The organism is Sphingosinicella sp. YJ22 (genome assembly GCF_011320075.1).
Taxonomy (GTDB): domain Bacteria; phylum Pseudomonadota; class Alphaproteobacteria; order Sphingomonadales; family Sphingomonadaceae; genus Allosphingosinicella.
In genome coordinates this window covers 56,618-107,211 of sequence record NZ_JAANPA010000003.1, presented here as the reverse complement: position 1 = coordinate 107,211, position 50,594 = coordinate 56,618, and the positions used below count along the sequence as shown (strand labels likewise).

Sequence of the window (50,594 nt, the reverse complement as noted above, 5' to 3'; positions counted from 1 at the left end):
CTTCCGATCTCGCAGGCGCGGCGCTCCCGTCGCCGGCTGGCGAGGTCATGGCGGGCGGGGTCGCAGCCGTCGGTGCGGCGGTCGACACCGGCGCGGGCGCGCTTCGCGACGGGTCGATCCGAGTCGCCGGGGCAGGGCGCTGCTGGGTCGGCTGCGTCGGAGCCGCCGTCGTGGCGGTCGGCCGTTCGGCCGGCTGCGTCCGCATCGGCGCCGGCTGCGCAGGCTGGGCCGGTTGGGTGACGATGCGCTGCTTGGGCTCGATCTGGAAATCGCGCAGCTGCGGCGCGCCGATCGACACGTTGCCTTCCTGAGCGGTCGCGGTCGCGGTCGCGGTCGCGAAAGCCCCGGAAACAAGTACCGCGGTGCCCACGATCGTGCGCAGTGAAACCAGACTGTCCTTGATCATTAAAACCTTGCCCAACCCCGCCGCGCCGAATTCACCGATTCAAGGCGCGCGTCCCTATCGGTCAGAGACAGGAAATCGCCGCCGCGTCAATGGTTAAGGTGCCGAGTCGAGGGCAAGGTGCGGCGGTCAGCGACGATGCGTGTCTTCCGCGCCGCCATGGGCTTCCTGCGTCTGCGCGCCGTCGACGTGGCGGCGGCGCGTGCAGCTGGCGAGCTCGGTCTCGTCGCCTTGCTCCTCCGCCGCCGACAGGATCCGCGCCTCCTCGCCGTCGGCCGCCCAGATGACGGTGCGGCCTTGCTCGGGCGCGACCGAATGGTAGCGCATGCCGAGATAGGTCCACCCGGCCTTCAGCGCATGCTCGCGGTTCGCGAACCACAAGGTTGCGGTCGATCGCGGCGCCGGCGCCGTGCCCGCCACGATCACGCTGCCGGCCGGCTGATAGCCTTGGCCGTTGAACAGGATTCGCGCCAGGCCGGCGTTGGCGCCGTCCGGCGCCCGGCAATCGTAGACGAGGCCTTCGACCGGCTCGGGCCCGGCATGGTGAGTCGCGCAGCCGCCGAGCAGGGCCAGCGGCAGCAGTCCGGTCGCGATAGGCAGGTGCAGGCGCATTCATCCCCCCGGACGAACTGACTGGACGCGGTCATCATGCGATGCCGCGCCACCGGGGGCAAGGCAGCAGCTTGGGTTTAGGCGAGCGCGCGCTCGACGAGGTCTTCGGGCTGTAGCCCGAGCCGGCGCATGTGCGCACAGATCTCCGGCCAGCGCTCCTTGAGGAAAGTGTCGCGCTCGTTGGTGCGCAGCTTGTCGGCGGCGCCGATCGCGACGAACATGCCGACTCCGCGCCGGACCACGACCAGCCCTTCCTCCTGGAAGGTCTGATAAGCCTTGGCGACGGTGAGCGGGTTGGCGCCGCATTCGGCCGCGAGGCTCCGCACGGAAGGGAGCGGATCGCCGTCGCCAACCGTCCCGTCGAGGATCATTGCGGCAATGCGGTCCCGCAGCCGCAGATAGACGGGCCGTTCTTCGCTCATGGCGTGATGCTGTACTAACACACCGGGCAAGGTCAAGCGTCTTCTTTGCTGAACGCCAGATTAATCGCCCATAGATGGGTCACCAGCGCGAAATGACCTCGTCCGGCTCGGGCCGGGCCCGTTCCTCGAGCGGCATTCCGGGCGTCCCGATGTAAATGAACCCGGCGATCTTTTCCGAGTCGCCGCCGAAGGCATCGCGGATCTGCTCCGAATAAGCCGGCCAGCCGGTGATCCAGCCGGCGGCATAGCCGAGCGCGTGGGCGGCATGCTCCAGGTTCATCGCCGCCGCGCCGCACGACAGTTGCTGCTCCCACAGCGGGATCTTCGCGCTTTCCTTCGGGCTGAACAGCACCACCACCAGCTCGGGCGCCTGGGAGGCGAGGCGGGCGATCGCTTCCGCGGTGGCCTCGCTCGGCTCGCCCTGCTCGGCGCGGTAGGCCGCGAAGAGCAGGTCGGAAAAGGCGGCGCGCCGCTCCCGCGCGACATGGACGAAGCGCCACGGATGGAGCTTGCCATGATCCGGCGTGCGCGCGGCGATCCCCAGGATTCGCGCCAGCTCTTCGGGGTTCGGCCCCGGCTCGACCAGGTCGCGAGGTCTTCCGGATCGACGGGTCTCGAGAAGGGACAGGGGGGTGGAGCGGTCGTTGAGCATGGGTCGTCCGCCTATCAGGCACCCCGCCCTGCAACAATCCTGCTTGGCAAGGCTGATTCTCGCACTAGTGTGCGCCGCCTGAATGCCGCGGGAAGCGGCCTGTGATAGGATTGAGGAGGCCAGCCCCATGGCGACCAACCCACAATATGCAGCCGAGGAACAACGGACCATCCTCGGTCACCCGCGCGGCCTGTTCGTGCTGTTCTTCGCCGAGATGTGGGAGCGCTTCTCCTACTACGGCATGCGCGCCCTGCTGATTTTCTACCTCACCCAGCACTGGCTGTTCTCGGACGAGCGCTCGGGCGTCATCTACGGCGCCTATACCGCGCTCGTGTACATCACCCCGGTGCTCGGCGGCTATCTCGCCGACCGCTATATCGGGCAGCGAAAGGCGGTGCTGTTCGGCGCCGTATTGCTGACCTTCGGCCACTTCCTGATGGGCTTCGAAGGAAGCGGGGGGCAGGATGCCGCTTCGCTCAGCCTGTTCTGGCTGGCGCTAAGCTTCATCATCGTCGGCTCGGGCTTCCTCAAGGCCAACATCTCGGTCATCGTCGGCCAGCTCTATCCGCGCACCGACGTCCGCCGCGACGGCGCCTACACCATCTTCTACATGGGCATTAACCTGGGTGCCGCGATCGGTTCGCTGCTGTGCGGCTATCTCGGCCAGACCTATGGCTGGTCCTACGGCTTCGGCGCCGCCGGCGTCGGCATGCTCCTCGGCCTCGTCGTGTTCGTCTGGGGCAAGCCGCTCCTCATGGGCCGCGGCGAGGCGCCGGATCCGGTCGCGCTCACCAGGTCGGTCGCCGGCATCAAGCTGGAATGGCTGATCTATCTGGTCGGCGTCGCTGCCGTCGTCGGCATCTGGCAGCTCATCCAGTATCAGGAAGTCATCGGCTGGCTGCTGCTGGTCGCCGGCATCATCCTGGTCGGCTATGTGATCATGACCGCGGTGGTGAAGCTCGATCGTGAGGATCGCGACCGCATCTTCGCGGCGATGTTCCTGATCCTCGGGTCGATCCTGTTCTGGGCCTTGTTCGAGCAGGCTGGCTCGTCGCTCAACCTGTTCACCGACCGCTCGGTCGACCGCACCATGTTGGGCTGGGACGTGCCGGCCTCCATGTTCCAGTCTATCAACGCCATCTACATCGTGCTTTTGGCGCCGCTGTTTGCGGGTCTCTGGATCTGGCTCGGACGGCGTGGGATGGAGCCGTCGGCTCCGGCCAAGTTCGGCCTCGGCCTGCTCCAGCTCGGCCTCGGCTTCCTCGTCCTCGTGTGGGGCAGCCAGGCCGCGGGTATGGAGAATCTGACCCCGGTCATCTTCATCTTCCTTATCTACCTGCTGCACACGACTGGTGAGCTCTGCCTGTCGCCGGTGGGTCTCAGCGCGATGAATCGTCTGGCTCCGGCGCACATGGCGTCGCTGATCATGGGCACCTGGTTCTTCGCCTCGGCGACCGGCAATTTCGCCGCCGGCCTGATCGCGGCGGCGACCGGTTCGGAAGCGGCCTCCGGCGAAGGCGCGGGCAAGGAAGTCGTGCTTGACGTCTACAGCACCGTCGGATGGGTCGCGATCGGCGTCGGTGTTGCGGTCATCGCGGTGTCGCCGTTCATCAGGAAGCTGATGCACCTCGACACGCTGAGCGATGCCGAGGAGCTCGCCGGCTACAAGGAAGTCGGCGGCGATCATGGCCAGGACGCCGGTCTCTACCCGCACCGTGAGACCAAGCTCGGAAAGGATCCCGCCTGATGAAGTCATTGCTGCTGGCCGTGGCGGCCACTGCGTTGCTCGCAGGGTGCGCCACGGCCGGGGGGCAGCAGCAGTCGGCGCAGTCCGCGCAGGCGCAGCAGCCTTCGTCGCCGCGGGCCGCGGATCCCTATCCGTCGACCTACCGCGCCTATCCTGGCGTCGTCACCGCGATCACCAACGCCACCATCTTCGACGGTGAGGGCGGCCGAATCGACAACGGCACCATCGTCCTCGCCGAGGGCCGAATCCTCGCGGTCGGCGGCGCCGACACCGCGATTCCCGAGGGCGCGACTCGGATCGACGGCAATGGCCGCTGGGTGACTCCGGGCGTCATCGACATCCACAGCCACCTCGGCAACTATCCGAGCCCCGGCGTCGAGGCGCATTCGGACGGCAACGAAGTGACCGGCCCGGTCCGTCCGGAAGTCTGGGCCGAGCACAGCATCTGGCCGCAGGATCCCGGCTTCAGCCGGGCGCTTGCCAATGGCGGCATCACCACGCTGCACGTCCTGCCCGGCTCCGCCAACCTGTTCGGCGGTCGCGGCGTGACGTTGCGCAACGTATCGGCGCGCACTTACCAGCAGATGCGTTTCCCGGGCGCTCCGCGCAGCCTCAAAATGGCGTGCGGCGAGAACCCGAAGCGGGTCTATGGCAACCGCAACCAGATGCCCGGCTCGCGCATGGCCAACGTCGCTCTGATGCGCCAGACCTGGCAGCGCGCGGTCGAGTATCGCGACCGCGTTGGCCGCGATCCCAATACGCCGCGCGACCTGGCGCTCGAGACATTGGTCGAGGTGCTGAACGGCGACGTCCTCGTCCAGAACCACTGCTACCGCGCCGACGAGATGGCGATCATGCTCGACATGGCCCAGGAGTTCGGCTTCCGCATCGCCAGCTTCCACCACGCGGTCGAGGCCTACAAGATCGCCGATCTGCTGCGCGAGCGCGGCACCTGCGCTTCCGTGTGGGCGGACTGGTGGGGCTTCAAGATGGAAGCCTATGACGCGGTCAACGAGAATGCGCCGCTGATCCACAATGCCGGCGCCTGCGCGATCATCCATTCCGACGACGCCAACGGCATCCAGCGGCTGAACCAGGAAGCGGCCAAGACGCTCGCCGACGGCCGCCGGATGGGCATCCAGATCAGCGACGAGACCGCCTGGCGCTGGCTCGCGATCAACCCGGCCACCGCGCTCGGGATCGCCGACCAGACCGGTTCGCTCCGCGTTGGCAAGCGCGCCGACGTCGTGTTGTGGAATGGCCATCCGTTCAGCGTCTACACCCGCCCGCAGCAGGTGTGGATCGACGGAGCGCTGCTTTACGACATGAACAACCCGCAACTCCGGCCGGTCTCCGACTTCGAACTTGGCCAGCCCGGCGAAGGGGACACGAAATGAGGGCCCTGACCCTGCTCAAGGCGGCCGCTGCCGCCGGCGCGCTTCTCGTCGGCACGGCGCCCGCGCTCGCCCAGACCATCGCCATCACCAACGGCCGAGTCGTCATCGGCGACGGCAGCGAGCCGATCGACGGCGGCACCGTCGTCATCCGCAACGGCCGAGTCGTCGCGGCCGGCGCGGGCGTGTCGGTCCCGGCCGACGCCCAGGTTGTCGACGCCAACGGCCGCTGGGTCACCCCCGGCCTGGTCTCCGGCTTCTCGCGGATCGGCCTTGCCGAGGTCGACGCCGCCAGCGCCAGCAACGACACCGGCGCCAACAGCAGCCCGTTCAGCGCGGCGATCGACGTCGCCCCGGCGGTCAATCCCCAGGCCTCGGCGATCGCCGTCAACCGTGCCGCGGGAGTCACCCGCGCGGTGGTCGCGCCGCAGGCGTCGTCCAGCATGTTCGGTGGCCAGGGCGCGGTCATCGACCTTGGCTCCGACATGGACCCGATCATGCGCCGCCGCGCCTTCCAATATGTCGAGCTCGGCGAGACCGGCGGCCAGCGCGCCGGCGGCAGCCGCGCCTCGGCCCACGCGCTGCTCCGCAATGCGCTGCGCGAGGCCGGCCAGCTCCGGGTCACCATCCCCGGAGGCACCGGCAGGCGGCAGCCCGACGCTTCGGCTGAGCAGCCGATGCTCGAGGACCAGCCCGACTTCCGCATGTTCGAGCCGACCCGCGAGCGCGCCAGCGACGTCCTTCTGACCCGTTTCGACGCCGCCGCTCTCGTGCCGGTGGTGCGCGGCCAGCAGGCCTTGCTCGTCCATGTCGAGCGTGCCAGCGACATCCTCCAGACGCTGGCGCTGAAGCGCGAATTCCCCAACCTGCGCATCGTGCTGGTCGGCGCGACCGAGGGCTGGCGCGTGGCGGACGACATCCGCGCCGCCGGCGTGCCGGTCATCGCCAACGCGCTCAACGATTTGCCCGCCTCGTTCGAGCAGCTCGCCGCGACCCAGTCGAACGTCGGCCGCCTGCGCGCCGCCGGAGTCACCGTTGGCATCGGCCACATCAATGACGACGAGACCCGCCAGATCCGGCTCATGCCGCAATATGCCGGCAACCTCGTCGCCCTGAACCGCATCCCCGGCGCCACCGGCCTGAGCTGGGCCGAGGCGTTCGCCGCGATCAGCGCGCGCCCGGCCGAAGCGATGGGCCTGGGCGGCGAGATCGGCTCGCTTCGCCCCGGCCGCCGCGCCGACGTGGTGATCTGGGACGGCGACCCGCTCGAGCTGTCGACCGGAGTCGAGGCGGTGTGGATCGACGGCGTCCAGCAGAGCCTGGAGAACCGCCAGACGCGCTTGCGCGACCGCTACCGCACCCCGACCGAGGGCGCCCTCCCGCACGCCTATACGCCGCGGCAATAGGGCTTAGCACGACCGCCATTGCGAGGAGCGTCAGCGACGAAGCAATCCAGACACTGTAGCTGGAGTGCTTCGCTGCGCTCGCAATGACGAATAATCTCTTGGACGTTACTCCCCGCCCGCCAGCAGCTGGTCCTGTTCGCTCGTCGCTTCCTCCGCCCGGAAACCGCTGACGCGCGCAGCGGTCGAGCTTGCCGCGACGTCCATACTGACGTTGCCGACCGTGCGGACGATGTCGGGCAGCACTTCGACCGCGATCAGCAAGGCCAATGGCTCGATCGGCAGCCCCATGGCGATGCAGATCGGCGCGATCGCCGTGACGAAGCTGGCCTGGCCCGGGATGCCCGGGGAGCCCATCGTCGTGGTCGCCGCCGCGGCGACGCCGATCGCCATCATGCTCCACGTGATTTCGACGCCGAACCAGTAAGCTATGTAGATGGCGACGGCGAGGTTCATCGCCGGCCCGGTCGCGCGGAACACCGCGACCGCCATCGGCAAAGCGACGCCCGCTGCCGCGACCGGCACGTCGAGCCGCTCCGCCGATTTCAGCATCGCCGGCAGGCTGGCGACCGAGGATTGCGTGCTGAACGCCACCGCCTGCGCCGGCGTGATCACCTTGGCGAAACGGCCTAGCGGGATGCGCGCCCCGAACATCGCCAGCGGGTAGGCGGCGAGCAGGATCACGATGCCCACCGCCGACACCATCAGCACATAATGGAGAAGAGCCCCGAACGCGCCGCCGCCGGCTCGCGCGCCGACCACATAGGCGAGCGCGAACACGCCGACCGGCGCGATCCACAACACCCAGTTGATGACGATCAGCATGGCGTCGGCGAGCGCCTGGAACAGGCCGATCAGCCGCTCGCGCGGCTCCTCGGGCAGCCGCACCACCGCGAATGCGAAGGCGAGGGTGAACAGGATGAGCGGCAGGATCGCGTCCTCGGCGGCCGCCGCGACGACGTTGCTCGGCACGATCGATTGCAGGAAGTCGCCGAAACTCGGTGCTCCTCCGACGCTCTCGGTGCTGCTGCTGAGCGCGCCGCGCAGCGCCGCGGCCGATTCCGTCGGCAGCGGGAACAGGTTGAGGAACAGTGGCGTCAGCAGCGCGGCGGTGATCGCCGAGATCCACAGCAGGGACACGAACAGGACCAGCGCCCGCCACGCCAGCTTGCTCGCCCGCGCCGCCGCCGCGGAGGCCGCGATGCCGGTCACCAGCAGCGACACGACCAGCGGCACGATCGTCATCCTGAGCGCGTTGAGCCACATACCGCCGATCGGCTCGGCCAGCGTCACGGAACGGTCGACCCAGGCGCCGCCGCTCGCCACCGCGGCGATGCCGGCGGCGAGGCCGAGGACGAGGGCAAGCAGGATACGGGTGGGCTGGGACAAAGGTGGCTCCCCTAGGCAACCAGATTTGCGGCTCGGGCAAGCCGGGTGAGAGACCTAGCGAAACGCGGGAATGCCGCAACCCGCCCGGTCCGGATCGCCAAGCTGGTTCATCTCCGCCCGAATTGGAAGACGATTGTTGTGCGACCCCACCCCCTGGAAGGAAAGGCTATCCGGCCTCGTTGCGCACCCACTGCGCGTAGGCGGGCAGCGCGTCGGCGATCGGCCACACCACGGCTGCCGGAACGTCGTAGCTGTGCAGCTCGGCCAGCCGTGCGATCAGCTTGTCCGCCATGTCCGCGCGGGTCTTGAACAAGGCGGCCACCTCGTCGCCCTCCTCGATCCCGCCCCGCCAGCGATAGATGGCGCGGCACGGCCCGAGGATGTTGGCGCAGGCGGCGAGCCGTTCCTCGACCAGCAGCCGCGCGATGCGCTCGGCCTCGTCCGCGTCGGCGAAGGTCGAATAGACGGTGACGATCGCCGCTTCGCTCACGGCGCGACCGTCTCCCGGCGTTGCCCGAGCTTGTGGCCGGTGACGAGTAGCGCGCCGAGCAGCAGCGCCGCCATGCCCTGGTGGGCGACGCCGATCCACAGCTCGACGCCGGTGAGGATGGTGAGGATGCCGAGTTGGATCTGGAGCAGCACCGCCACGGCCAGCACGCCGCCGTTGAGCTTGTCGCCCTGCTGCCACGCCCGCAGCGCGAGCAGCCCGATCACCGCCGCGGCGACGAAGGCGAGCCAGCGATGGACGAACTGCACCGTCACCGGATTATCCACGAAGTTCCTCAGCATCGGCTGCATCCACTCCGCCGCGCGCGGATAGAATTCGTCCCCCATCAGCGGCCAGGAGTTGAACGCATAGCCCGCCTCCAGCCCCGCGACATAGGCGCCGAACAGCATCTGCAGGAACAGCAGGCACAGCGCCCAGATTCCGGTCAGCGTCAGCCGCGCCGGCGGTGCGCCCGGCGACCTGGCGAGCGCGCGCAGGTCCAGCGCGACCCAAATCAGGGCGCCGAAGATCGCAAGCGCGGTGAGCAGGTGGACGGCGAGGCGGATGTGGCTCACCTCGGGAACGTCAACGAGGCCCGACGCCACCATCCACCAGCCGATCGCGCCCTGCAGGCCGCCGAGCGCGAGCAGCCCGACGAGCTTCCAGCCATAGCCGCCTGGGATCGCCCGCTTCACCGCGAACCAGAGGAGCGGAAGCGCGAAGGCGAGGCCGATCACGCGCCCGAGCAGCCGATGGATATATTCCCAGAAGAAGATGAACTTGAAGTCGGCAAGGGTCATGCCGCGGTTGACCAGCTGATATTGCGGGCTCTCGCGATAGAGGTTGAACTCGCGCTGCCAGTCCGCCTCGTTCAGCGGCGGGATGGTGCCGCTCACCGGTTCCCAGCGGGTGATCGACAGGCCGGATTCGGTGAGCCGCGTGATCCCGCCGACCACGATCATGAGGAAGACGAGGGCGGCGACGACAAGCAGCCAATTGGCGATGGCGCGGGGGCGGGACACGGCGGGATTCGGCGGGGCGTGCATGGCCTCGGTCCTATGGCCGTTCCCGCCGCACCTGCCAATCACGGAACTTTAAGGCCAATGTTATATTGTCACGGCGGCCCCGATATCTTATAACAGCTCCGGGAAGGACGGACACGAACGTGATTGCAGGCGTAAGCAGGGATGGTCTCATCGACCGGCTGGCCATTGGCCTGTCGGGCCTTTGCTTCGTCCACTGCATCGCCAGCGCCGTCGCCATCGCGGTGCTCGCCTCGGCCGGCACCTTCCTGCTCGATCCGATCTTCCACGAAGTCGGCATGAGCATCGCCTTCGTGCTCGGCGTGCTCGGCCTTGGCCGCGGCATCCGCGCCCACGGCTTCATGCTGCCGGCATCGGTCGGCGGCCTCGGCCTCGGCGTGATGGCCGGCTCGCTCTATATCGGCCACGAAAATGGCGGCACGCTCTACTCGATCCTCGGCGTGCTCATCGTCGCGCTGGGCCACGATCTCAACCGCCGCGCGGTGCTTTGACGCGAGGCCGCGGCGCTTGCCCGTGTCGCCCCCGCATCTTACATTCCCGTCATGACCGCGCACGTTCACCACAGCCATCATGGCGAGGCTCTCAACCAGGCCGCGCGCGACGCGATGACGCGCTCGGGCGAGCAGTGGACGACGATGCGCGAGGCGGTGTTCAGTGCGCTGGCCAGCTTCGACCGTCCGGCCTCGGCCTATGACATCGCCGACAAGGTCTCGGCGGACCAGGGCCGCCGCGTCGCCGCCAACAGCGTCTACCGCATCCTCGACCTGTTCGTCGGCGCCAACCTCGCCCGCAAGGTCGAGAGCGCCAACGCCTATATCGCCAACGACCATCCGGACTGCCTGCACGACTGCATCTTCCTGATCTGCGACAGCTGCGGAGCGACCCGGCATATCGACGACGACCGCCTGTCCGGCGGAGTCCGCGCCGCGGCCAAGGCCGCCGGCTTCGCACCCGAGCGCCCGGTCATCGAAGTCCGCGGCAAATGCGGCGAGTGCGAAGGGCAGTAATCTTCGTCTAGGCCGTATTGCAGGCGGCTCCCTATGTGTTTGGCGCCCAACTGCTCAGCCTGGGCTCATGCTTTCCTCATGACTTCCCACCGCGCCGCGCCTATGTCGGGGCCGCAAAAGGACCTGAGATGAGCGATCGCCCCAACACCCCGCTGCTCGACACCGTCGACACGCCCGCCCACCTGCGCAAGCTGAAGCCCGAGCAGCTCCGGCAGCTGTCGGACGAGCTTCGCGAGGAGATGATCTCCGCGGTCGGCGTGACTGGCGGTCATCTCGGCTCGGGGCTCGGCGTCGTCGAGCTCACCGTCGCCATCCATTATGTGTTCGAGACCCCGCGCGACCGACTGATCTGGGACGTCGGTCACCAATGCTACCCGCACAAGATCATCACCGGCCGCCGCGATCGGATCCGTACGCTGCGCACCGGCGGCGGGCTCAGCGGCTTCACCAAGCGGTCCGAGAGCGAATATGATCCGTTCGGCGCCGCCCACAGCTCGACCTCGATCTCGGCCGCTCTGGGCTTCGCCACCGCCAACAAGCTGAAGAACCAGCCCGGACGAGCCATCGCGGTGATCGGCGACGGCGCGATGTCGGCGGGCATGGCCTATGAGGCGATGAACAACGCCGAGGCCGCCGGCAACCGCCTCATCGTCATCCTCAACGACAATGACATGTCGATCGCTCCGCCGGTCGGCGGCCTGTCGGCCTATCTCGCCCGGGTCGTGTCCTCGAGCGAATATCTCGGTCTCCGCAACATCGCCAGGAAGATCGTCCGCCGAATCTCCAGCCGGCTGACCAGCGCGGCGTCCAAGGCCGAGGAATATGCCCGCGGCATGGCCACCGGCGGCACCCTCTTCGAGGAATTGGGCTTCTATTATGTCGGCCCGATCGACGGCCACAATCTCGACCATTTGATCCCGGTGCTCGAGAATGTCCGTGATACCGAGGAAGGGCCGATCCTCGTCCATGTCGTCACCAAGAAGGGCAAGGGCTACGCGCCCGCCGAGGCGGCGGCCGACAAATATCATGGCGTCCAGAAGTTCGACGTCATCACCGGCACCCAGGCCAAGGCGCCTCCGGGGCCGCCCGCCTATCAGAATGTGTTCGGCGAGACTCTGGCCAGGCTTGCCGACACCGACGACCGCATCGTCGCGATCACTGCGGCGATGCCGTCCGGCACCGGCGTCGACAAGTTCGCCAAGGCGCACCCGGACCGCGCCTTCGACGTCGGAATCGCGGAGCAGCATGCGGTGACCTTCGCCGCCGGCCTCGCCGCACAGGGCATGCGGCCCTTCTGCGCGATCTACTCGACCTTCCTCCAGCGTGCCTACGACCAGGTCGTCCACGACGTCGCCATCCAGAACCTGCCGGTCCGCTTCGCCATCGACCGCGCCGGCTTGGTCGGCGCCGACGGCGCGACCCATGCCGGCAGCTTCGACGTCACCTATCTCGCGACATTGCCCAATTTCGTGGTGATGGCCGCAGCCGACGAGGCCGAGCTGGTCCACATGACCTACACCGCCGCCGAGCATGACAGCGGCCCTATTGCGGTCCGCTATCCGCGCGGCAACGGCGTCGGCGTGCCGCTGCCCGAGGTTCCGCAGTTACTGGAGATCGGTAAGGGCCGCGTCGTTCGCGAGGGCAAGAAGGTCGCCATCCTCTCGCTCGGCACCCGTCTCGCTGAAGCGCTCAAGGCCGCCGACACGCTCGACGCCCGAGGCCTGTCGACCACCGTCGCGGACCTTCGTTTCGCCAAGCCGCTCGACGAGGAGCTCATCCGCCGCCTGCTCGCCACCCACGAGGTTGCGGTGACCATCGAGGAAGGCGCGATCGGCGGCCTCGGCGCCCACGTCCTCACCTTGGCAAGCGACGAGGGCCTGATCGACAGCGGCCTCAAGCTGCGCACCATGCGGCTGCCCGACACCTTCCAGGACCAGGACAAGCCCGAGAAGCAATATGACGAGGCCGGCCTCAACGCCGAGCATATCGTCGAGACGGCGCTGAAGGCGCTCCGCCACAACAGCGCCGGCGTCGTCGAGGGCGCGAGGGCCTAGTCGCTCGCGGCAGGGCTCGGCTGGCGATGGCGAAGACGCGCGCCGATCAGTTGCTGGTGGAGCGAGGACTCGCGGAGAGCCGGGCGCGGGCGCAGGCGCTCATCCTCGCCGGCACGGTGTTCTCGGGCGAGCGTAAGATCGACAAGGCCGGCCAGCCGCTCGCGAATGACGCGGTGCTGGAAGTGCGCGGCCGCGACCATCCCTGGGTGTCGCGCGGCGGCATCAAGCTCGCCCATGGCCTTGATCATTTCGGCTGGGACGTGACCGGCGCGGTCGCCCTCGATGTCGGCAGCTCGACCGGCGGCTTCACCGACGTTCTGCTGACCAGGGGAGCGGCGAAGGTCTATGCGGTCGACGTCGGCACCAACCAGCTCGCCTGGAAGCTGCGCCAGGACCCGCGGGTGATCGTCCACGAGCAGACCAACGCCCGCAATCTCACGCCGGAAATCATTCCCGAGCCGGTCGATATCGTGGTGTGCGACGCGAGCTTCATCGGCTTGTCGAAAGTGCTCGACAGGGCGCTCGACTTCGTCCGCCCCGGCGGCCGCCTCCTCGCGCTCGTCAAACCGCAGTTCGAGGCGGAGCGCGGCGAAGTGGGCAAGGGCGGGGTGGTCCGCGATCCCGCCGTTCACGAGCGGGTCGTGCAGTCGGCGAAGGGCTGGGTCGAGAGCCGCGGCTGGCGCGTCGAGGGCGTGACGCAGAGCCCGATCACCGGGCCTGAAGGAAATATCGAGTTCCTTCTTGGAGCCACTCGATCACTCTGACACAGAAATGCGACAATTCTGCCGGTTGCGAATGACAACGGGGTCGGTAAGGACGGTCGCGACGTCCGGTGGGGGCTCGGCGTCGCTGGGCAAATGGAAGTTGGATGCGGACCCCATCGAGCCTGATCATTGTCGCGCTTCTCGCGCTCACCGCCGCCTGCGACAATGCGGACGGCGAGGGTAAGGCCAAGGGCGAGCGTCCCGCGCCGGTGGTGCGCGTCGAGGCGGCGACTCCGGCGACCTTCACCGACGGCATCCAGGCCGTCGGCACCGCCGTCGCCAACGAGCAGGTCGTCGTCGCCGCGCCGGTCACCGAGCGCATCACCCGCCTCAATTTCGACGACGGCGCCTTCGTCCAGCGCGGCCAGGTCCTCGCCGTTCTCCAGCAGGCCGAGCAGACTGCCCAGCTGCGCGAGGTCCAGGCCCGCCAGCGCGAGGCGCAGCAGCAGCTGGAGCGGGTCGAGGCGCTCAAGAATCGCGGCTTCGCCACCCGCGCCGACTATGATTCCCGCGTCGCCGCCGCAGCCGCGGCGCGCGCCCAGGCGCAGCAGATGCAGGCGCAGATCGGCGAGCGCGTGATCCGCGCGCCTTTCTCCGGCTGGGTGTCGCTGCGCAACATCTCGGCCGGCGCAATCGTCAACCAGGGCACCGAGATCGCCACGATCAGCGACATCTCGACGATCAAGCTCGACTTTACCGTGCCCGAGACGATGCTCGCGTCGCTGCGCACCGGACTGCCGATCGAGGCGCGCTCCGCCGCCTATGGCGATCGCATCTTCCGCGGCACGATCGCGACGATCGATCCGGTCATCGATCCGGTCAGCCGCGCGGTTCGAGTCCGCGCCCTCATCCGCAACCCCGACCGCGCCCTGCGGCCCGGCATGGCGATGGAGGTGCAGGTCTCCGCCGCCGAGCGCAACGGCCTGTCGGTCCCAGAGCTTGCCGTAGTCGGCGAGGGCGAAGCCCGCTTCGTGTTCGTGCTCGGCGACGGCAATCGGGTCCGCCGCACCGCGGTCCGCACCGGCGTTCGTCAGGGCGGCCGAGTCGAGATCCTCGAGGGCCTCCGGCCGGGCGCCCGAGTTGTGACCGAGGGCGTCGTCAAGGTCTCGGACAATATGGTGGTTCGCCTGCCCGGCCAGGGCGGCGGGCGCCCGGCGCGGTAGCGGCATGACGATCTCCGACCTGTCGATCCGCCGGCCCGTCTTCGCGACGGTGGTGGCGCTGCTGGTCGGCATCATCGGCCTGGTCGGCTTCCTCAGTCTGTCCGTGCGCGAATATCCCGACGTCGATCCGCCGGTCGTCTCGGTCCAGACCGCCTATATCGGCGCCGCCGCCAGCGTCATCGAGACCCGGGTCACCCAGCCGATCGAGGAGCAGCTCGCCGGAATCGAGGGCCTTCAGACCATCACCTCGCGCTCCCGCGACGGCCAGAGCGACGTCACTCTGGAGTTCCAGCCCGGCCGCGAAATCGAATCCGCCGCCAACGACGTCCGCGACCGCATCGGCAGCGTCGCCGACAACCTCCCCGACGAGGCGCTCGCGCCCGAGGTGCGCAAGGTCGACGCCGACGCCTCGCCGATCATGTTCCTGGTCATGTCCAAGCCCGGCTGGTCGCAGCTCGAGCTGAGCGACTATGTCGACCGCAACCTCCTCGACCGCTTCACCTCGATCGACGGCGTCGCGCGGGTGTTCATCGGCGGCGAGGCCCGCCCCGCGATGCGCGTGTGGATGCAGCCCGACCGGCTCGCCGCCTACCGGCTGACTCCAACCGACGTCGAGAGCGCTCTCCGCAGCCAGAATGTCGAGCTTCCTGCCGGGCGCCTCGAATCCCAGCAGCAGAACACGACTCTGCGGGTGAACCGGGCGTTCAGGACCGCCCAGGACTTCGCCCAGCTGGTCGTCGGCCGCGCCCCAAGCGGCTATCTCGTCCGCCTCGGCGATGTCGCCCGCGTCGAGCAGGGCCCGGAGAATCCGTACAGCTCGTTCCGCCTCAACGGCAATCCGGCGGTCGGCCTTGGCATCGTGCGCCAGTCGGGCGCCAACACCCTGGCCGTAGCCGACGCGGTCAAGGCCCAGGTCGAGGAGCTTCGCGCCACTCTTCCGGAAGGGATGGAGATCACCGTCGGCTCCGACGAATCCCTGTTCATCAGCCGCGCCATCGACGGGGTGTGGACCACGCTTGCCGAGGCCGCGGTGCTGGTCGTTCTGGTCATCTTCCTGTTCCTCGGCAGCTGGCGCGCGACCCTGATCCCGGCCGTCACCGTGCCGCTGTGCATCCTCGCCTCGTTCGCGGTGCTGTGGTTGCTCGGCTTCTCGATCAACCTTCTCACCCTGCTCGCCTTGGTCCTGTCGATCGGCATCGTCGTCGACGACGCCATCGTCGTGCTGGAGAATGTCTATCACCGCATCGAGCAGGGCGATCCGCCGCTCAAGGCGGCGTTCGAAGGCACGCGCGAGGTCGGCTTCGCCGTCCTCACCACGACGATCGTGATCTGCGCGGTGTTCGTGCCGATCATGTTCATCGCCGGCCAGACCGGCCTGCTGTTCCGCGAGCTCGCCGCGGCGATGATCGGCGCCGTCGCCTTCTCGGGCTTCTTCGCCTTGAGCCTGACGCCGATGCTCTGCTCCAAGCTGCTCAAGCACCAGGAGCGCAAGGGCTTCACCGCCTGGGTCGACCGCCGTTTCCGAGCGCTCGAGCAGCGTTACGCTCGAGCGCTCGACTGGACCCTGCGCCGCCCGCTCGTCCCGGTGCTCGCCACCATCGCCTTCGTCGTCGGCGCCGGCCTGCTCTTCCCGCAGCTGCAATCGGAGCTCGCGCCGGCCGAGGACACCGGCGTCATGTCGCTCAGCGCCAGCGCCCCCGAAGGCACCGGCTATGATGAGATGAACCGCTACATGAGCGAGGTCGAGGGCCAGCTCCTGCCGCTGGTCGGCGAGGGGCCCGTGCGCTCGGTCATCATCCGTACGCCCGGCGGCTTCGGCGCCAGCGACGACTTCAACAGCGGCACCGCGATCGTGTTCCTGCAACCTTGGGAGGAGCGCGAAGCGAGCACCCAGGAGGTCGCCGCCGACGTCAACCGCCGGCTCGGCCAGGTCGCGGCGGTGCGCGGCAACGCCCAGCCGCGCTCGTCCCTGAGCCGCGGCCGCGGCCAGCCGATCAGCTTCGTCATCGCCGGCTCGACCTATGAGAGCCTCGCCATCGCGCGCGACCGCATCATTGCCGCCGCCAACGACAATCCGGGCATCATCAACCTCGACAGCGACTATAAGGAAACCAAGCCGCAGCTGAGGATCGACGTCGACACGACCCGCGCCGGCGATCTCGGGGTCTCCGTGCAGCAGGTCAGCGAGGCGCTTCAGAGCTTGCTCGGTTCGCGCCGCGTGTCGACCTATACCGATCGCGGCGAGGAATATCGCGTCATCGTCCAGGCCGAGCGCTCCGCCCGCTCGACCCAGGCCGACCTCGCCAACATCTATGTGCGGAGCAGCCAAGGCCAGCTTGTGCCGCTCTCCAACCTCGTCCGGGTGACCGAGAGCGCCGGCGCCCGCGACCTCGGCCGCTTCAACAAGCTTCGCGCTATCACCCTCTCCGGAGCGCTCGCCCCGGGCTATTCGCTGGGCGAGGCGCTCGATTATCTCGAGGCTGCAGCCGCCCAGTCGGAGGAGATCGCCGCCGTCGGCTATCGCGGCGAGAGCCAGGCGTTCCGCGAGAGCGGCGGCTCGGTCTATCTCGTCTTCCTGCTCACCATCGTGATCGTCTACCTGCTCCTCGCCGCCCAGTTCGAAAGCTTCGTCCATCCGGCGGTGATCATCATGACGGTGCCGCTCGCCATCGCCGGCGGAATCATCGGACTCGTTGTGATGGGCCAGACGATGAACCTCTTCAGTCAGGTCGGCCTGGTCATGCTCGTCGGCCTCGCCGCCAAGAACGGCATCCTCATCGTCGAGTTCGCCAACCAGCTGCGCGACCGCGGCCGCGGCATCGGCGACGCCATCCGCGAGGCCTCGGAGCGCCGCCTCCGCCCGATCCTGATGACCTCGATCGCCATCGTCGCCGGCGCGGTGCCGTTGATGATCGCGACAGGCGCCGGCGCCGGCGCCCGTTCGGCGATCGGCACGGTGATCGTGTGGGGCGTGTCGCTGTCGACGCTGATCACCCTGTTCCTGATCCCGCTGCTCTATTCGAAGCTCGCCCGCTTCACCGGCTCGCCGCTGGCGGTGACTCGCAAGCTGGAGGCCCAGCTGGCCGAGCCCAAGCCGCACCCCGCCGAGTGACGGCACAAGATCAAGGGGAGCGCGTTGACATGGTTCGTCTCTAAGGGGGCCCCGAAGCGCATGTCTTTCCCGCGTATCGCCTTGTTGACGGTCCCGGCGACGGTTCTGCTCGGCACGCTGTCCGGCATGCTGTCCAATTCCGGCAACGAGAATCCCTGGTTCCGAGCGCTCGAGATGCCGAGCTTCATGCCGCCTGGCTGGGCCTTCCCGGTCGCCTGGACGGCGCTCTACATCTGCCTCGGCCTGTCGCTCGCTCTGCTGATCGATGCGCGCGGCGCCCGGCGCCGCGGCGCCGCGATCGCGCTGTTCCTCGTCCAGCTCGCGGTCAACTACAGCTGGTCGCCTGCATTCTTCGGTCTCCACCAGGTCGAGATCGGTCTGGCGCTGATCGGCGCAATGATCCTCATGACCCTGGTCCTGATCCCGCTCGCAGGCCGGATCCGCCGGGTCGCGGCGCTGCTGCTGATCCCCTATCTCGGTTGGCTGTGCTTCGCCTTCGCGCTCAATTACCAGGTGATGGTCCTGAACCCGGACGCGTCTGAGGTTGCGTCAGCCGCCTCCAGCACCGATATCCCGCTCGACCAGCTTTCGAGAGGAGCTACACGTGCAGTCCGAAAACCGCTTCTTTGACGATCTCGTGCGCGTGATGAACGGCGCGGCGGGCACCGTCGCCGGCATGACTCGCGAGGCCCAGGCCGGTTTTTCCGAGCGGATGAAGGAATGGGTCGGCGGCATGGACTTCGTCAGCCGCGACGAGTTCGAGGCGGTGAAGGCGATGGCGATTGCCGCGCGCGAGGAGAATGAACAGCTGCGCGCCCGCCTCGACGCGCTCGAAGCGGCCAAGCCGAAGAAGGCCAAGCCCGATCTCGGCAAGCCTGCATAAGTTAGAGGCGGCTTAACTAATCCACAGAATTATCCCGCCAAGCCTTTGCCCCTGCTTGCGGATTGATTCGTCACCGGTAGATTCACGGTGGAACAAAGCAGGGGCAGGACCGGCTTTACATGAATATTGATGAATATGACGTCGAGCGCGACGCAAGCGCGCCGATCGACATGCTGGAACATTATTTCACCGCTCTTGGCTGGGCCTGCGAGCGCACCGGCGACGACGAGATCGTGTCGAGCTTCCAGGGCAGCTGGAGCCAGTATGAGCTTCGCGGCATCTGGCGCGACGAGGACCAGGTTCTCCAGTTCCTGGCGCTGCCCGACATCCGCGTCTCCGGCGAGAAGCGCGCCGCTGTCTACGAGACGATCGGGCTGATCAACGAGCAGCTGTGGCTCGGCCACTTTGAGCTCTGGTCGAGCTCGGGCCTGGTTCTGTTCCGCCACGCCGCTCTCCTGGAAGGCGACAATGGCGGCGCTCTGAGCCTCCAGCAGGCCGAGACCCTGGTCGAGGCGGCGATCGAGGAATGCGAGCGCTTCTACCCGGTCTTCCAGTTCGTCCTGTGGGCCGACAAGACTCCCCAGGAGGCCATCGCCGCCGCCCTCATCGAGACCCAGGGCGAAGCCTAGGTTAGTCCTCCCTGTCCGCGTAGCGGATGGGGAGGGGGACCACCCGAAGGGTGGTGGAGGGGCTTGGTGGGGCCGCGCAGAGCCCTCCACCGGCTTCGCCGGTCCCCATCCTCATCGCCTTCGGCGACAGGGAGAATTGAAATGGAACTCCCCGGCCCGTTCTGGCTGATCGGCTGCGGCAACATGGCCGGGGCGATGCTTCGCGGCTGGCTCGACGCCGGCATGGATCCGGCGCAGGTCACCGTCATCCGGCCCAGCGGCGCTCCCGTCGCCGACGGTGTCCGCGTGCTGACTCATCTCCCGCTCGACGAGCGCCCCGTGGTCACGATGCTTGGCGTGAAGCCGCAGATGCTCGACGACGTCGCGACGGATCTCGCGCCGGTCCTGGACGGTAGCGAGCTCCTCATCTCTATCCTCGCCGGCGTCGAGCAGGCCTCGCTTCGCGCCCGATTTCCCGGTCCGCGCACGATCGTGCGCGCCATGCCCAACACTCCGGTGGCGCTGCGCAAGGGCGCGACCTCGCTCCATGGCGAAGGCGGGGCAGGGGAGGATCGCGCTCTCGCCGAACGGCTGATGGCGACGCTCGGCCATGTCGAATGGATCGCCGACGAAGCGCTGTTCGACGTGGTCGCCGCGCTCACCGCGAGCGGGCCCGCCTTCGTGTTCCGCTTCATCGACGCGCTCGCTGCGGCGGCCTCCGGCCTCGGCCTGTCCGATGATCAGGCGCGCCGCCTCGCTCTCGCGACCGTTGAGGGGGCTTCGGCGCTCGCCGCGGCCTCGGACGAGAGCCCGCACCAGCTCGCCGAGCGCGTCGCCAGTCCCGGCGGCATGACCCGCAAGGGCCTCGACGTCCTTGACGCCGACGAGAGTCTCAACCGTCTCGTCCATACGACGCTTGAGGCCGCCGTCCGCCGCAGCCGCGAAATGGGCGAGGCCGCGCGCCGGAATTAGCGACCGAACTGTCCGACTCCGGGTCTCGCTAAACCCCTTCAAAACTTGACCTTGGCTCCCGCCGGGGCCAATCCGAACCCTTCGTGTCGCACCCGTCCCGATCGGACGCTCCGGAGCCCGGGAAATGTTCATGCTGGCTGACGCCCCTTCCTCCGCTTTCGCTTTCGAGCCGAGCGACAGCCCGATTCCCGCCGCCGAGCGCAGCCGCCAGCTCGCCAACCCCGGCTTCGGCCGAGTCTTCACCGACCATATGGCGCTGATCCGCTTCAGCCGTGACAAGGGCTGGCACGACGCCAGGATCACCGCGCGCCGCCCGCTGCAGATGGAGGCCGCCTCCTCGGTGCTCCACTATGCCCAGGAGATCTTCGAGGGCATGAAGGCCTATTCGCGCCCGGACGGGGGCGTCTCCCTGTTCCGGCCCGACGCCAATGCCCGCCGCTTCAACCAGTCTGCGCGCCGGATGGCGATGCCGGACCTGCCCGAGGAGCTGTTTCTCGAATCGATCCGCGCGCTCGTGCGCAGCGAGAAGGACTGGATTCCGGACGGCGACGAAGGCGCGCTCTACCTGCGCCCCTTCATGTTCTCTAGCGAGGTGTTCCTCGGCGTGAAGCCGGCCGACGAATATCTCTACGCGGTCATCGCGTCGTCCGTCGGCCCCTATTTCAGGGGCGAGGCGCCGGCCATCTCGCTGTGGGTGACTCGCGATTACATCCGCGCGGCGCCCGGCGGTACCGGCGCCGCCAAGTGCGGCGGCAATTATGCCGCCAGCCTCGTCGCCCAGGCCGAGGCGATCCGCAACGGCTGCGACCAAGTCGTTTTCCTCGACGCGATCGAGCGGCGCTGGATCGAGGAATTGGGCGGAATGAACATCTTCTTCGTGTTCGACGACGGCTCGCTCCAGACCCCGCCCCTCGGTGGCACCATCCTTGCCGGAATCACCCGCGATTCGATCATCCGGCTCGCTCGCGACATGGGCGTGACGGTGCGCGAGGAGCCCTATTCGATCGAGCAGTGGCAGGCGGATGCGACAAGCGGCCGGCTCACCGAGGCCTTCGCTTGCGGCACTGCGGCCGTTGTGACCGCGATCGGCAGCGTGCGCGGCGCCGACGGCGGCTTCACCATCGGCGGCCAGTCGACCGGACCGCTCACTCAGCGCCTGCGCAATGCCCTGGTCGACATCCAGCGCGGCCGCGCCCCCGATCCCCACGGCTGGGTCGAGCAGGTCGCCTGATCCCATGACTTTCTCTTCTGCCGATGAGGCGCGTCGCCTGTTCGACCGCCTCGGCATCGCCGCGCCCGCCGAGGGCGATCTTGCCTCGCGCTCGCCGATCGACGGCCGGGAGATCGGCCGCGTCGCCACCAGCGATGTCGCCGCCGTCTCCGAAGCGATCGGCCGTGCCCACGACGCCTTCCTCGCCTGGCGAAGCGTCCCGCCGCCGCGGCGCGGCGAGCTCGTGCGCCTGTTCGGCGAGGAGCTTCGTGCGAACAAGGAACCGCTCGGCCGCCTCGTCAGCGTCGAGGCCGGCAAGATCCTCCCCGAGGGCCTCGGTGAGGTCCAGGAGATGATCGACATTTGCGACTTCGCGGTCGGCCTGTCGCGCCAGCTCTACGGTCTCACCATCGCCACCGAGCGGCCCAACCACCGCATGATGGAGACCTGGCATCCGCTCGGGGTCGTCGGGATTATCAGCGCGTTCAACTTCCCGGTCGCGGTATGGGCGTGGAACGCCTGCCTCGCCCTGGTCTGCGGCGACAGCAGTGTCTGGAAGCCCTCCGAGAAGACGCCGCTCACCGCCGTAGCGGTCGGCGCCCTTTTCGCCCGCGCCGCAGCGCGCTTCGGCGATGCGCCCGCCGGCCTTGTCGAGATCGTTCAGGGCGGCCGCGAAGTAGGCGAGGCGCTGGTCGAAGATCCCCGCGTCGCCCTGGTCTCCGCGACCGGCTCGACGCGAATGGGCCGCGAGGTCGGCCCGCGCGTCGCCGCCCGCTTCGGCCGCTCGCTGCTCGAACTCGGCGGCAACAACGCGATGATCGTCGGCCCCTCGGCCGATCTCGACCTCGCCGAGCGCGCCATCACCTTCGCCGCGGTCGGCACCGCCGGCCAGCGCTGCACGACGCTGCGCCGCCTGTTCGTCCACGACAGCGTCTACGACGCGCTCGTGCCGCGCCTGGTCGACATCTGGGGCCAGGTGAGGGTCGACAACCCGCTCGAGGACGGCACCCTGGTCGGCCCGCTGATCGACGGCGAGTCGCTCGCTGCGATGCAGCGCGCGCTCGAGGCGGAGCGTATGGTAGGCACCGTCCATGGCGGCGAGCGTCTTCACGGTCAGGATTTCCCGGATGCCTGGTACGTGCGCCCCGCCTTGGTCGAGATGCGCGAGCAGTCGGAGATCATGCTCCGCGAGACCTTCGCCCCGATCCTCTACGTCCTCCGCTACTCGGATCTCGACGAAGCGATCGCGCTTCACAACGCGGCCGCTCACGGCCTCTCGTCCTCCATCTTCACCACCGACCTGCGCGAGGCCGAGCGCTTCATGTCCGCGGCCGGCTCCGACTGCGGTATCGTCAACGTCAATATCGGCCCGTCGGGCGCCGAGATCGGCGGCGCTTTCGGCGGCGAGAAAGAGACCGGCGGCGGCCGCGAGAGCGGTTCGGACAGCTGGCGCGCCTACATGCGCCGCGCCACCAACACGATCAATTACGGCCGCGACCTGCCGCTCGCTCAAGGGATCGACTTCCAGATCGGCAAACCCGGCGCTTGAGGCGCGGCGCAAGGCCGCTATAAGGCCCGCCTTCCGGCTTCTTCGAGGTCGCGGTTGCGTCGCAACCGCTCGTGCTGCTGGGGCGTCGCCAAGTGGTAAGGCACCGGTTTTTGGTACCGGCATTCGCAGGTTCGAATCCTGCCGCCCCAGCCAGGCAGCGTTGCGATTATCGCAACAGCTCGCTGCGCCCGGGTCCACTCCCGTCGCCGCCGCCGTTCGCCTACATCGGTGCCAACGAGGCGCGGCCTTCAGCAGCGCCGATGGGAGACGACCGATGATCGAAGTCCGTCCGTTCGACAGCCTTGGCGGCGCCAATCATGGCTGGCTCGACGCCAAGCACCATTTCTCCTTCGCCGACTATCACGACCCGTCGCGCGTCCACTGGGGCTCGCTGCGGGTGTGGAACGACGACGTCATCGCGCCGCGCTCGGGCTTTCCGCCTCATCCGCACCGCGACATGGAGATCATCACCTATGTCCGCGAAGGCGCGATCACGCACGAGGACAGCCTCGGCAACAAGGGCCGCACCGAGGCAGGCGACGTCCAGGTGATGTCCGCCGGCACCGGCATCCGCCACGCCGAATATAATGTGGAGGATGAGGCGACGACCCTGTTCCAGATCTGGATCATCCCGGATCAGGCGGGCGGCGAGCCGCAATGGGGCAGCAAGCTGTTCCCCAAGGACGATCGCCACGGCGCCTTCGTCACCCTCGCGAGCGGGCTTCCCGGCGATGACGGCGCCTTGCCGATCCGCACGTCGGCGCGGGTTGCCGGCGCCACGGTCCGCGCCGGCGAGACGGTGACCTACAGGCTCGGCGAAGGCCGCCACGCTTACCTCGTGCCCGCCACCGGAGCGGTCGAGGTCAACGGGGTCGCCGCAAATGCCCGCGACGGCGTCGCCATCAAGGACGTCGCCGAGATCGCCATCACCGCTCGCGAGGACAGCGAGCTGGTCTTGGTCGACGCGGCCTGACCTTCACTCCCCTCCACGCCTTCGAGGAGGCGTGGAGGGTGGTCCCTATTGTCCCTGCAGCCTCTGCAGGCTGGTAATGGCCTGCTCGGCGCCGGACTGGGGCACGATCTCGCCGGTGCGGTCGGTGATCTGGTCCCACATCCGCGAGACCGCCTCCGGCGTGCGGTCGTCCTCGGGCAGGGCGACGCCGCGGGTCAGGGTAACGTAGGCGGCCTGGACGACGCCCGCGCCGGCGCCGACGATGGCGTTGGTGGGGGCATCCTCGCCGACCAGGAACAGCGCCGCGGGCGCGACCAGCTCGGGCTTGAACAGGCCGAGCAAGTCGGCCGGAAAGATGTCCTCGGTCATCCGCGTCGCCGCGGTCGGCGCGATGGTGTTGACCCGGACATTGTACCTGGCGCCTTCGAGGCTCAGCGTCTTGGCGAGACCGACGAGGCCCATTTTGGCCGCGCCGTAATTAGCCTGGCCGAAATTGCCGTAAAGGCCGGTCGACGAGGCGGTCATCAGGATGCGGCCATAGGCCTGGTCGCGCATCAGCGCCCACACCGCCCGGGTGCAGATGGCCGAGCCGCCCAAGTGGACGTCCACGACCGCCCGGAAGTCCGCCATGTCCATCTTGGCAAAGCTTTTGTCGCGCAGGATTCCGGCGTTGTTGATGAGGATATGGACCGAGCCGAAGGCCTCGCGGGCCTCGGCGACCATCGCTTCGACCTGCGCCTCGTCGGTGACGCTGGCGCCATTGGCGATCGCGCTGCCGCCCGCGGCGCGGATCTCCTCCACGACCGCTGCCGCGGCATCGCTCTCGCCGGAGCCGTCGCGGGCGCCGCCGAGGTCGTTGACCACCACCCTGGCGCCGCGCCGGGCGAGCTCGAGCGCATAAGCGCGGCCGAGGCCGCCACCGGCACCGGTGACGATCGCCACGCGCCCTTCGAAACTGATTGCCACTCGACCCCCCTTTGACCGTCATCCCCGCGAAAGCGGGGATCCAGCTTTCTTCTTCAGCTTCTCAGCAAAGGGAAGCTGGATTCCCGCTTCCGCGGGAATGACGGGAGGGTTGGTCAACCCTTAGTTGGGGCTGCGGCCGCGCTCGTAGGTCTGGGTGCAGCGGTCGGTCTGGCCGCGCGTGCAGGGCGGATAGGTCGCCGTCGCAGGACGGGTCTGGAAGACCTGGGCCTGGTTCGGCGAGACGACGATGGGGCCGGCGCCGGTCGGGATCGGCTGGTTGGCGCCAGCGGGGACGTTGGCAGTCTCGGAAACGACCGGGATGCCGCGCGCGTCGCGCTCCTGGGCGATCGCGGTGCCGCCGACCATCAGGGCCGCGGCGACGAACAAGAGCTTCATTCTCATGCCTCCTCGAACATGTGGCGCGCGGATGAACTCGGGGGAGGGCGCGCCGACGCTTACACAGGCCGGGACAATTCTACCGGCACCGCAACGAACGCAGCGGGAGCAAATTGTTCCCTGAAGAGCTGATTCAGATCAGGCGGCGCCTTCGGCATCCAGCGCGTAGCCGGCCGAGCGCACGGTGCGGATGATGTCGGTGCGCCCGCCGTCGTTGATCGCCTTGCGGAGGCGGCGGATGTGGACGTCGACGGTGCGCAGCTCGATGTCGCTGTCATGGCCCCAGACGTTGTCGAGCAACCGCTCGCGCGAGAACACCCGGCCGGGATGTTCGAGGAAATGCTTCAAGAGCCGGAACTCGGTCGGCCCGAGCGGCACCGTCTCGCCGCCGCGTTTCACCTTGTGGGCGACGATGTCCATCTCGATGTCGGCGTAGCTCAATTGCTCGCCGGCCAAAGCTGGCCGCACCCGGCGCAGCACGGCGCCGACCCGGGCGAGGAGCTCGCGCGGGCTGAACGGCTTGGTGACGTAATCGTCGGCGCCGGTCTCGAGGCCGCGGATGCGGTCGGCCTCCTCGCCGCGCGCGGTGAGCATGATGATCGGCACGTTGGCCGCCTCTGGCAAACGGCGAAGCCGGCGGCACAGCTCGATCCCGCTAATTCCTTCGACCATCCAGTCGAGCAGGACCAGGTCGGGCACGCGCTCGCGCACCATCATCAGCGCTTCCTCGCCGTCCGGAGTCGTCTCGACCTCGAACTCCTCGCGCTCCAGATGGTAGGTGAGGAGCTCGACGAGCGCCCGGTCGTCCTCCACGAGGAGGACGCGGCCCCTGCTAGTCATCCTGGTCGTCCGCGATCCCGAGCGGGTCGACTCCGCGCGGGCGCTCGCCCATCCGCTCGCCGGTCGCGGCGAAATAGACCATCTCGGCGATGTTGGTCGTGTGGTCGCCGATCCGCTCGAGGTTCTTGGCGACGAACAGCAGGTGCGTGGCCGCGGTGATGTTGCCCGAATCCTCCATCATGAAGGTGAGCAGCGCGCGGAAGATCGAATTGTAGAAATCGTCGACCGCGCGGTCGCGCTCGCACACCTCGATCGCCTTCTGCGCGTCGCGGGCGGCGAAGGCGTCGAGCACGTTCTTGACCATCTCCCCGACGATCCGGCCCATTTCGGGGAGGAGCGACAGGGGCTCGATCTTGGAGCCTTCGAGCCGGCCCGCGCGCTTGGCGATGTTGCGCGCATAGTCGCCGATCCGCTCAACCGCGCCGGCGATCTTGAGCGCGGCGATGACCTCGCGCAGATCGTCGGCCATAGGCGCGCGAAGCGCGATGACGTTGACCACGGCGCGCTCGACCTCGGCCTCGATCTCGTCGATCCGCTCGTCGCGGGCGATGATCGCCGCCGCGGCTTCGGTGTCGCGCCGGACCAGCGCCTGGATGGAGTCGCGGATCGCGGCCTCGGCGAGCCCGCCCATCTCCGCGATGCTGGCGCGCAGCTGGTCGAGATCTTCGTCGAACGCTTTGACGGTATGTCCGGTAGCCATGTCGAGCTCCTAAGGCCGCGGTTACCCGTAGCGGCCGGTGATATAGTCCTTGGTCCGCGTCTCGCGCGGATTGGTGAAGATGTCCGAGGTCGTGCCGTACTCGACGAGATTGCCGAGGTGGAAAAAGGCCGTCCGCTGCGAGACGCGCGCGGCCTGCTGCATGTTGTGAGTGACGATGACGATCGCATAGCGGCCGCGAAGCTCGTGGATCAGCTCCTCGATGCGCGCGGTGGCGATCGGGTCGAGCGCCGAGCACGGCTCGTCCATCAGGATCACCTCCGGATCGACCGCGATAGCGCGGGCGATGCACAGGCGCTGCTGCTGGCCGCCCGACAGCGCGGTGCCGCTCTCGGTCAGGCGGTCCTTCACTTCGTCCCATAGGCCGGCGCGCTTCAGCGAGCGCTCGACAATGACGTCCATGTCGGCCTTGCCGGCGGCGAGGCCGTGGATGCGCGGGCCGTAGGCGACATTCTCGTAGATCGACTTTGGGAAGGGGTTGGGCTTCTGGAATACCATGCCGACGCGGGCGCGCAGCTGCACGACGTCCATGTCGGGGGAGTAGATGTCCTCGCCGTCCAGCTCGATCCGCCCCTCGACGCGCGCCGACGGGATGGTGTCGTTCATGCGGTTGAGGGTGCGCAGGAAGGTCGACTTGCCGCAGCCCGACGGGCCGATGAAGGCGGTGACGTTCTCCTGCGTCACCTCGATCGACACGGAGTCGATCGCCTTCTTCGAGCCGTAGAAGACGCTGACGTCGCGCGCAGTGATCTTGGGCGTCTCCGCCGCGGCGGGAGCCGGCGCAGGTGCGGCGACGGTCGGCGCGGGGACGGTTGCGGTTGCGGTATCGGTCATAAGGGTCACCAGCGCCGTTCGAACTTGTTGCGGAGGTAGATGGCGATCGCGTTCATCGCGAGCAGGAAGACGAGCAGGACAATGATCGCCGCCGAGGTCTTCTCGACGAAGCCGCGCTCGACCTCGTCAGACCACAGGAAGATCTGCACCGGCAGGACCGAGGCCGGGTCGGTGAAGCCGCCCGGCGGGGTCGCGACGAAGGCGCGCATGCCGATCATCAGCAGCGGCGCGGTCTCGCCGAGCGCGCGGGCCATGCCGATGATCGTGCCGGTGAGGATGCCGGGCAAAGCGAGCGGCAGGACGTGGTGAAACACCACCTGGATCCGGCTCGCGCCGACGCCGAGCGCGGCGTCGCGGATCGACGGCGGCACCGCCTTGATCGCGTTGCGCGCCGAGATGACGATCACCGGCATGGTCATAAGCGCCAGCGTGAGGCCGCCGACGATCGGCGCCGAGCGCGGCAGGTGCATGAAGTTGAGGAAGATGGCGAGGCCGAGCAGGCCGAAGATGATCGACGGCACAGCGGCGAGGTTGTTGATCGAGACCTCGATCATGTCGGTCCAGCGGTTCCGCGGCGCATATTCCTCGAGATAGACGGCCGACAGCACCCCGATCGGGAAGGCGAGGGCGAGAGTCACCAGCATGGTCAGGAGCGAGCCCTTGAACGCGCCCCAGATGCCGACGACCGTCGGGTCGGTCGCGTCGGACCCGGTCAGGAAGGTCCAGTTGATGCCGGTGCGCAGGGCATCCTGTGCCGCGAGCTGGTCGTGGAGCGCGCGGATCTGCTCGTTGCCCTGTCCCTTGGCGGCCTGGTCGAGCGCGCTCGAGGCGGGCAGCCACAAGGTGGCGCGGCGGCTGAGCAAGGCGGGATCGTCGAGCAGCGCGTCGCGCAGGGCGAGGCGGGCGGCGCCCGAGAAAAGGGTGGCGCCCTGGGGGCCATATTGGGCCTGGGCGGCCCGCCCGATGACGCTGTCGAAATCGACCGAAGCGAGCGCCGCCTGCGGATTGGGGCCGCGCAGGCTCGCCTCGCTGACCATCAGTCCGCTGGCCGGGAAGTCGACGTCGAGTTTCAGCTCCGTGGCGGTGAAGCCGCGGATCCCGTTGCCCATCATGATGACGAGCAGGAGCGCCAGGAATCCGGCCGACAGCACCACCGCGCTGAGGCCGAGCAGCTTGAAGCGGCGCTCGGCGGCGTAGCGGCGGCGGATGCGCGTCTGCATCGCCTCGCCGGACCAGTCTGTTGGCGCGCGCACGGCGCCGGCGGCGTCACTCATAAGCTTCCCGATATTTCTTCACCACGCGCAGGGCGATGATGTTGAGCGCCAGAGTAACCAGGAACAGCACCAGGCCGAGCGCGAACGCGGCAAGGGTCTTGGGACTGTCGAACTCCTGATCGCCGGTGAGCAGCTGGACGATCTGGGTGGTCACCGTGGTGACGCTTTCGAACGGGTTCGCGGTGAGGTTGGCGGCGAGGCCGGCGGCCATCACCACGATCATCGTCTCGCCGATCGCGCGGCTGACCGCGAGCAGGACCCCGCCGACGACGCCCGGGAGCGCGGCGGGGACGAGCACCTTCTTGATCGTCTCGGATTTGGTCGCGCCCATCGCGAGCGAGCCGTCGCGCATCGCTTGCGGAACGGCGGCGATGCTGTCGTCTGCCATCGACGACACGAACGGGATGATCATGATGCCCATGACAAGCCCGGCGGCGAGCGCCGACTCGGTCGAGCTCGGAATCCCGACCATCGTCGCGAAGTCGCGGATGGCGGGGGCGACCGTGAGAGCGGCGAAATAGCCGTACACCACGGTCGGCACGCCGGCGAGGATCTCGAGGATCGGCTTCATCCAGCTGCGCACCGACGGCGCCGCATATTGAGTGAGGTAGATCGCGCTCATCAGCCCGAGCGGGATTGCGACGATCATGGCGATGATCGCGCCGATGAAGATGGTGCCCCAGAACAACGGCACGGCGCCGAACGCTCCGGACGAGCCGGCCTGGTCGGCGCGGATCGCGATCTGCGGGCTCCAGTTCAACCCGAACAGGAACTCGACCGGCGAGACCATGCCGAAGAAGCGGATCGATTCGAAGAGAAGCGAGACGATGATCCCGAGCGTGGTGATGATCGCGATCAGCGAGGCGAGGAGAAGAAGCGCCATGACCGAGCGCTCGACCCGGGTCCGCGCCCGGAACTTGGGCGACACCCGGCTGAACGCGAACGCACCGCCGGCGAAGGCTGCGAGCGCGGCAACGGCGAGGCCGATCCACCAGTAGAAGGAGATCGCCCGCTCGTAGACCGGGGCGAGCGCGCGCGCCTGCGGATTGAACGCGGTGGTCGAGGCGCCGGTGGCGAGGCGGTAGGCCTCGCCAAGGATCGCCTGGCGCTGCATTCCGAACGCCGGCAGGCGCTGCGCCTCCGGGCTCGCGATCACGTCGGAATAGACGAGACCGCCGGAGACGTTGCTCCACACCGCGATAAACAGAAGCGCCGGGACGACCGTCCACAAAGCGACGTACCAGCCGTGCTGGCCGGGCAGCGAGTGTGGGCGCGGCTTGCCGGGGGCCGCGAAGGCCGACGCACGCGCCCGCCCAGCGAGCCAGGCGACGATGCCGAGGCCGACAATCAGCAGTGCGATGGCCGAAACTGCCACGTTACCTCTTCACTCGAACAAACGACGACCGCTCATGCCGGATGTGCCCGGCATGAGCGGAAGTCCAACTTTCCCGCCGCTTACTGAAGCGCGGCGGCGGTGATCGGCTGCGGGTTCTGAACCGCCTGCAGCGCCGCCTGCCGCTCCGCGTCGGGAAGCGGAATCATGCCGCGCTGTACAAGATAGCCGCCGGGATTCCAGGCCTGAGAATAAGCATTGAGGAATTCACGCAGACCGGGGATCGCCTGAAGGTGCTCGCCCTTCACGTAGATGTAGAGGCGGCGGGCGCCCGGATAGGTGAAGTTCTGGATGGTCTCCGACGTCGGCGCGATGCCGGCGAGCGGGATGCCGCGGACGCGCTCGCGGTTCGCCTCAAGGAACGAATAGCCGAGAACTCCGACGGTGCCCGGATTCTCGGAGACGCGCTGGACGAGCAGGTTATCGTTCTCGCCGGCCTCGATATAGGCGCCGTCCTCGCGGATCTGGGTGCATACGGTCTTGTGGCGGTCGGAGTCGGACTCCTTGAGCGCTTCCATGGCCGGATCGGTGTTGCAGCCCTTGTCGAGGATCAGCTCGGCAAAGCTGTCGCGCGTGCCCGAGGTGGGCGGCGGGCCGTAGACGCGGATCGGGATGTTGGGCAGCGACGGGTTGACGTCGCTCCAGTTGCGCGCGGTCTGCGGGCGCCCGAACGGATTGGCGGCGAGCGCCGCATAGACGTCGCGCGCGGTCAGCTGGAATTGCGGGCCGTTGTTCGATTCGATGAGCGCGAGCCCGTCGATTCCGACCGGAACCTCGATGACTTGGCTAACGCCGTTGCGGTTGCACAGCTCGATCTCGCTCGCCTTGATGCGGCGCGAGGCGTTGACGATGTCGGGATGCTGCGGGCCGACTCCGGCGCAGAACAGGTTGATGCCGCCGCCGGTGCCGGTCGATTCGACGATGGGCGCGGCGAAGCCGGCCCCGGACTGGCCGAAGCGCTCGGCGACGGCCTGGGTGAACGGATAGACGGTCGACGAGCCGACCACTCGGATCTGGTTGCGGCTGCCGCCGGCCTCACCGCCGCCGGTCGCGCCCTCACCGCAGCCGGCGAGCGCGATGCCCGCCGCCGCGAGCGTGATGAACAGTCTCTTCATTGGGTCCCTCCGTGGGAGTGTAAAGCCGAGTCTGATCGCGGGCCTAACGCCGGTCCGCGTGCTTCATCTGACAGTTCGGTGACAGTCTCGTGACAGTCGACCGAACCGTTCAGAAGTCGAGTTGTGCCCGAACCGCGAACACGTCGACGGCATAGTCGCGGTCGCCGCCGGCGGCGGGAAGGCGGGCATCGCGATAATCGAGCCGCGCATAGTTTGCGAGGAAGCGGACATGGTCGGTCGGAATCCAGGTGAGCCCGGCCTGCCAGCCGGCCTGGCGGCCGCCGGTGACGCCGTTCGAACTGAGATCGAGATGGTCGTAGCGGACCGCGACCTGGACCGCGCCGAAGCCGCCTTCCTCGATCGCTCCGCCGCGGCGCACCCGGGTGCGGTCGAAGCGGGCGCCGCGATAGCCGCGGGTCTCGCCGGTGATGAACCAGCCCAATTCGACATAGCCGCCGAACAGCGAGGGCTCCGCGCCGGTGCGGGTGTCGGTGTCGAGCCAGTGCGCTTCGGCAACGGCATGGAAGGGGCCGTGAATGACCGCCGCCTCGAGACCGTAATTGGTTTCCGCATCGACCGGCAGCGCCGGCGTGGCGATGAAGCGCACGTCGGTGGCGTGGATCAGGGGGCGCTGGCGGTAGCGGGTGGTGGTGCCGCGGTCGACGAGGTCGCCATTGTCGCGCCAGTGGGCCGAGGCGCCGAAATGGAGCTGGGTCGCGCCGACCCTGGGGGCGTAGACGAAGCGGCCGTCGAGGCTGATCGTGTCGTCGCCGTCGTCGAGGTCGCGCAGATTGTCGACGAAGACTCCGGCCTGGGCGGTGATCGGCCCCCGCGCATAGGTCGCCGAGGCGCCGAGTCGGCGCTCGAAGTTGAACGCGTCGGTAAAGGCGGAGCGCTCGACGAAGGTGGAGAAGCGCGAGCTGGTCAGCTCCTCCAGCGACTGGAAATTGTTGTGCTGGCCGACGGTGAAGGTCAGCGGCGGCGCCGCCTTGTAGGTGACGATCGCGTCGGTGATCTCGGCGATTCCGTCGGCGAGCTCCAACTCGAACGTGTAGCCGAATCCGCCGGGCGCCGTGCCCTCGACGCCGATGCGGGCGCGGCGCAGTTCGTCCATCCAGCCGAAGTCGCCGGCGACCCCGTCGGGGGCGTCAACATGGCCGACATCATATTGGACTCGGCCGCGCGGCTTGATCGACCAGCCTTCGGTGGAGCCGATTCGGGGTGCGCCCTCGAAGCGCTGGTTCTCGTCGTCCTGGGCGTACGCCGGCGTGGCTGCGACAAGAGCGACGGCAGCGAGCAAGCAAGCCTTGGTAACCTTGGTCATGATCCCTCCGGAAATTTCGGAAGGCAATATGAAGCGCCGGTGACTCGAGGGCGTCAGTTGCGTGACACTTCTGTGACGTTCTGCGCGCGCGGGAGGTAGACGCGCACGGACGTGCCTTCGCCGACCTTCGAGCGGATGTCGAGGCGCCCGCGATGGCGACCGACGACATGCTTGACGATGGCGAGGCCGAGGCCGGTGCCGCCGACCGAGCGGCTGCGCCCCGCGTCCACCCGGTAGAAGCGCTCGGTGAGGCGGGGCAAATGCTCGGGCGCGATGCCCTCGCCCTGGTCGATCACCGCGAGGCGGATGAGCTCGGCGCCGGCATCGTCGAGGCGGACCCGGATCGGCGTTCCGGGGCGGCCGTAGCGGGCGGCGTTGGAGACGAGGTTGTTGACCAGCTGGGCGAGCTGCGCGCGGTCGCCGGCGACGACGGTCTCGCCGGCCTGGTTCTCGACGACGAGTTCCGATTTTTTCTCGTCGAGCAATTGCGCGCAGCTCAGCCGCACGTCCTCGATGAGTGGGAGGAGATCGACCGGGTCGCGCGGCACGGTGTAGCGCTCGGCCTCGATCCTGGAGAGCGACATGAGGTCGTCGACCAGGCTGCGCATCCGCCGCGCCTCGTCGTGCATGACCTTGAGGAAGCGCTGACGGGTCTTGGGATCACCGGCGGCGTCCTCGTCCTGGAGAGTCTCGAGGAAGCCGAGCAGGATGGCGAGGGGGGTGCGCAGCTCGTGGCTCGCATTGGCGACGAAGTCGACTCGCATCTGCTCGGCCGCATGGGCCGGGCTGCGGTCGGCGAGGCGGACGATTCGGCTGCCGTCGGCGAGGCGGGTTGCCGTCATCTCCCAGCGGTCGCCAGGGTCGCCGAGCCCGACCAGCTCGGTGCGGGTCTCGTGCTCGGCCGAGTCGCCGGGGCGCTCGGCGAGATGCTCGGCGGCGCCCGGATGGCGGATGGCGAGGCGGACGTCGACGCCGGCGACATGGTCGCCGAGCAGCGCCCGCGCCGCGGGATTGGCGATGACCACGCGGCGGTCGCGGACGTACAGCAGCGGATCTTCGAACCCGTCCAGCACCTCCGTCAGCCCGGGCAGCGGCGCCGCTTGCTCCTCTTCGGAAGAAGCGGGCATGGCGGTGCGCCGCGGGGCGTCTGTCAGCAGCCAGATGGCCAGCATGACGGCGGCACCCGCGCCCACTCCGAGCAGCAGGGCGAGCGGCGGCGGCGCGGTCGCCGCGCCGATCACCGCGAGGATTCCGGCTGCGGCGGCGAGAAGCGCCCGGAACGTCCTGTTTTGCGTCACTTGGCCCCTTTCGGCGCGCCTGCCGCGGCTCGATTCGGTGCGGCTTTACAACTATTAAACGACAGGCGTGCAACAGGAAGGCGGATGAGCTCGGACGACGCATCCACCCCCAAGAAATCGGTCGCGGACGCCCTTCCGACGCGGCGGACGGTGCTCGCTCTGGGCGCGGTCGCGGCGTCGACGGTAGTAACCGTTCGCCCGGCCTTCGCCCAGACCATGGGGTCGGTGATCAATTGCGAGATCCCGGTGCCGTCGCAGCAGCTTGGCGGCCAGTATATCGCCGTAGACGGATCGGTGGTGCCGCCCGGAACGCCGGGTGCCGTGCCGCCCGCGGGCCGACCGCTGACCGGCGAGGAAGTGCGCGTGATGCTTCACAGCGGCGCGACTCCGCCCGGCATGGATCCTGAGGCGGCGCAGGCCTACGCCAATTACATCCGCCGGCTTCAGTCCGGGATGAGCGGCTTCACCTGCTACGCTTCGCTGATGCAGCGTTAACCGGCTTTGCCCTATGACCGGGCGTCATGGCCGGTCCCCTCTACATCGCCGACGCCGAAGGGCTGCGCACCGTCGTTCTGGAGGGGCTCGCGGTGCTGTTCCACCCGCGATCGGGGCAGACCCATATCGTCGCTCCGCCGGCGCCGGAGATCCTCGATGCGCTCGGCGAGGGCGCGACTGACCTCGACGGCCTCGTGGCGCGGCTTAGCGAGCGGTTCGAATTCGACTCGAATGAAGGGCGACCGGCCATCGCCGCGCGGCTCGGCGAGCTCGAGACGGCGGGGCTTGTGCGGCGGTCGTGAGGCACGGCGTCAACCTGGCGGTGGGACCGCTGTCCTTTCGGGTCGGGTCGGCTTGGCCGGGGCCGGTCGCGGCGCTGCGGCACCTTTATGCCGGCTACCCGGGATGCGAGACGGCCGACTTCACGGTGCGGCTGGAGCCGGTGACGCCATGGCGCCGCTGGGTGCGGCCGTCGGTTGCGATCCAGGGCGACTATGTGCTGCCCGACGCGGCGCCGCTGCCGCTTGCTCACGGCCTCGTGGCGGCCGAGATGGGCATGAACCTGCAAATGGCGCTTGGCGAGCGGCGCTACCTTCTGCTCCACGCCGCGAGCGTCGAGAAGGACGGCCGCGCGCTGATCCTCACCGGCGAGTCCGGTGCCGGCAAGTCGACGCTTGCGGCCTGGCTCGGCGAGCATGGCTGGCGTTTCATGGGCGACGAGTTCGCGCTGCTGGAGCCGGAGACGGGCCTGCTCTTCCCGTTCCCGCGCGCGGTGAGCCTCAAGAACGAGTCGATCGCGGCGATGGCGGCGTTCGTGGCCGGAGATCGCTTCGGGCCGCGCCTGGAGGGGACCCCGAAAGGCACGATCCGGCACATCCGGCCGAACGACCAGGCGGTGGCGCGGATGACCGAGCCGGCGCGGCCGGCGCTCATCCTGTTCCCGCGTTTCGGCCACGCCGCCGAGATCCGTCCGGTCGGCCCGGCCGAGGCGTTCATGCGGCTGACCCAGGCTTCGACCAATTATGTCGCGCTCGGCCAGCGCGGGTTCGACGCCCTGACCGGCCTCGTCCAGAACTGCCGCGCGCTGGCGCTGGATTACCCGGACGGCGCCAAGGCGGCCGAGCTGATCGAGCTGATCTGGGCGGAGGCGGCGCGATGAGCGCTCGGCTGCTCGTCCAGACGCTACGCAATCCGACGTCGCTTCCGGCAGACTGCGACTGGACTGGGCTCATCGCGGCGGCTCGTGCCGAGCAACTGGTCGGCAGCCTTGCGTTCCGGCTCGAAGGGCGGAAGGTGCCGGAGCGGGTCGAGCGGCTGCTCGCCATGCACCGGGCGGACGCCGGACGAGTGCGCGTCCAGGCCCTGTGGGAAGCGGAGATGGCGCGGCGCGCGCTCGCGCCGATCGGTATTCCGGTGGTGCTCTTGAAAGGGACCGCGTTCCACGCCGCAGGCCTGGAAGCGGCCCAGGGCCGCAATGTCGGCGACCTCGACATCCTAGTGCCCCGCGACTCGCTCGGCGAGGTCGAGCGGGCGCTTATCGCGCATGGCTGGGAACGGATGAAGGAGGCGGACGGCTATGACGACCTCTATTACCGCCAGTGGATGCACGAGCTGCCGCCGCTCATCCACCGCGAGCGCGACCGCATGGCCGACGTCCATCACACCATCCTTCCTCTGACCGCGCGGCCGAAGCCGGACGCGGCGGCGTTGATCGCCGCCAGCATCGCTCTGCCCGATGGCCTTCGCATGCTCTCGCCGGAGGACATGATCGTCCACGCCGCCGCCCACCTCATCGCCGACGGCGACATGGCCGGAGGCCTCAGGAACCTGTGGGACATCGACCGCCTGCTGCGCGAATTCTCGCGTGTCGACGGTTTCTGGCCGCGCCTGCGTGAGAGAGCCGGCCGTCATGGCCTCGGCCCCGCCGTCGAGCGCGCGGTGCGTCTCGCGCATGATCTTTACGCGACCCCGATCCCGCCAAGCTGGCGTCGGTGGAGCGCCATGGACGCGCCGTTCAAGCGCCGCCTGCTGGCCCGCAACGGCTGGGGACAGCCGACGCGTCCGGTCACGCGCTTCGGCTTCTATGTCCGCGGCCACCTGATGCGCATGCCGCCGATGATGCTTGTGCGGCACCTCGTCACCAAGGCGCGGGCGAAGCCGGATCAGAGCGTTTCGAGCACTCCGATCAGCTCCGAATAATCGTCGATCACCGCGTCCGCGCCAAGCTCCTCGACCGGGCGGTCGAGGAAGCCGAAGCTGACTGCGACGAAGGGCAGGGCGGCGGCTCGAGCGGTGTCGGCGTCGACGATCGAATCGCCGACGAAGGCGGCGCGGCCGCCGCCCGCGCGGGCGATCGCCTCGCGCAGCGGCGCCGGGTCGGGCTTGCGGACCGGGAGGGTGTCGCCGCCGATCAATGCATCGAAGCGGCTTTCCCAACCGAGCGCCTCGATCAGCAGCCGGCTCAGCCGCTCGGGCTTGTTGGTGCACACTGCCGTCCGCACGCCGCGCGACCGCAGCGCGTCGAGCGCGGCATCGACGCCGGCGAAGGCGGTGGTGCCGACGCAAATGTTGGCGGCGTAGAAATCCATGAAGTGCGGGAAGCCCTGCTCGACCAGGGCTTCGTCGGATGGGCCGCTCGTCGCGAGGCCGCGGCGGAGCAAAGCGCGGGCGCCGTGGCCGACGAGGTGGCGCACGGTCTCCGGCTCAATCGTCGGTCGCGCGAGGCGCTCCAGCGCATGGTTGAGCGCGGCGGCGAGGTCGGGGGCGGTGTCGGCAAGCGTGCCGTCGAGGTCGAACGCGACAATGTCGAAAGGAAAATCGGCCATGACCGAGGCGCTTAGGTGCGAGCGTCTGGAAATCGCAAGGGCGGCATGCCAATGCGCGGGTCATGACCGATCGACCCGTCGCAGCCATCATCCTCGCCGCCGGCAAGGGCACCCGGATGAAGTCCGACCTTCACAAGGTTCTTCACTCCCTGGCCGGCCGGCCGATGCTCGAGCATCTGATTGCGAGCGTCGAGGCGCTGGGCGGCCACGAGACGGTGGTCGTCGTCGGAAGTGGCCGCGAGCAGGTCGAGCCGCTTGTCCAGAAGCATGGCGGAACGGTCGCGGTGCAGGAGCCGCAGCTCGGCACCGCCCATGCGGTGCAGCAGGCCGAAAGCGCGCTCGCCGAATTCGATGGCGACGTGCTCATCCTTTACGGCGACGTTCCGCTCGTCAGCACTGCGACGATGCGGCAGATGCTGGACCGCCTCGCCGGCGACGATTCGCCCGCTGCTGTGGTCCTGGGTTTCCGCCCGGCGGACACGCTTCGCTACGGCCGGATCATCGCAGACGGCGACGGCACCATCACCAAGATGGTCGAGCACAAGGACGCGAGCGAGGGGGAGCGGCTCGTCGACCTGTGTAACTCCGGCATGATGGCGGTTCGCGCCGCCGACCTGTGGCCGCTGCTCGCCCGCGTCGGCAACGACAATGCCGCGGGGGAATATTACCTTCCCGACATCGTCATGCTCGCCGCCGCCGCCGGGCGCCGCTCGGTGGTCGTCGAGACCAGCGAGGCGGAAGTGGCCGGGGTCAACAGCCGCGCGGAGCTGGCGGGGCTGGAGGCGGCCTGGCAGCAGCGCCGCCGCGCCGAGATGATGGACGCCGGCGTGTCGCTGGTCGCTCCGGAGACGGTGTGGTTCGCGCACGATACCAGGATCGCCCGCGACGTGACGATCGAGCCCAATGTCTTCTTCGGTCCCGGCGTGACCGTCGGCGAGCGTGTGCGGATCCGCGCGTTCAGCCATATCGAGGGCGCGACGATCGGCGCTGGGGCGGAGGTCGGTCCCTATGCGCGGCTGAGGCCCGGCACCGAGCTCGGCCCGGACAGCAAGATCGGCAATTTCGTCGAGACCAAGAAGGCGAAGCTGGGGAAGGGCGCCAAGGCCAACCACCTCACCTATCTCGGCGACGTCGAGGTCGGCGCGAAGGCCAATGTCGGCGCCGGCACCATCACCTGCAATTATGACGGCTTCTTCAAATATGGCACGTCGATCGGCGAGGGCGCTTTCATCGGCTCCAACACCGCCCTGGTGGCGCCGGTCAGCGTGGGCCCCGGCGCCATTGTTGGGGCGGGAAGCGTCGTCACCCGCGACGTCGAGGGCGACGCGCTCGCCGTCGCCCGCGGCAGGCAGGAAGCCCATTCGGGCTGGGCCAAGCGCTTCCGCGACAAGATGTTGGCGAAGAAGAACAAGGCTTGATCTGATATCATGATATGATATCAGTATATCATCATGGCTCGAATCCTGACGGACATACCTGACGAGGACGTCGAAAAGCTCGACGCCCTGGCGGCCAAGGACAAGCGCTCCCGGGCTGCGGCGATCCGTGATGCGGTCAAGCTGTATCTGGTGCAGAGAGCCGCCGACAAGGACTGGATCGAACGGGGCTACGGCTATTGGGCCGATCGGACCGATATCGGAGACGGGGTCGAATATCAGCGGGCCATTCGCGAAGATCGCACGCCTTACGAAGACCTCTGACGCGTGTCAGATCCGTTTTTTGATTCCAACATCGTCATCGATTGGCTCAGGCGTACCCCTCAAGCCAAGGAGGAGTTGTCACGCTATCCCCGCCACCGGATAAGCCGCATCGTATGGACGGAAGTCCTCGCGGGCGAACCGCTGGAGCAGCGCGATATGGTCCGCGATCTGATTGCGCCGTTCGAGATCGTCGAGTTGGACGCGCGCATCGCGACTGCGGCCGCGGATATTCGCCATCGAACGAGGATGAAGTTGCTCGACGCCTACATTCTCGCCACGGCTCAGGTTAACGGGGCGATCCTCGTCACCCGCAACACCAAGGATTTTCCGGTCAACATGCCGGGAATTCGGGTCCCCTACAGGCTCTGAAGGAAAGAACGACTGCATGTGCGGCATCATCGGAATCGTCGGCGCGGAGCCGGTTGCGGAGCGGCTTCTGGAGGGGCTCAAGCGGCTCGAATATCGCGGTTATGATTCGGCGGGCATCGCCACCATCGTCGACGGCGCGATCGAGCGGCGGCGGGCGCCGGGCAAGCTCAAGAACCTCGCCGCCAAGCTTCGCGAGGCGCCGCTCGACGGCGACACCGGCATCGCCCACACTCGTTGGGCGACTCACGGTGCGCCGACCGAGGACAATGCCCACCCGCACATCGTCGGCGACGTGAGCCTGGTCCACAACGGCATCATCGAGAATTTCAAGCCGCTCAGGGATGAACTGATCGCCACCGGAGCGACCTTCGCGAGTCAGACCGACAGCGAGGTCGTCGCCCACCTGATCGCGCGCGAGATCGACGCGGGGAAGAGTCCGCGCGAGGCGATCGCCGCGGTGCTGCCGCGCCTTCACGGGGCGTTCGCGCTCGCGGTCATGTTCCGCAGCGATCCCGACCTGCTGATCGGCGCCCGCCTTGGCGCACCGCTCACCGTCGGCTACGGCGAAGGCGAGAATTATCTCGGCTCCGATGCGCTGGCCCTGGCGCCGCTCACCCAGCGCATCGCCTATCTGGAGGAAGGCGACTGGGTCGCGGTTGGGCGGGACGGTGTCGAGATCTACGACCAGGCCAACCAGCGGGTCGAGCGGCCGATCGTCAACAGCGGCGCGTCGGGCCAGCTCATGTCCAAGGGCAATCACCGCCATTTCATGCAGAAGGAAATTTACGAGCAGCCGGTCGTGGTCGCCCAGACGCTGCAGTCGTATCTCCGCCCGCTCGAGCAATGCGTGGCGCTGCCCGACATGGATTTCGACCTCGCCACCGTCGAGCGGGTGGCGATCGTCGCCTGCGGCACCGCCTCCTATGTCGGGATGATCGGCAAATATTGGATCGAGCAGTTCGCCCGGCTTCCGGTCGAAGTCGATGTCGCGTCCGAATATCGCTACCGCGACCCGATCCTGCTTCCGAACACGCTCGGAATCGTGGTGTCGCAGTCGGGCGAGACCGCCGATACGCTCGCGGCGCTCCGGCACATGAAGGCCAACGGGGTCACCACCGCCGGGATCATCAACGTGCCGACCAGCTCGATGGCGCGCGAGGTCGACCTGCTGCTCTCGACCCACGCCGGGCCGGAGATCGGAGTCGCCTCGACCAAGGCGTTCACCTGCCAGCTGGCGGTGATGGCGGCGCTCGCCGCCAACCTGGCGCGCGCCAAGGGCAAGCTTCCGGCGGCCGACGAGCACGACATCGTCCAGCATCTGAGCGAGGCGCCGGCGGCGATGAGCGCCGCGCTCGCCCATGACGCCGAGATCGAGCGGATGGCGCACACCATCGCCTCGGCCCGCGACGTCCTCTATCTCGGCCGCGGCCCGGATTATCCGATGGCGCTCGAAGGCGCACTCAAGCTCAAGGAGATCAGCTACATCCATGCCGAGGGCTATGCCTCCGGCGAGATGAAGCACGGGCCGATCGCCCTCATTGACGAAGCGGTGCCGCTGATCGTGATCGCGCCGTCGGGGCCGCTGTTCGACAAGACCGTCAGCAACATGCAGGAGGCGCAGGCGCGCGGCGCCAAGGTCGTGCTGATCTCCGACTCCGACGGAATCGCCCAGGCCGGCGGCGACGCGATGGCGACGATCGAGATGCCCAAGGTGCATCCGTTGATCGCGCCCCTGGTCTATGCGATCCCGGTGCAGCTCCTGGCCTATCATGTGGCGGTCGCGAAGGGGACGGACGTCGACCAGCCGCGCAACCTCGCCAAGAGCGTCACTGTCGAATGAGGGGGTAGGACCGCAAATGGAAGTCGTGATCGTCGTGGCGATCTTCGCCGGCATTGCGTTGATCGTGCTGGTGTCCGCGAAGAAGGGGAAGGGTCATCGCCGCGATTCCTCATATGACGGGGACAGCAGCGACAGCTGGGACAGCGATGGCGGCTCGGACAGCGGCTGCGGGAGCGACTGCGGCGGCGGCGACTGAGCCGCTCCTCCCTCAAGAGTTGAGGCCGACAATTCCGGTTGTCGAGGCCGGGCAAAGGCGTACCCTCTCCCAATAGCCTAAGATGAGCGACTCGGGGCGCTCTTCGGAGGGGGGACGCCGTCATGACCTCTGCAAGCGAATGGGCCGAATCCGCCAAGGTCAACATCCCCACGCCGGCCCAGCGTTGCTTGCGCGTCTATGCATTTGATCCTCAGGCGTCGCTCAATCTCGACACTGCGGTGGTCAATGACGCGATGATCCAGCTTCCGTGGGAAGGAAGCTGGGAAGGGCCGCTCGATGTGGGGCCGGTCAACGACTATCTCGAAGTCGTCGATTATGACGCGGCGAGCGGCTGCTTCTATCCGCCGGTCGATCTCAACAATCCTCATCTGCTGGCGCAGAACGGCTTCGCACCGTCCGACGGCAATCCTCAATTCCATCAGCAGATGGTCTTCGCCGTGGCGATGAAGACCATTCGCGATTTCGAGCGGGCGCTCGGCAGGCCGGTCTTCTGGATGCGCGAGGGCGACCCGAAGGCGCAGGACTCCAGCGCGCGTTTCCGCGCGCACGTGAAGCGGCTGCGCGTCTATCCGCACGCGATGCGCGAGGCGAACGCCTATTACAGCCCCCGCAAGGCGGCTTTGCTGTTCGGTTACTTTCGCGGCAAGCCGGCGCGCGACGGCACCGGCGGCGACTGGGTGTTCACCTGCCTGTCGCAGGACATCGTCGCCCATGAGACCGCCCATGCCATCCTCCACGGCATGTGGCCGCGCTCGATCGAATCCTGCAACCCGGACGCGCTCGCCTTTCACGAGGCGTTCGCGGACCTTGTCGCCCTGTTCCGAAAGTTCACGGTGCGGCCGGTCATCGAGCACGAACTCGCCAAGTCGGGCGGAACGATGCGCTCGGTCAGCCTGCTCAACGGGCTGGCGCAGCAGTTCGGCCGCGCCACCGGGCGCGAGGGGCCGCTTCGCTTCGCGCTCAGGATGGTGAAGGAGGAAGAGGAGAAGCTCGCCAAGAACGAACGTCTCGAACCCGACCGCAATGCCGGGATCACCAAGCCGCACGAGCGCGGCCAGATCCTGGTCGCCGCAGTGTTCGACGCCTTCGTGACCATTTTCGAGCGGCGGACCGCCGACCTGTTCCGCATCGCCGGCCGCGCGCCGGGAGAATCGAGCCACATGCCGCCGGACCTCGTCCGCCGGATCGCCGCCGAGGCGGAGAAGGTCGCCGACCAGGTGTTGCGCATGTGCATCCGCGGGCTCGACTATCTGCCGCCGGTCGACGTGACGTTCGGCGAATATCTCCGCGCGATCATCACCGCCGACCACGACCTCGTTCCCTCGGACGACCGCCTCTACCGAGTCGCCTTCGCCGAGGCGTTCCGCAAGCGTGGCATCACCGCGCCGGGGAGCCACTTCACCTCGATCGACAGCCTGCTGTGGGATGAGCCGGAGAAGTGGGAGACCACTGACGGGGCGCCCGGTCATGAAGCGAGCGCCGACGCGTCATTCTCGTCGATCCTTTCGCAGCTCCATCTCGGCGTGACCTTCGCCAATCCGAAGGAGTGCGAGGCGGCGGACGAACAAGCGCCCGAGGGCGCCCGCGCCTATCTCGACCCTGGATCGGTCGAGGCCCGCAATCTGCGCGACCTCGCCATGCACATCGTCGAATCCAATCGGCGCAAGGTGCATTCCTGGCTCGTCGGCGAGGACGACCGCAACTGGGAGGCGACGCTCGGCATCTGCCTGCGCGGCGATCGCGCGCCGGCGACGGTCTATCGCGGATCGGATGGCGTTCCCAAGGTCGAGGTTCACACCGTCCGCGTGTCGCGGCGCCAGGGTCCGGACGGGCAGGTGCTCGCCCAATTGATCGTCCAGATCACCCAGCGGCGGCGCGCTTATTACAAGGCCGAGGACCAGCAGCGCGCGGATTCCGGCGCAATGGCGGCCGACGACCCGCGCTGGATCAAGCCCGACTTCGTCTTCCGTGGCGGGTCCACCCTGATCGTCGACCTGAAGGACGGCCGGGTCAGGCGCGTCGTTCGCAAGTCGATCCGCGACGAGCGCCGGCTTGCGCGGCAGCGCGCCTATCTCGGCGGCGATCCGGAGGTGCTGACCTTCCGCGGCCGCTGCGACCCGGTCGACGCTGAGCCCTTCGCGTTCATGCACAGGAGCGGCCAATGAGCGAGATCAGCAAGGTCGTCGTGCGCATGTACAAGAAGCTGCTCGGCGACTGCTTCCTCATCCGCATCGAACGGGATGACGGCACCAAGAGCCACGTCATGATTGACTGCGGACTGCTGCAGGGCGTGTCCGGCGCCTCGGACTATATGAAGAAGGTCGCCGCAGACATCCGCGAGACGGCGGGGGGCAGCGTCGATCTCCTCGTCGTGACGCACGAACATTGGGACCATATCAGCGGCTTTTCCCAGGCGAAGGAGATCCTTCTCGACAAGGACCGGCCGCTGTTCCGCCAGCTGTGGATGGCGTGGACCGAGGACCCGAATGACAAGCAGGCGGAGGGGCTGCGCGACGCATTCGAGGACCGCAAGGAGGCCGTCACCCATTTCGCCGTAGCGCTCGCTGCGAGCGGCCATGACATCGAAGGCACGGATGGCCTCGGCGGCTTCATCGGGCCGCACGACGACGCGGCACCGGCCGCGTTCGGCAGCGACCTCGGCGCTGCCCCGAAGGGCCGTCTCACCGGCCGGCGCGTCATGGAGGAACTCAAGGCGCAGTCGGACGAGGTCCGCTACCTCGGTCCGGGCGACGTGGTCGACGTTCCGGGCACCGGACTGCCCGCCCTCGTGCTCGCGCCGCCGCGCAGCGAATCGCGGCTGTTCAAGGACCTGCCGAGCAAGGGGGAGGGCAAGGAAACCTACCTCGCCGAAAGCTTCCTTGCCTATTCCATGCCGCTCGACGGCGGCGCCGAAGCCGCCGGCCAGACCTCCCCCTTTTCGCCGCGCTATTGCGGCTGCCTCAAGGAGATGGAGTCCGGAGAGAAGGGCCGGGATCCGGTTCGCGACTGGTTCCAGGACCATTATTTCGCGCCGCTCGACAGCGACGGCAAGGAACAGAGCTACCGGCGCATCGATTCCACCTGGCTGCAGCCGTTCGAAGCGCTCGCCCTCAAGCTCGACAGCGACACCAACAACACCAGCCTGGTGCTCGCCTTCCGCCTGCCCGACGACACCTTCATGCTGTTCGCCGCGGACGCCCAGGTCGGCAACTGGCTCTCGTGGCACGACCAGACCTACAAGGTGAACGGAGAGGAGCTGACCGCCGAGCAGGTCCTCGGCCGGACGCGCTTCTACAAGGTCGGCCATCATGGCAGTCACAATGCGACTTTGCGCGGCCGAGGCCTCGAGCTGATGACCCATAAGGAGCTGGTCGCCGCCTGCTCGACGGACCAGACGGTCGCCTCCAAGCAGGGCAAGCAGGACAAGGACCCGCCGGGCTGGGAGATGCCCTATGGCCACGTCAAGGAAGCGCTGCTCGAGCGGACCAGGGGGCGGCTGATCCGCGGCGACCGCTTGTGGAAAGAGGATCCCGATATCGATGCCCTCGGGCGCGATCCCGATTTTCGCGACAGGCTCGACGAGGACAACGACCTCTATGTCGAATATGTCGCCTACCAGGCCTAGCGCGTCTCGAAGGTGAAGACGCCGTAGCGCATCGCGCCGGTGCGGTAGGCGAGGATCAGGCGTGGCAGGCTCAGCGCGAAGCTGCGGTTGCGGGTGGCGCGGCTCGTCAGCAGGCGGCGATAGCGCGCGCTGGTGAGCACCCGGCCGGCGAGACGGCGAGTGACGATCGACCAGGTGTTGCGCACCTCACGGCTGAGGTCTTCATAGCCGATCGTTCGGAAGCCAGCTGCGGCCGCCCAGCCTTCATATTCGCCGCGCGTGCCCAGGCCGGGCAGGCGGCCCTCGCGGCAGATCGGCTCGAGCAGGCGGCGCACACGCCAGCGGCTCGGCGCATCCTCCGATAGCCAGGCGCAGACTACGAAGCGGCCGCCGGGCTTCAGCGTGCGCGCGGCCTCGCGGAAGATGGCGGGCTTGTCGATCATGTGCTCGGTGCTTTCGATCGCATAGGCGTGGTCGAAGGTCGCATCCGCCATCCCGTTGTCGAGCCAGTCGCGGACGTGGAAGGCGAGGTCGCCCGGCCGTGCCCGCGCCACGCGCGCCTGTGCCTCGGACAAGGTGAAGCCGGTGACGGTGACTCCCAGCCGCCCGGCGAAGCGCGCCGCGGTGGCGCCGTAGCCGCAGCCGATGTCGGCGAGATGGTCGCCGGGTTTGGCGCCGAGCCGATCGGCGACGAGATCGCTCAGCGCATCGGTGGCTTCGGCGACGCTTTCGCGCCCGCTGCGCCACAGCCCGTGATGGACGTGCTCGCCCCAGATCTCGCGATAGACCGCGTCGAGCTCGTCATAATGACCGGCGACGTCCGCCTCGGTCTGAAGCGTCTTCGGCTCAATCATCGGAAGGTGAGCACCCCGTCCGCGACGCGGCCGAAGCGCAGGTTCATGAGGTCGGCGGCGTAGCTCTGGCGAAGCCGCCACGGCCCGCGCTCGCCCTGCTTGGGCAGCTCCGCGGCGGCGCGACGCAGATAGGTCGACGAGAAATCGATGAAGGGCCGCTCGGGAACGCTCGGGTCGCGGCGCGGCGCCACCACCGTCTCGCCGCGGCGGCGCATGCGGTTGAGCACCCGGCAGATGAAGGCGGCGGACAGGTCGGCCTTCAGCGTCCAGCTGGCATTGGTGTAGCCGAAGATGGAGGCAAAGTTCGGCAGGTCGGAGAAGAACAGGCCCTTGTAGGCCATCGCGTCGCCGAGGCGGACGGGCTGGCCATCGACGCTCAGCGCGGCGGCGCCTGCCAACTGGACCTTGAGGCCGGTCGCGGTGACGATGATGTCTGCGGCGACCTCGCTGCCGTCGGCGAGGCGCAGTCCGTCGGGCGTGAACCGTTCGATCTCGCCGGTTACGACGGAAGCGGACCCCGCGCGGAGTGCCGCGAACAGGTCGCCGTCCGGCGCCAGGCACAGGCGCTGCTCCCACGGATTGTAGCGCGGCGTGAAGTGGTGGAGCTGATCGGCGCCGACCTGCTGCCCGGTGAGCGCCAGAAGCTTGGCCTTCACCTTGGCGGGGCGGCGGCGCGACAGGCGAAAGAAGAATTGCTGGAGCAGCACGTTCTTCCAGCGGACGAGCCCGGCGGCGGTTCGCGCCGGAAGGACCGCCTGGAGCGCCCTGGCGATGCCGTCGCGCGAGGGTCGCGCCATCACGAAGCTCGGCGAGCGCTGGACCATGGTGACGTGCGCGGCCTGTTCGGCGAGCGCGGGGATGAGGGTGACCGCGGTCGCGCCGCTGCCGATCACGGCGATACGCTTACCGCGCCAGTCGAGATCGTCTGGCCAGAATTGCGGGTGGACGATGGCACCGTCGAAGCTGTCTTCACCCGGCCAGGTCGGGCGGTGGCCTTCGTCATAACTGTAATAGCCGGCGCACATGACGAGGAAGCGGCAGGTGCGGGCGCTGCCGTCCGTGGCCTCCACCCGCCAGCGCGCTTGCTCGGACGACCAGGCGGCGCGGGCCACCTTCACGCCGAAGCTGATGTGCCGGTCGATGCCGGCCTCGGCCGCAGTGTCCTCGATATAGCGCCGGATCTTGTCGCCGCCGGCGATCGCGTCGGGGTCGCGCCACGGGCGGAAGCTGTAGCCCAAGGTGTGCATGTCGCTGTCCGAGCGGATGCCGGGATAGCGGAACAGGTCCCAGGTGCCGCCGATCGCCTGGCGCGCCTCGAGGATCGCGTAGCGGGCCCAGGGGCAGAGGCGCTGGAGATGATGGGCCATGCCGATTCCCGACAGGCCGGCGCCGACGATGATCACGTCGAAATGCTGGGGATCGGACACCATCTCTCCGACGGCTCGCACGGCGCGCCGCCGGCGGTCAACACGTTGACGCTTGTCGCCGCATCGCGGAGAAGCGGGCCATGATCCTGACCCCGATATTCCTCACCGCCGCCGCGGCGCTGATGCAACCCGCCGCCGAGCCCGCGCCCGCCGCGCCGGACCCCGCTTATCTCGCCGAGCAGCGCCAGGCGCTTGACGCGCTGAGCGAGGCCGACGGCTGGCGCACCACGCCGTCCGGCCTCAAATATCGCGTCCTCATCGGCCGTGGCACCGGCGAGCGACCGACCGTCCAGGACCGCGTGATGGTCCATTATGTCGGCCGCTTCGTGAATGGCGAAGTGTTCGACTCCTCGGTGGAGCGGCGCGAGGCGGCGACCTTCCCATTGGGCCGGCTGATCCGCGGCTGGCAGGAAGGCATTCCGATGATGAGCGTCGGCGAGCGCTGGGAGTTCGCGGTTCCCGCCGAGCTCGCCTACGGCGCCGGCCGCGGCCCGATCCCGGGCGGCGCGACCCTGTTCTTCAAGGTCGAGCTGATCGACATCGTCGACGAGGAGCCTGCGCAGCGCTAGGCGCGCCGCGGCCCGGACCATGACCGCTCCCACGCTCACGCATCTGGACGCCTTGGAAGCCGAGGCGATCCACATCATGCGCGAGGTCGTCGCCGAGTGCGAGCGGCCGGTCATGCTCTATTCGTGCGGCAAGGACAGCTCGGTGATGCTTCACCTGGCGAAGAAGGCCTTCTTCCCGGCGCGGCCGCCTTTCCCGCTCCTCCATGTCGACACGACCTGGAAGTTCCGCGCGATGTACGCCCTCAGGGACAAGGTCGCGGCGGAAAGCGGAATGGAGCTGATCGTCCACCGCAATCCGGAAGCCGAGGCGCAGGGCATCAATCCGTTCGACCATGGCAGCCGCCACACCGATGCGTGGAAGACGGAAGGGCTCAAGCAGGCGCTCGACCAGCACGGCTTCGACGCCGCGTTCGGCGGCGCCCGGCGCGACGAGGAGAAGAGCCGCGCCAAGGAGCGCATCTTGTCATTCCGCTCGGCGAGCCACCGCTGGGACCCGCGCACCCAGCGGCCCGAGCTGTGGAACCTCTACAATGCCCGCAAGGCGACGGGCGAGACGATCCGGGTCTTCCCGCTGAGCAATTGGACCGAGCTCGACGTCTGGCAGTACATCTATCGCGAGGGGATCGAGATCGTCCCGCTCTACCTCGCTGCGCCGCGGCCGACGGTCGAGCGTGACGGCATTATCGTGATGGTCGACGACGAGCGCTTTCCGCTGCGCAACGGCGAGCAGGTGATCGAGCGCACGGTCCGCTTCCGCACCATGGGCTGCTATCCCCTGACCGGCGCCACTGAGAGCAATGCGCGGACCTTGCCCGAGGTGATCGCCGAAATGCTCACCGCGACCACCTCCGAGCGCCAGGGCCGGGCGATCGACCACGACCAGCCGGCGAGCATGGAGCGCAAGAAGGCCGAGGGATATTTCTGACGTGGCCGACGCGTACGCACCCGCAGATGCCCGCGCCGCGGTCGAGGCTTTTCTCGCCGCCAACCAGGCCACGTCGCTGCTGCGCTTCATCACCTGCGGGTCGGTGGATGACGGCAAGTCGACGCTGATCGGGCGGCTGCTCTACGATGCCAAGCTGCTGTTCGAGGATCAGGTCGAGGCGCTGGAGGACGGGGGGCTCGACTTCGCCTCGCTCGTCGACGGGCTGTCGGCGGAGCGCGAGCAGGGCATCACCATCGACGTCGCCTACCGCTATTTCGCGACCGACAAGCGCAAGTTCATCGTCGCCGACGCGCCCGGCCACGAACAGTACACCCGCAACATGGCGACCGGCGCCTCGACCGCCGACGCGGCGGTGATCCTGGTCGACGCGCGCAAGGGCGTCCTGAACCAGACGCGCCGGCACAGCTATATCGCGGCCCTGCTCGGCATCCGCGAGGTGGTGCTGGTGGTCAACAAGATGGACCTGGTCTTCAACGATCAGGCCGTCTTCAATCTTATCGCGGCTGAATACCGGGCCGTGGCCGACAAACTCGGCATTGGCGCGGTCCAGGCGATCCCGGCCGCGGCGCTGCACGGCGACAATGTCAGCCGCAAGAGCGCGGCGATGCCCTGGTATGACGGGCCGACGCTGATCGAGCAGCTGGAGCGCATTCCGGTGCGGACCGCGGATGCGGCGGCGGAACCGTTCCGAATGGCGGTGCAGTGGGTGAACCGCGCCGGCCAGGACTTCCGCGGCTATGCCGGCACCATCAGCAGCGGCTGCGTGCGGCCGGGCGACACCGTGCGCATCCTTCCCGGCGAGGCGCGCTGCGTCGTCGACCGCATCGTCACCGCGGACGGCGACCTCGACGAGGCGGTGGCGGGGCAGGCGGTGACGCTGACCTTCACCGAGGAAGTGGGCTGTGCGCGCGGCGACGTCATCGCGGCGGCGTCCCAGCCGCCGAGCGTCGCCGACCGGCTCGACGCGATGCTGGTGTGGATGGCGGGCGAGCCTTTGGTGCCGGGCCGCGCTTACTGGTTGAAGATCGGGACTCAATTGGTGAGCGCCAGCGTCGCGCGGGTCGTCGACTTGGTCGACATGGCGACTCTGGAGCCGCGCCACGGCGAGGCGCTCCACCTCAACGACATCGGCCGCTGCGAGCTGGTCCTCGACCGGCCGGTGGTGGCGCTGCCTTATGCCGAGAGCCGCGACTTCGGCGGCTTCATCCTGATCGACCGGGCGAGCAACGGCACCGTCGCCGCCGGCATGGTGCAGGCGCTGCCGGATTCGGCAGGCGAGCCGGCCGCCGAGCATGGCCATGGCCGAATATTGTGGCTCAGCGGAGCGCCCGACGAGCGGATCGCCTTCGCCCGCCGTTACCAGCAGCGCATGCAGGCGCGCGGCCGCCCGACCGTGGTGCTGGACGAGGAAGGACTTCAGGTCGGGTTGAACAGCGACCTGTCGGGGCCCCACGCGGAACCCGAGCGCCAGCGCCGCATCCGCGAGCTCGCGCGGATGATGAGCGAGGCGGGGCTGGTCGTCCTGGTCGCCACCGACATGCCGGCCGACGAGCGTCACGGCACTTCGGTCGACGTCTCGAAGGGTGATCTGCCCGACGATTAAACCGGCGCGGAGCGTCCGAAGAACAGCGCGAAGGACGGCCGCGCCTGGCCGATCAGCATGACCATGCCCGTGACGGCGCGCAGGCCGGCGGCTTCGGCAGAGGCGAGCAGCGGCGTGCGTTCCGGCCGATAGACCATGTCGAGCACCGTAGCGCTGGGCGC

At 68.3% G+C, this 50,594-nt stretch carries 51 protein-coding genes and 1 tRNA gene (1 of these 52 cut by a window edge); 32 read left to right on the top strand and 20 right to left on the bottom strand.

The genetic code is table 11. From position 1 onward, the window contains the following. The coding region (locus G7B71_RS02525; protein WP_166037552.1) for a hypothetical protein at positions 1 to 311 on the top strand (311 nt) is incomplete at its 5' end. A gap of 221 nt (positions 312 to 532) precedes the next feature. Here G7B71_RS02525 and G7B71_RS02520 read toward each other — a convergent pair. The 3 genes from G7B71_RS02520 to G7B71_RS02510 form a co-directional block, all read right to left on the bottom strand. Continuing rightward, positions 533 to 1,015, bottom strand: a complete 483-nt coding sequence (locus G7B71_RS02520) for a hypothetical protein (protein WP_166037550.1) — start codon at positions 1,013 to 1,015, stop codon at positions 533 to 535. Between the two features lie 77 nt (positions 1,016 to 1,092). Next, positions 1,093 to 1,437: a GntR family transcriptional regulator gene (locus G7B71_RS02515; protein WP_166037548.1), complete on the bottom strand. Its 345-nt coding sequence runs from the start codon at positions 1,435 to 1,437 to the stop codon at positions 1,093 to 1,095. 79 nt (positions 1,438 to 1,516) lie between these two features. Beyond that, entirely contained in the window at positions 1,517 to 2,089 is a 573-nt protein-coding gene (locus G7B71_RS02510) for a nitroreductase (RefSeq protein ID WP_166037546.1), read from the bottom strand. A 127-nt stretch (positions 2,090 to 2,216) separates the two neighbouring features. Here G7B71_RS02510 and G7B71_RS02505 point away from each other — a divergent pair, with 127 nt between their 5' ends. From G7B71_RS02505 to G7B71_RS02495, 3 genes are read left to right on the top strand one after another with little or no spacing between them, the layout of a single operon-like run. Then, positions 2,217 to 3,836: a peptide MFS transporter gene (locus G7B71_RS02505; RefSeq protein WP_207774695.1), complete on the top strand. Its 1,620-nt coding sequence runs from the start codon at positions 2,217 to 2,219 to the stop codon at positions 3,834 to 3,836. Next, a complete protein-coding gene (locus G7B71_RS02500) occupies positions 3,836 to 5,233 on the top strand; it encodes an amidohydrolase (RefSeq protein WP_166037542.1) in 1,398 nt (465 codons plus the stop codon). Before G7B71_RS02505 ends, G7B71_RS02500 begins: the two co-directional genes overlap by 1 nt. Then, entirely contained in the window at positions 5,230 to 6,636 is a 1,407-nt protein-coding gene (locus G7B71_RS02495; protein ID WP_166037540.1) for an amidohydrolase family protein, read from the top strand. The genes G7B71_RS02500 and G7B71_RS02495 overlap by 4 nt, the downstream gene beginning before the upstream one ends. A 105-nt stretch (positions 6,637 to 6,741) precedes the next feature. On the opposite strand, the gene G7B71_RS02490 is transcribed toward G7B71_RS02495, so the two are convergent. The 3 genes from G7B71_RS02490 to G7B71_RS02480 all read right to left on the bottom strand — a co-directional run bounded on the left by G7B71_RS02490 (position 6,742) and on the right by G7B71_RS02480 (position 9,555). Then, on the bottom strand, positions 6,742 to 8,022 hold the full coding sequence (locus G7B71_RS02490) for a cation:dicarboxylase symporter family transporter (RefSeq protein ID WP_166037538.1): 1,281 nt from the start codon (positions 8,020 to 8,022) through the stop codon (positions 6,742 to 6,744). Positions 8,023 to 8,188: 166 nt separating this feature from the next. Continuing rightward, entirely contained in the window at positions 8,189 to 8,512 is a 324-nt protein-coding gene (gene cutA / locus G7B71_RS02485) for a divalent-cation tolerance protein CutA (protein ID WP_166037537.1), read from the bottom strand. Continuing rightward, positions 8,509 to 9,555, bottom strand: a complete 1,047-nt coding sequence (locus tag G7B71_RS02480; protein WP_166037535.1) for a COX15/CtaA family protein — start codon at positions 9,553 to 9,555, stop codon at positions 8,509 to 8,511. Before G7B71_RS02480 ends, cutA begins: the two co-directional genes overlap by 4 nt. 119 nt (positions 9,556 to 9,674) lie before the next feature. Here G7B71_RS02480 and G7B71_RS02475 point away from each other — a divergent pair, with 119 nt between their 5' ends. From G7B71_RS02475 to G7B71_RS02410, 14 genes are all read left to right on the top strand, one after another. Then, positions 9,675 to 10,043: a MerC domain-containing protein gene (locus tag G7B71_RS02475; protein WP_243406063.1), complete on the top strand. Its 369-nt coding sequence runs from the start codon at positions 9,675 to 9,677 to the stop codon at positions 10,041 to 10,043. A 51-nt stretch (positions 10,044 to 10,094) separates the two neighbouring features. Further along, the gene (locus G7B71_RS02470) at positions 10,095 to 10,559 is read left to right on the top strand and encodes a transcriptional repressor (protein WP_166037533.1); all 465 of its coding nucleotides are present in this window, start codon (positions 10,095 to 10,097) and stop codon (positions 10,557 to 10,559) included. Positions 10,560 to 10,687: 128 nt separating this feature from the next. Continuing rightward, on the top strand, positions 10,688 to 12,613 hold the full coding sequence (dxs, locus tag G7B71_RS02465) for a 1-deoxy-D-xylulose-5-phosphate synthase (protein WP_166037531.1): 1,926 nt from the start codon (positions 10,688 to 10,690) through the stop codon (positions 12,611 to 12,613). A 26-nt stretch (positions 12,614 to 12,639) separates the two neighbouring features. Further along, positions 12,640 to 13,377, top strand: coding sequence for a TlyA family RNA methyltransferase (locus tag G7B71_RS02460; protein WP_166037529.1), 738 nt, complete (start codon positions 12,640 to 12,642; stop codon positions 13,375 to 13,377). Positions 13,378 to 13,481: 104 nt separating this feature from the next. Next, positions 13,482 to 14,540: an efflux RND transporter periplasmic adaptor subunit gene (locus tag G7B71_RS02455; RefSeq protein ID WP_166037527.1), complete on the top strand. Its 1,059-nt coding sequence runs from the start codon at positions 13,482 to 13,484 to the stop codon at positions 14,538 to 14,540. 4 nt (positions 14,541 to 14,544) lie between these two features. Further along, the gene (locus G7B71_RS02450; protein WP_166037525.1) at positions 14,545 to 17,652 is read left to right on the top strand and encodes an efflux RND transporter permease subunit; all 3,108 of its coding nucleotides are present in this window, start codon (positions 14,545 to 14,547) and stop codon (positions 17,650 to 17,652) included. 60 nt (positions 17,653 to 17,712) lie between these two features. Continuing rightward, positions 17,713 to 18,282 (top strand): TspO/MBR family protein, encoded by a 570-nt coding sequence (locus G7B71_RS02445; RefSeq protein ID WP_166037522.1) that lies wholly within the window; start codon positions 17,713 to 17,715, stop codon positions 18,280 to 18,282. Beyond that, entirely contained in the window at positions 18,257 to 18,535 is a 279-nt protein-coding gene (locus G7B71_RS02440; RefSeq protein ID WP_166037520.1) for an accessory factor UbiK family protein, read from the top strand. Before G7B71_RS02445 ends, G7B71_RS02440 begins: the two co-directional genes overlap by 26 nt. 119 nt (positions 18,536 to 18,654) lie before the next feature. Beyond that, complete coding sequence (locus tag G7B71_RS02435; protein WP_166037518.1) at positions 18,655 to 19,164, top strand: YbjN domain-containing protein; 510 nt, start codon at positions 18,655 to 18,657, stop codon at positions 19,162 to 19,164. Positions 19,165 to 19,305: 141 nt separating this feature from the next. Further along, positions 19,306 to 20,115 carry a pyrroline-5-carboxylate reductase gene (proC, locus tag G7B71_RS02430; RefSeq protein ID WP_166037516.1) on the top strand — a complete coding sequence of 270 codons (810 nt, stop codon included), beginning with the start codon at positions 19,306 to 19,308 and terminating at the stop codon, positions 20,113 to 20,115. A 124-nt stretch (positions 20,116 to 20,239) separates the two neighbouring features. Beyond that, positions 20,240 to 21,346, top strand: a complete 1,107-nt coding sequence (locus G7B71_RS02425; RefSeq protein ID WP_166037514.1) for a branched-chain amino acid aminotransferase — start codon at positions 20,240 to 20,242, stop codon at positions 21,344 to 21,346. Positions 21,347 to 21,350: 4 nt separating this feature from the next. Next, a complete protein-coding gene (locus G7B71_RS02420) occupies positions 21,351 to 22,874 on the top strand; it encodes an aldehyde dehydrogenase family protein (protein ID WP_166037512.1) in 1,524 nt (507 codons plus the stop codon). Between the two features lie 78 nt (positions 22,875 to 22,952). Next, positions 22,953 to 23,027: transfer RNA gene (locus tag G7B71_RS02415), tRNA-Gln, on the top strand. Positions 23,028 to 23,148: 121 nt separating this feature from the next. Next, the gene (locus G7B71_RS02410; protein WP_166037509.1) at positions 23,149 to 23,847 is read left to right on the top strand and encodes a pirin family protein; all 699 of its coding nucleotides are present in this window, start codon (positions 23,149 to 23,151) and stop codon (positions 23,845 to 23,847) included. Positions 23,848 to 23,892: 45 nt separating this feature from the next. Here G7B71_RS02410 and G7B71_RS02405 read toward each other — a convergent pair whose 3' ends face one another. From G7B71_RS02405 to G7B71_RS02360, 10 genes are all read right to left on the bottom strand, one after another. After that, positions 23,893 to 24,792: an SDR family NAD(P)-dependent oxidoreductase gene (locus G7B71_RS02405; protein WP_166037507.1), complete on the bottom strand. Its 900-nt coding sequence runs from the start codon at positions 24,790 to 24,792 to the stop codon at positions 23,893 to 23,895. A gap of 120 nt (positions 24,793 to 24,912) precedes the next feature. Next, positions 24,913 to 25,188 carry a hypothetical protein gene (locus G7B71_RS02400; RefSeq protein WP_166037505.1) on the bottom strand — a complete coding sequence of 92 codons (276 nt, stop codon included), beginning with the start codon at positions 25,186 to 25,188 and terminating at the stop codon, positions 24,913 to 24,915. A 138-nt stretch (positions 25,189 to 25,326) separates the two neighbouring features. Further along, complete coding sequence (gene phoB, locus G7B71_RS02395) at positions 25,327 to 26,028, bottom strand: phosphate regulon transcriptional regulator PhoB (RefSeq protein ID WP_166037503.1); 702 nt, start codon at positions 26,026 to 26,028, stop codon at positions 25,327 to 25,329. Further along, entirely contained in the window at positions 26,021 to 26,728 is a 708-nt protein-coding gene (gene phoU, locus G7B71_RS02390; RefSeq protein ID WP_166037500.1) for a phosphate signaling complex protein PhoU, read from the bottom strand. The genes phoB and phoU overlap by 8 nt, the downstream gene beginning before the upstream one ends. 21 nt (positions 26,729 to 26,749) lie before the next feature. Beyond that, on the bottom strand, positions 26,750 to 27,580 hold the full coding sequence (gene pstB, locus G7B71_RS02385) for a phosphate ABC transporter ATP-binding protein PstB (RefSeq protein ID WP_166037498.1): 831 nt from the start codon (positions 27,578 to 27,580) through the stop codon (positions 26,750 to 26,752). Positions 27,581 to 27,585: 5 nt separating this feature from the next. After that, a complete protein-coding gene (pstA, locus tag G7B71_RS02380) occupies positions 27,586 to 28,854 on the bottom strand; it encodes a phosphate ABC transporter permease PstA (protein ID WP_166037496.1) in 1,269 nt (422 codons plus the stop codon). Beyond that, positions 28,847 to 30,229, bottom strand: a complete 1,383-nt coding sequence (pstC, locus tag G7B71_RS02375) for a phosphate ABC transporter permease subunit PstC (RefSeq protein ID WP_166037495.1) — start codon at positions 30,227 to 30,229, stop codon at positions 28,847 to 28,849. Before pstC ends, pstA begins: the two co-directional genes overlap by 8 nt. Positions 30,230 to 30,309: 80 nt before the next feature. Continuing rightward, a complete protein-coding gene (locus G7B71_RS02370) occupies positions 30,310 to 31,362 on the bottom strand; it encodes a substrate-binding domain-containing protein (RefSeq protein ID WP_166037493.1) in 1,053 nt (350 codons plus the stop codon). Between the two features lie 109 nt (positions 31,363 to 31,471). Then, positions 31,472 to 32,686 (bottom strand): porin, encoded by a 1,215-nt coding sequence (locus G7B71_RS02365; RefSeq protein WP_166037491.1) that lies wholly within the window; start codon positions 32,684 to 32,686, stop codon positions 31,472 to 31,474. A 53-nt stretch (positions 32,687 to 32,739) separates the two neighbouring features. After that, positions 32,740 to 33,984, bottom strand: coding sequence for an ATP-binding protein (locus tag G7B71_RS02360; protein WP_166037489.1), 1,245 nt, complete (start codon positions 33,982 to 33,984; stop codon positions 32,740 to 32,742). An 84-nt stretch (positions 33,985 to 34,068) separates the two neighbouring features. On the opposite strand from G7B71_RS02360, the gene G7B71_RS02355 reads away from it, so the two are divergent. Genes G7B71_RS02355 through G7B71_RS02340 form a run of 4 tightly spaced genes read left to right on the top strand, consistent with a single transcriptional unit; the run spans position 34,069 to position 36,678 of the window. After that, the gene (locus G7B71_RS02355) at positions 34,069 to 34,479 is read left to right on the top strand and encodes a hypothetical protein (RefSeq protein ID WP_166037487.1); all 411 of its coding nucleotides are present in this window, start codon (positions 34,069 to 34,071) and stop codon (positions 34,477 to 34,479) included. Positions 34,480 to 34,505: 26 nt separating this feature from the next. Then, positions 34,506 to 34,781, top strand: a complete 276-nt coding sequence (locus G7B71_RS02350; protein ID WP_166037485.1) for an HPr-rel-A system PqqD family peptide chaperone — start codon at positions 34,506 to 34,508, stop codon at positions 34,779 to 34,781. After that, positions 34,778 to 35,638, top strand: coding sequence for an HprK-related kinase A (locus tag G7B71_RS02345; RefSeq protein WP_166037483.1), 861 nt, complete (start codon positions 34,778 to 34,780; stop codon positions 35,636 to 35,638). Before G7B71_RS02350 ends, G7B71_RS02345 begins: the two co-directional genes overlap by 4 nt. Continuing rightward, the gene (locus G7B71_RS02340) at positions 35,635 to 36,678 is read left to right on the top strand and encodes a nucleotidyltransferase family protein (RefSeq protein ID WP_166037481.1); all 1,044 of its coding nucleotides are present in this window, start codon (positions 35,635 to 35,637) and stop codon (positions 36,676 to 36,678) included. Before G7B71_RS02345 ends, G7B71_RS02340 begins: the two co-directional genes overlap by 4 nt. Here the strand turns inward: G7B71_RS02340 and gph are convergent. Continuing rightward, on the bottom strand, positions 36,642 to 37,304 hold the full coding sequence (gene gph / locus G7B71_RS02335; protein ID WP_166037479.1) for a phosphoglycolate phosphatase: 663 nt from the start codon (positions 37,302 to 37,304) through the stop codon (positions 36,642 to 36,644). The two genes, G7B71_RS02340 and gph, sit on opposite strands and share 37 nt — an antisense overlap. Positions 37,305 to 37,366: 62 nt before the next feature. Here gph and glmU point away from each other — a divergent pair, with 62 nt between their 5' ends. The 7 genes from glmU to G7B71_RS02300 all read left to right on the top strand — a co-directional run bounded on the left by glmU (position 37,367) and on the right by G7B71_RS02300 (position 45,055). Beyond that, entirely contained in the window at positions 37,367 to 38,722 is a 1,356-nt protein-coding gene (glmU, locus tag G7B71_RS02330) for a bifunctional UDP-N-acetylglucosamine diphosphorylase/glucosamine-1-phosphate N-acetyltransferase GlmU (RefSeq protein ID WP_166037477.1), read from the top strand. A gap of 33 nt (positions 38,723 to 38,755) precedes the next feature. After that, a complete protein-coding gene (locus tag G7B71_RS02325; protein ID WP_166037475.1) occupies positions 38,756 to 39,004 on the top strand; it encodes a ribbon-helix-helix protein, CopG family in 249 nt (82 codons plus the stop codon). 3 nt (positions 39,005 to 39,007) lie between these two features. Beyond that, positions 39,008 to 39,373, top strand: coding sequence for a type II toxin-antitoxin system VapC family toxin (locus G7B71_RS02320; protein ID WP_166037473.1), 366 nt, complete (start codon positions 39,008 to 39,010; stop codon positions 39,371 to 39,373). A gap of 16 nt (positions 39,374 to 39,389) precedes the next feature. Then, positions 39,390 to 41,213 (top strand): glutamine--fructose-6-phosphate transaminase (isomerizing), encoded by a 1,824-nt coding sequence (gene glmS / locus G7B71_RS02315; protein ID WP_166037471.1) that lies wholly within the window; start codon positions 39,390 to 39,392, stop codon positions 41,211 to 41,213. 16 nt (positions 41,214 to 41,229) lie between these two features. After that, positions 41,230 to 41,409: a hypothetical protein gene (locus G7B71_RS02310; protein WP_166037468.1), complete on the top strand. Its 180-nt coding sequence runs from the start codon at positions 41,230 to 41,232 to the stop codon at positions 41,407 to 41,409. A 122-nt stretch (positions 41,410 to 41,531) separates the two neighbouring features. Continuing rightward, a complete protein-coding gene (locus G7B71_RS02305; RefSeq protein WP_166037466.1) occupies positions 41,532 to 43,595 on the top strand; it encodes a hypothetical protein in 2,064 nt (687 codons plus the stop codon). Beyond that, complete coding sequence (locus G7B71_RS02300) at positions 43,592 to 45,055, top strand: MBL fold metallo-hydrolase (RefSeq protein WP_166037464.1); 1,464 nt, start codon at positions 43,592 to 43,594, stop codon at positions 45,053 to 45,055. The genes G7B71_RS02305 and G7B71_RS02300 overlap by 4 nt, the downstream gene beginning before the upstream one ends. On the opposite strand, the gene G7B71_RS02295 is transcribed toward G7B71_RS02300, so the two are convergent. Together G7B71_RS02295 and G7B71_RS02290 are read right to left on the bottom strand one after the other, a co-directional pair. Next, complete coding sequence (locus G7B71_RS02295; protein ID WP_166037462.1) at positions 45,052 to 45,888, bottom strand: class I SAM-dependent methyltransferase; 837 nt, start codon at positions 45,886 to 45,888, stop codon at positions 45,052 to 45,054. The genes G7B71_RS02300 and G7B71_RS02295 overlap by 4 nt on opposite strands. Continuing rightward, positions 45,885 to 47,315, bottom strand: a complete 1,431-nt coding sequence (locus tag G7B71_RS02290) for an NAD(P)/FAD-dependent oxidoreductase (RefSeq protein WP_279338389.1) — start codon at positions 47,313 to 47,315, stop codon at positions 45,885 to 45,887. The genes G7B71_RS02295 and G7B71_RS02290 overlap by 4 nt, the downstream gene beginning before the upstream one ends. 80 nt (positions 47,316 to 47,395) lie before the next feature. Between G7B71_RS02290 and G7B71_RS02285 the strand changes: the two genes are divergently transcribed. Genes G7B71_RS02285 through G7B71_RS02275 form a run of 3 tightly spaced genes read left to right on the top strand, consistent with a single transcriptional unit; the run spans position 47,396 to position 50,433 of the window. Beyond that, positions 47,396 to 47,884 carry an FKBP-type peptidyl-prolyl cis-trans isomerase gene (locus G7B71_RS02285; RefSeq protein ID WP_166037458.1) on the top strand — a complete coding sequence of 163 codons (489 nt, stop codon included), beginning with the start codon at positions 47,396 to 47,398 and terminating at the stop codon, positions 47,882 to 47,884. A gap of 19 nt (positions 47,885 to 47,903) precedes the next feature. Continuing rightward, positions 47,904 to 48,809, top strand: coding sequence for a sulfate adenylyltransferase subunit CysD (gene cysD, locus G7B71_RS02280; protein ID WP_243406062.1), 906 nt, complete (start codon positions 47,904 to 47,906; stop codon positions 48,807 to 48,809). Between the two features lies 1 nt (position 48,810). Then, complete coding sequence (locus G7B71_RS02275; protein ID WP_166037456.1) at positions 48,811 to 50,433, top strand: GTP-binding protein; 1,623 nt, start codon at positions 48,811 to 48,813, stop codon at positions 50,431 to 50,433. Here G7B71_RS02275 and G7B71_RS02270 read toward each other — a convergent pair. Continuing rightward, positions 50,430 to 50,594, bottom strand: the 3' end of a protein-coding gene (locus G7B71_RS02270; RefSeq protein WP_166037454.1) for a shikimate dehydrogenase. The gene runs 624 nt beyond the window's last position; the window shows 165 of its 789 coding nt (coding positions 625-789); its start codon lies off the right edge, out of view — the gene reads right to left on this strand; the stop codon is at positions 50,430 to 50,432. The genes G7B71_RS02275 and G7B71_RS02270 overlap by 4 nt on opposite strands.

Excerpts from the sequence above, each read along its gene's own strand:
- G7B71_RS02500 (WP_166037542.1), top strand. The coding sequence starts at position 3,836 with ATGAAGTCATTGCTGCTGGCCGTGGCGGCCACTGCGTTGCTCGCAGGG.
- phoU (WP_166037500.1), bottom strand. The coding sequence starts at position 26,728 with ATGGCTACCGGACATACCGTCAAAGCGTTCGACGAAGATCTCGACCAG.
- G7B71_RS02460 (WP_166037529.1), top strand. The coding sequence starts at position 12,640 with ATGGCGAAGACGCGCGCCGATCAGTTGCTGGTGGAGCGAGGACTCGCG.
- glmU (WP_166037477.1), top strand. The coding sequence starts at position 37,367 with ATGACCGATCGACCCGTCGCAGCCATCATCCTCGCCGCCGGCAAGGGC.
- glmS (WP_166037471.1), top strand. The coding sequence starts at position 39,390 with ATGTGCGGCATCATCGGAATCGTCGGCGCGGAGCCGGTTGCGGAGCGG.
- G7B71_RS02470 (WP_166037533.1), top strand. The coding sequence starts at position 10,095 with ATGACCGCGCACGTTCACCACAGCCATCATGGCGAGGCTCTCAACCAG.
- G7B71_RS02505 (WP_207774695.1), top strand. The coding sequence starts at position 2,217 with ATGGCGACCAACCCACAATATGCAGCCGAGGAACAACGGACCATCCTC.
- G7B71_RS02370 (WP_166037493.1), bottom strand. The coding sequence starts at position 31,362 with ATGAAGAGACTGTTCATCACGCTCGCGGCGGCGGGCATCGCGCTCGCC.
- G7B71_RS02520 (WP_166037550.1), bottom strand. The coding sequence starts at position 1,015 with ATGCGCCTGCACCTGCCTATCGCGACCGGACTGCTGCCGCTGGCCCTG.
- pstA (WP_166037496.1), bottom strand. The coding sequence starts at position 28,854 with ATGAGTGACGCCGCCGGCGCCGTGCGCGCGCCAACAGACTGGTCCGGC.
- G7B71_RS02350 (WP_166037485.1), top strand. The coding sequence starts at position 34,506 with ATGGCCGGTCCCCTCTACATCGCCGACGCCGAAGGGCTGCGCACCGTC.
- G7B71_RS02515 (WP_166037548.1), bottom strand. The coding sequence starts at position 1,437 with ATGAGCGAAGAACGGCCCGTCTATCTGCGGCTGCGGGACCGCATTGCC.
- G7B71_RS02355 (WP_166037487.1), top strand. The coding sequence starts at position 34,069 with ATGAGCTCGGACGACGCATCCACCCCCAAGAAATCGGTCGCGGACGCC.
- G7B71_RS02455 (WP_166037527.1), top strand. The coding sequence starts at position 13,482 with ATGCGGACCCCATCGAGCCTGATCATTGTCGCGCTTCTCGCGCTCACC.
- G7B71_RS02420 (WP_166037512.1), top strand. The coding sequence starts at position 21,351 with ATGACTTTCTCTTCTGCCGATGAGGCGCGTCGCCTGTTCGACCGCCTC.
- pstB (WP_166037498.1), bottom strand. The coding sequence starts at position 27,580 with ATGACCGATACCGCAACCGCAACCGTCCCCGCGCCGACCGTCGCCGCA.
- G7B71_RS02310 (WP_166037468.1), top strand. The coding sequence starts at position 41,230 with ATGGAAGTCGTGATCGTCGTGGCGATCTTCGCCGGCATTGCGTTGATC.
- G7B71_RS02435 (WP_166037518.1), top strand. The coding sequence starts at position 18,655 with ATGAATATTGATGAATATGACGTCGAGCGCGACGCAAGCGCGCCGATC.
- G7B71_RS02400 (WP_166037505.1), bottom strand. The coding sequence starts at position 25,188 with ATGAAGCTCTTGTTCGTCGCCGCGGCCCTGATGGTCGGCGGCACCGCG.
- G7B71_RS02425 (WP_166037514.1), top strand. The coding sequence starts at position 20,240 with ATGTTCATGCTGGCTGACGCCCCTTCCTCCGCTTTCGCTTTCGAGCCG.
- G7B71_RS02340 (WP_166037481.1), top strand. The coding sequence starts at position 35,635 with ATGAGCGCTCGGCTGCTCGTCCAGACGCTACGCAATCCGACGTCGCTT.
- G7B71_RS02445 (WP_166037522.1), top strand. The coding sequence starts at position 17,713 with ATGTCTTTCCCGCGTATCGCCTTGTTGACGGTCCCGGCGACGGTTCTG.
- G7B71_RS02495 (WP_166037540.1), top strand. The coding sequence starts at position 5,230 with ATGAGGGCCCTGACCCTGCTCAAGGCGGCCGCTGCCGCCGGCGCGCTT.
- G7B71_RS02450 (WP_166037525.1), top strand. The coding sequence starts at position 14,545 with ATGACGATCTCCGACCTGTCGATCCGCCGGCCCGTCTTCGCGACGGTG.
- gph (WP_166037479.1), bottom strand. The coding sequence starts at position 37,304 with ATGGCCGATTTTCCTTTCGACATTGTCGCGTTCGACCTCGACGGCACG.
- G7B71_RS02365 (WP_166037491.1), bottom strand. The coding sequence starts at position 32,686 with ATGACCAAGGTTACCAAGGCTTGCTTGCTCGCTGCCGTCGCTCTTGTC.
- dxs (WP_166037531.1), top strand. The coding sequence starts at position 10,688 with ATGAGCGATCGCCCCAACACCCCGCTGCTCGACACCGTCGACACGCCC.
- G7B71_RS02300 (WP_166037464.1), top strand. The coding sequence starts at position 43,592 with ATGAGCGAGATCAGCAAGGTCGTCGTGCGCATGTACAAGAAGCTGCTC.
- proC (WP_166037516.1), top strand. The coding sequence starts at position 19,306 with ATGGAACTCCCCGGCCCGTTCTGGCTGATCGGCTGCGGCAACATGGCC.
- G7B71_RS02410 (WP_166037509.1), top strand. The coding sequence starts at position 23,149 with ATGATCGAAGTCCGTCCGTTCGACAGCCTTGGCGGCGCCAATCATGGC.
- G7B71_RS02305 (WP_166037466.1), top strand. The coding sequence starts at position 41,532 with ATGACCTCTGCAAGCGAATGGGCCGAATCCGCCAAGGTCAACATCCCC.
- G7B71_RS02285 (WP_166037458.1), top strand. The coding sequence starts at position 47,396 with ATGATCCTGACCCCGATATTCCTCACCGCCGCCGCGGCGCTGATGCAA.
- G7B71_RS02480 (WP_166037535.1), bottom strand. The coding sequence starts at position 9,555 with ATGCACGCCCCGCCGAATCCCGCCGTGTCCCGCCCCCGCGCCATCGCC.
- G7B71_RS02325 (WP_166037475.1), top strand. The coding sequence starts at position 38,756 with ATGGCTCGAATCCTGACGGACATACCTGACGAGGACGTCGAAAAGCTC.
- phoB (WP_166037503.1), bottom strand. The coding sequence starts at position 26,028 with ATGACTAGCAGGGGCCGCGTCCTCCTCGTGGAGGACGACCGGGCGCTC.
- G7B71_RS02295 (WP_166037462.1), bottom strand. The coding sequence starts at position 45,888 with ATGATTGAGCCGAAGACGCTTCAGACCGAGGCGGACGTCGCCGGTCAT.
- G7B71_RS02510 (WP_166037546.1), bottom strand. The coding sequence starts at position 2,089 with ATGCTCAACGACCGCTCCACCCCCCTGTCCCTTCTCGAGACCCGTCGA.
- cysD (WP_243406062.1), top strand. The coding sequence starts at position 47,904 with ATGACCGCTCCCACGCTCACGCATCTGGACGCCTTGGAAGCCGAGGCG.